This window comes from Chimaeribacter coloradensis, from assembly GCF_002858715.1.
GTDB lineage: Bacteria > Pseudomonadota > Gammaproteobacteria > Enterobacterales > Enterobacteriaceae > Chimaeribacter > Chimaeribacter coloradensis.
Genome location: NZ_PJZH01000010.1, coordinates 56,065 through 112,979 on the forward strand (window position 1 = coordinate 56,065; position 56,915 = coordinate 112,979).

Genomic DNA, 56,915 nt, shown 5'->3' on the forward strand with positions numbered 1-56,915 from the left:
GGTAACAGGAGTTGATCCCGGCTTCACGCAGCCAGCTTACCATCTCATGCACACGGTCACGGGTGCGGACAAACACAATCGACTTCTGCACCTCAGGCTGTTTCAGCAGGTGGCAGAGCAGGGCAGTTTTATGCGCCAGGTTATCGGCCCGGTAGTACCACTGCAGGATTTTTTTGCGCTCGCGGCGTGACGGGTCAGCTTCAATCTCAACCGGGTCCTGCAGCAGGCGCTCGGCGAAGTCGCGGATGGCATCGCCTTCCAGCGTCGCGGAGAAGAGCATGGTCTGCTTTCTCCAGCGCGTTTCGCCGGCAATTTTCTCAATGTCCTCGGCGAAGCCCATGTCCAGCATACGGTCTGCTTCATCCAGGATCAGCGTTTCCACTGCGCGGCAGTCGAAATTCTCTTCCTTAATATATTGCAGCAGGCGGCCGGTGGTGGCGACCACGATATCCTGATTCTCGCTGAAGACTTCGGCGTGGTTCATGTACGCGACACCGCCGGTAATGGTGGCGATATCCAGGGAGGCGTGGGCCGCCAGTTCGCGCGCCTGGTCGGCAACCTGCATCGCCAGTTCGCGGGTCGGGGTCACAATCAGGATGCGCGGCGGGCCGGATTTCCGGCGTGGGAAATCCAGCAAATGCTGCATAACCGGCAGCAGAAACGCGGCGGTTTTGCCGGTGCCGGTGGGTGCCGAACCCAGAACGTCACGGCCGTCCATCGCGGGCGGGATCGCCTCAGCCTGGATAGCGGTGGGGCGGTCGTAGCCTTTATCGCGCAGGGCGGCGAGCAGGCGTTCGTCTAGATCGAGTTCGGAAAAAGTGGTTGCTGTCATGGTCTACCTCTACGTGGGGCGCCGATTATAGACGGGTTAGGCGCGTTCTTCACCTATTTAAGCCGCAGGGCGCGCTTTTACTCTGTTAACGATTATCCTATGCTACGCAGGTTTTGTCGTGCTGCGCCCGGTTAAGGCGCCCCTGGATCTGACCTGGAAGAACCTGTGACTACCCAAGCTACCCCCGCTCCCGCCTTGCGCCGCAACGGTTTTACCTTTAAACAATTTTTTGTTGCCCACGATCGCTGTGCGATGAAAGTCGGCACCGACGGCGTGCTGCTCGGGGCCTGGGCACCCGTAGAAAATGCACGGCGGATTCTGGATATCGGCACGGGCAGCGGGCTGATTGCGCTGATGCTGGCGCAACGCACGTCACCAGATTGTGCGATTGATGCCGTGGAACTGGATGCCGATGCCGCAGAACAGGCGCGGGAAAACGCCGGTGCCTCGCCCTGGGCAGAGCGGATCAGGGTGCAGGCGGAGGATATCCATCAGGTGGCGCGGGATAACCCGGCACGGTATGGGCTGATCGTCAGCAACCCACCCTATTTTGAACCGGCTGTGGCCTGCCGGGATGCCGCAAGAACCCAGGCACGCTACACCGGCACGCTGAGCCATGACGCTCTGCTGGCGTGTGCGGCGGCGCTGCTGGAAGAGGGCGGGCTGTTCTGCGTGGTGCTGCCGTATGAGATTGGCGAGCGCTTTATCACCACGGCACAGTCAGGCGGCTGGCACCCGGCCCGGCGGGTGGAGATTCGTGACCGGCCGGGCAAGCCGCTGCACCGGATGCTGCTCGCCCTGTCGCGTACGCCGGTCACGCCCGTTACAGAGGCGCTGGCCCTGCGCGATGAGGCGGGCAACTACAGTGCAGCCTTCCGCCAGATGATTACCGATTTCTATCTGTTTTATTAATGCTTAACCAAGTCTGATTTAGTCAGCGTGGCCGGGCAGGGTAGGGCAGAGCACGGTCGGCACCGGCGTCGCCAGCTGGCCCGGGTAGTCGAGCGTGAAGTGCAGCCCCCGGCTCTCTTTGCGCAGCAGGGCGCTGCGGACAATCAGCTCGGCAACCTGCACCAGGTTGCGTAATTCCAGCAAATTATTGGAGATACGGAAGCGCGCGTAATATTCATCAATTTCCTGCTGGAGCAGGGTGATGCGGCGCAGGGCGCGCTCCAGCCGTTTGGTGGTACGCACGATGCCCACGTAATCCCACATAAACAGCCGCAACTCGTGCCAGTTATGCTGAATCACCACTTGCTCATCAGCGTTGTCGACCAGGCTCTCATCCCAGGCGGGCAGGGTGCCCGGCTGCGGGGTCTGTGCCAGACGCGTGAGAATATCGTCAGCGGCCGACCAGCCATACACCAGGCACTCCAGCAACGAGTTAGACGCCATGCGGTTCGCGCCGTGCAGCCCGGTATAACTCACCTCACCAATTGCGTACAGCCCGTCGAGATCGGTCCGCCCCTGGTGGTTAACCATCACTCCGCCGCAGGTGTAGTGCGCGGCCGGCACCACCGGGATCGGCTCCCGCGTCAGGTCGATGCCCAGTGACAGCAACTTCTCATAAATCGTAGGGAAGTGTTGCAGAATGAACTCCCGCGGCTTGTGGCTGATGTCGAGATACATGCAGTCGGCACCTAGCCGTTTCATCTCATGGTCGATGGCGCGGGCGACGATGTCCCGCGGGGCCAGCTCGGCCCGGGGATCGATCTCCGGCATAAAGCGGCTGCCGTCAGGCCGGATAAGGTACGCCCCTTCGCCGCGTAACGCCTCTGTCAGCAGGAAGTTGCGCGCCTGCGGATGAAACAGGCAGGTCGGGTGGAACTGATTAAACTCCAGATTGGCTACCCGGCAACCGGCACGCCAGGCCATGGCGATGCCGTCACCGGAGGAGATGTCCGGGTTGGTGGTATACTGGTAAACTTTGGCGGCCCCGCCGGTTGCCAGCACGACGGCCCCGGCGCGGAAGGTCATCACCGACTCGCTGTCACGGTTCCAGACATAGGCTCCCACCACCCGCTCCGGCCCGCCCAGCCCGGCTTTGCGGGCGGTGATCAGGTCTACCGCGTTATGCCGTTCCAGCACGCAAATATTGGGGTGCGAACTTGCTTTCGCCACCAGCGTGGTTTCTACTGCCTTGCCGGTGGCATCGGCTGCATGAAGAATGCGCCGGTGGCTGTGGCCGCCCTCGCGGGTCAGGTGATAACGCGCGTCACCGGCTGCATCTGCCTCGGTATCAAAACAGACGCCCTGATCAATCAGCCATTGCACGCAGTGGCGGGCATTCCCGGCAATAAACTCCACCGCCTGCCGGTCACACAGCCCCGCCCCGGCGTCCAGGGTGTCTTCAACATGAGACGCAATGCTGTCAGCCTCATCAAAGACCGCGGCGATACCGCCCTGCGCGTAGCGCGTCGCCCCTTCGCTGAGCGGGCCTTTGCTGAGAACGGTAACACGGCAATGCGCAGCCAGGCGCAGCGCCAGGGAGAGCCCCGCCGCGCCACTGCCGATGATCAGGACGTCGCTGACATGTTCAGAAGGAGATGACATAGCGTATGATGTTGTGCAGAAGAAGAGTGGAAATCATGTTAGCCTACTTATTCGGGCAAAAGCCACGTGCTTGAGTCGTCAACAGAAAAATCAGAGTGATGCGGAACTCTGTGTACCGTATAAACTCCAAGCAGGTGCTTGCTCAGGAAAAAAGATGATGGCTGGCAGTACAATTTTACGCGTGGAAACAGGTTTGGGGAGAATTTACCTCGGATGAGCGAGCAGTTTACGGATCAGGTTCTGGTTGAGCGGGTCCAGAAAGGAGATCAAAAATCGTTCAATTTACTGGTGATCCGTTACCAGCATAAAGTGGCGAGTCTCGTTTCCCGCTATGTACCCCAGGGCGATGTGCCGGATGTGGTACAGGAATCGTTTATAAAAGCATACCGCGCACTGGAATCCTTCCGGGGAGACAGTGCTTTCTACACCTGGTTATACCGTATCGCCGTGAACACGGCTAAAAATTATCTGGTCGCTCAAGGGCGCCGGCCACCGGCCAGCGACGTTGATGCCAACGACGCAGAAAACTTTGAAAGTGCAGGCGCATTGAAAGAAATTTCGAACCCTGAGAATTTAATGTTGTCTGAGGAGTTACGACAAATAGTTTTCCGCACTATTGAATCACTCCCTGAAGACCTCCGCATGGCGATTACCCTGCGGGAACTGGATGGCCTGAGCTATGAAGAGATAGCGGCCATTATGGAGTGCCCGGTAGGCACGGTGCGATCCCGCATCTTCCGCGCTCGGGAAGCTATTGATAATAAAGTCCAACCGCTGATTCAGCGTTAGTATAGCGGGCACAGGAAGGGTACTAAGGCATGCAGAAAGAACAGCTTTCCGCTCTGATGGATGGTGAAGCGCTTGATTCCGAATTGTTGAATGCATTAGCAAACGACAAAGCGCTTCAGAACCGCTGGCAGAGCTATCATCTGATCCGCGACACAATGCGGGGCGATCTGGGTGAGGTGATGCATCTGGATATTGCTGCCCAGGTGGCCGCCGCCATTGAGAAAGAACCGGCCCGCCTGGTTCCTCAGGCGATCCCGGAAGCTCAGCCGCAACCGCAGACCTGGCAGAAGATGCCGTTCTGGCACAAAGTGCGCCCGTGGGCCAGCCAGCTTACGCAAGTCGGCGTGGCAGCCTGTGTCTCCCTGGCAGTGATTGTCGGCGTGCAGCACTACAATCAGCCTGAAGGCAGCAGCGCTTCCCCGGAGACGCCGGTCTTCAACACCCTGCCGATGATGGGGGGCAAGGCGTCCCAGGTCAGCTTCGGTGTGCCGAGCGAAAACACGGCGGCTAACGGCGGTCAGCAACAGCTTCAGGAGCAGCGCAAACGTATCAATGCTATTTTGCAGGATTACGAATTGCAGCGCCGTTTGCATTCTGATCAGCTGCAGCTGGACTCCGCGAGTCCGCAGCAGGCCGCTGTTCAGGTTCCAGGAACTCAGTCTTTAGGAATGCAATCGCAGTAATGAAGCATTTTTGGTTTGCCGTGAGCGTGCTGACAGGCAGCCTGATTTATCCCTCCATCGCCCCGGCGCAGACTGCGTCCGGGGCGTTGTTGCAACAGATGAACAGCGCTAGCCAGACCCTTGATTATGAAATCGCATTTATCAGCATCAGCAAGCAGGGAATAGACTCTTCACGTTATCGTCATGTGCAGCTGGGGAAAGAGTCCTACGCCCAGTTGTTGCAGATGGACGGCCCGCGCCGGGAGATTGTGCAGCGCGGCAACGAGATCAGCTATTTTGAAGCGGGCCTGGAGCCCTTTACCCTCACCGGCGATCATATTGTTGACGCCCTGCCGGCCCTGGCCTTTTCCGACTATGGGCAGCTGGCAAAATATTATGACTTTATTCCGGTGGGCCGCGCCCGTATCGCCGACCGCGCCAGCGAAGTCATCCGGATTGTGGCGCGTGACGGTACACGTTACAGCTACATTGTCTGGATTGACGAAGAGACGAAACTGCCGCTGCGGGCCGATCTGCTGGACCGCGATGGCGAGACCCTGGAGCAGTTCCGGGTCATCTCCTTTGTCTCTGGCGATCAGGTTGAACAGGCGCTGGGCGGGCTGAAGAAAGCGCAACTGCCGCCGCTGCTCTCTATTCCGGCCACTGACAGGGTGAACTTCAGCTGGGAGCCGAAATGGTTGCCGGCCGGGGTAACGGAAGTGTCACGCAGCCGCCGCACGTTGCCAAATCTGCCCGTTCCGATAGAATCCCGGCTTTACGCCGATGGGTTATTCAGTTTTTCGGTGAACGTCAGCACTTCCGGCAACCCGACGTCTGAACAGTTTGTCCGGCAGGGGCGGCGCACGGTACACACTGAAATCCGCGATGGCCGCGAAATCACGGTAGTGGGCGAACTGCCGCCTTCCACGGCCAAACGCATTGCTGACAGCATTGTGCTGACCCGGCCGCAATAAGGTATTCCGCTATGATGAAAGAATGGGCCACGGTGATTTCGTGGGAGAAAGGGGTCGCGCTGTTACGGTGCGATCCTCAGGCTGGGTGCAGCAGCTGCAGCGCGCGCGGCGGTTGTGGAACCCGTACGCTGAATAAGCTGGGGCCACAGCCTGACCACCATCTGCAGGTGGAAATCGAACAGCCGCTCGAGCCGGGTCAGAAAGTAGAGCTGGGCATCACGGAAGGCAGCCTGTTGCGTTCCGCTTTGCTGGTGTATATGACGCCGCTGGCGGGGGTTCTGCTGGGCGGTGGCCTGATGCAGATGGGCTTCAACAGCGATCTTTTTGCTTTGCTGGGCGCAGTCATCGGCGGCACTGCGGGCTTCCTGACCGCGCGCTACCTGGCAAAACATACCACGAATGAGCAGAGCTACCAGCCGGTGGTGCTGCAGGTTGGCCTGCCGCCGACCGCCTTCCGTATGCAGAATGACCTCTCCTGATCTCTCTTAACGCGCCGCGGCCTGTGGCGCATTAACACGTTTTATACCTTTCCCCTGTTTTCGCAGCCGATGCCTGCAAAGAACCGCTTACTTCATGCAGCAGCCTGATCAGGTACGAATCGGGATCCGGCTCTGGATCATATGCTCAATCAGCGCAATAAACAGATCGGCACTGAACAGCGAGATATAGGGGATAGAGAACAATACCCGGTCCTGGGCATCCAGCAATTCAATGGCGTCACCCGGCCCACCTGACACAATATGGTGCACCTCATCAATCGGGATCATCTGGTCTTCTGTGCTGAGTGACAGGGCGCTCAGCCGCAGCTGCTTCTCTTTCATCATCAGGAAATTACGTGACAACAGCCTTTTCAGCAGGCTGCGGCTGGGGCAAAGATAAAAAAAGCTCACATGGCCGTCATTGGCCAGCATGGTCAGGGCGGCCGGACCACGGTGAATCAATTGCTGATTGATAATCACCTCAATCAAACGGGCTGACCCGGCGACATTCGGGGAGATCTTATTCCAGGCGCTGTATATATCCGTGCGGAAAGCCAGAGCATTGATTAATTTGCCGGTATAGTTACCGCTGCGGTAACGGTAAATATCACAGATTCTTTCAAAAGGAATAAAGTGATCCTTTTGGTCATGCTGATTAATCACCAAAATACCGTTTTCATGCAGCTGGTAGGTCTGTTTGGGTTTAATGAGATGACGCAGGAACATTAATGTAATGCCCAGCACGACACAGGCCATACCTGCCAACAGCGTGAACTGAACCCGGTCATCCTCTGCGCGTTCTGCGGTGAGCAAAAACAGAAACAGTACCGCCCCCGCCAACATCAGTAACGCAGAAATGACAATGGTTATCCACGAGTTGGTTTTAGCAAAACCATGGCGGCTGAGTAACCGTCCTTCCTCGATCATAACGGGTATCCTTGTAACCTGAATAATTTGAAAAAATCAAAATAATGGTGAAACCACGTTTAAAATCATTATTGTTTACGCTCTCCAGGCGAGTACTCTATCTAGTCTACTGTGGGTAAAGGTGTAAATGAGCATTATCCTAAAGCCCGCGCGCAGGCAGAGAAGGCAAGGCGGAAAGCGAAATAAAAAAGCGGGCAGGGAAGGGGGTTCAATAATATGAAACTTTAAGGTTTCACTATTTCCCTTAGTAATTTTAAGGAGAAGGCGCAAAAGAGTAAGGATAAATAGCGGGGCTTTTATGCCGGGCGGCAAACGTTTTTCTCTTTCCTGTCAGCGCCTGTTGCACCTTCACACATCTTATTTACCCCTTTGCTGCCACTTTTGCGCGATGATATCCATAATTAAGCGATAGCATGGCGGATGACTAGGCTTTCACTGGCCCGGCATGTAGAATGCTGCGACTCAGGCGTAAGAGAGCCAACCTACTCACCGTCGCTTCTTGTCCATGCGTGTCCCCATAGGCGAGCGATTCAGAAATACCAAGGCAGAAAAACTTTTATAATGAAGCATATACGAAACTTCTCCATTATTGCCCATATTGACCACGGTAAGTCGACGCTGTCCGACCGTATTATTCAGATTTGCGGTGGGCTCTCCGATCGTGAAATGGCCTCTCAGGTGCTGGATTCCATGGACCTGGAGCGTGAACGCGGCATTACCATCAAAGCGCAGAGCGTGACGCTGGACTATAAAGCGCTGGACGGCCAGACCTACCAGCTTAACTTCATCGACACCCCGGGCCACGTTGACTTCTCGTATGAGGTCTCCCGTTCGCTGGCGGCCTGTGAAGGCGCACTGCTGGTGGTGGATGCAGGGCAGGGCGTAGAGGCACAGACCCTCGCCAACTGCTATACCGCTATCGAGATGGACCTGGAAGTGGTGCCGGTACTGAACAAGATTGACCTGCCGGCGGCCGATCCCGATCGTGCGGCGCAGGAGATCGAAGACATCGTCGGCATCGACGCCGCGGACGCCGTGCGCTGTTCAGCGAAAACCGGCGTGGGCGTGCCGGATGTGCTGGAGCGTCTGGTGCGTGACATCCCGGAGCCGCAGGGCGACCCGGCCGCGCCGCTGCAGGCACTGATCATCGACTCCTGGTTCGACAACTACCTCGGCGTGGTGTCCCTGATCCGTATCAAAAACGGCACCCTGCGCAAAGGTGACAAAATCAAGGTGATGAGCACCGGGCAGACCTACAACGCTGACCGCCTCGGCATCTTTACCCCGAAACAGCTGGATCGTGACGTCCTGAACTGTGGTGAAGTGGGCTGGCTGGTCTGTGCGATCAAAGACATCCTCGGGGCACCGGTGGGCGATACCCTGACGCTGGCCCGCCAGCCGGCAGACAAAGCGCTGCCCGGCTTTAAAAAGGTCAAACCGCAGGTGTATGCCGGTCTGTTCCCGATCAGTTCAGACGATTATGAAGCCTTCCGTGATGCGCTCGGCAAACTGAGCCTGAACGACGCCTCCCTGTTCTATGAGCCGGAAAGCTCCACCGCGCTGGGCTTCGGCTTCCGCTGTGGCTTCCTGGGCCTGCTGCACATGGAGATCATTCAGGAGCGTCTGGAGCGTGAATACGATCTGGATCTGATCACCACCGCGCCGACAGTGGTCTACGAAGTGGAAACCACTACCGGCGACGTCGTGTATGTTGACAGCCCCTCCAAGCTGCCGCCGCTGAACAACATCGCCGAACTGCGTGAGCCGATCGCCGAGTGCCACATGCTGATGCCGCAGGAGTACCTGGGCAACGTCATCACGCTCTGTATCGAGAAGCGCGGTGTGCAGACCAACATGGTCTACCACGGCAACCAGGTGGCGCTGACCTATGAAATCCCGATGGCGGAAGTGGTGCTCGACTTCTTCGACCGCCTGAAGTCCACGTCGCGCGGTTATGCGTCACTGGATTACAACTTCAAACGCTTCCAGTCCTCAGACATGGTGCGGGTTGACGTGCTGATCAACAGCGAGCGTGTGGATGCGCTGGCCCTGATCACTCACCGTGACAACGCGCAGTACCGCGGCCGTGACCTGGTGGAGAAGATGCGTGAGCTGATCCCGCGTCAGCAGTTTGATATCGCGATTCAGGCGGCAATCGGTAACCACATCATTGCCCGCTCCACCGTGAAACAATTGCGTAAAAACGTCCTGGCAAAATGTTACGGCGGTGACGTCAGCCGTAAGAAAAAGCTGCTGCAGAAGCAGAAAGACGGTAAAAAACGCATGAAGCAGGTGGGTAACGTGGAGTTGCCGCAGGAAGCGTTCCTGGCCATTCTGCATGTTGGTAAAGACAGCAAATAAATTTAAGGAGTCAGCATGGCTAACATGTTTGCGCTGGGGTTGTTTCTTGCGACCCTGATCACAGGGATTATCTGGTGTCTGGATCGCTTTGTCTGGGCACCGGCGCGCCGGAAAAAAACAGCGGCCATCCAGGCTCAGACGGCGGGCAATCTCGACAGCGCAACCCTGAAGAATGTCGTGAAGCAGCCGGGCTGGGTAGAGACCTGTGCCTCGGTGTTCCCGGTATTGTTCATCGTGTTTGTAGTGCGCTCCTTTATTTTTGAGCCGTTCCAGATCCCGTCCGGCTCCATGATGCCGACCTTGCTGATCGGGGATTTCATCGTGGTGGAGAAATTTGCCTACGGCCTGAAAGACCCGATTACCCAGACGACGCTGATCCCTACCGGCCACCCGAAACGGGGTGACATTGTGGTGTTTAAATACCCGCGCGATACGCGGGTTGACTACATCAAGCGGGTAGTGGGCCTGCCGGGCGACCGGGTCAGTTACGATCCGGTCAGCAAGCGGGTGACTGTTCAGCCGGCCTGCAACAGTGACAGTAACTGCGATAAAGCGCTGGCGCTGACCTATTCGCAGGAGACCCCAAGCAACCTGGTGCAAACCTTCGGCCACAGCGCCGGCAGCGAAGCCTCCAGCGGGTTCTTTGATGTACCGCAGAGCGAAGCCGTGCCGGAAGGCGGCATCCGCCTGCGTGACCGTCAGGAGAACCTGGGCGGCGTCACGCACCACATTCTGGATGTGCCGGGCGCGCAGGACCAGCTGGGGATGTACTACCAGCAACCCGGCCAGCCGCTGGGCGTCTGGGTGGTGCCGGCCGGTCACTATTTCATGATGGGTGACAACCGGGACAACAGCGCTGACAGCCGTTACTGGGGCTTTGTGCCGGAGAAGAATCTGGTCGGTAAAGCCACGGCCATCTGGATGAGTTTTGAGAAGCAGGAAGGCGAATGGCCGACCGGGGTACGCTTCAGCCGTATTGGTGGAATCCATTAATCCGGTCCATAAACGCAGCATTATGGCGCGACTCGTTGTAGAATAACCCCTTGAGCGATAAAAGTTGGCTCCTCATCCCAGAGGAGCCACTGCAAACGAAACAGCTTTGGATTGGCTTTGGGCGAAGCAGGCCTGTTCCGTATGCTGAAGTTTTTGACGCATTCTTGATCTATTGGTAACTCATGAACCCCATCGTAATAAACAGGCTGCAGCGAAAGCTGGGCTACACTTTTCAACAGCAGGAGCTCTTGCTGCAAGCACTGACTCATCGCAGCGCCAGCAGCAAACATAACGAACGGTTAGAGTTTCTGGGTGACTCTATTCTCAGTTTTGTCATTGCTAACGCGCTTTATCACCGTTTTCCCAAAGTGGATGAAGGGGATATGAGCCGGATGCGTGCCACCCTGGTGCGCGGCAATACGCTGGCAGAAATGGCGCGTGAATTTGATCTTGGCGAATGTTTGCGCCTCGGCCCTGGTGAATTGAAAAGTGGTGGTTTCCGCCGCGAATCTATTCTCGCGGACACGGTAGAAGCCCTGATTGGTGGCGTGTTTTTAGATAGCGATATCCAGAACGTTGAACGTTTGATTCTTAACTGGTACCAGAGCCGGTTGGATGAAATCAGTCCCGGTGACAAGCAGAAAGACCCAAAAACCCGTTTACAGGAGTTTTTACAAGGTCGCCATCTGCCGTTGCCTTCCTATCTGGTCGTACAGGTTCGCGGTGAGGCGCACGATCAAGAATTTACTATCCACTGCCAGGTCAGCGGGTTGAGTGAACCGGTGGTTGGCACCGGCTCAAGCCGCCGTAAAGCCGAACAGGCGGCAGCGGAACAAGCGCTGAAAAAGCTGGAGCTTGAATGAGCGAAGAAAAAACCTATTGCGGATTTGCCGCCATCGTCGGGCGACCGAACGTAGGCAAATCCACGCTGCTGAATCAGTTGTTGGGGCAGAAAGTCTCCATCACCTCGCGTAAGCCGCAAACCACCCGCCACCGTATTATGGGTATTCACACCGAAGGCCCGTATCAGGCGATCTATGTGGACACCCCGGGGCTGCACATCGAAGAGAAACGTGCCATCAACCGGTTGATGAACCGCGCAGCCAGCAGTTCCATCGGCGATGTAGAGCTGGTGATCTTCGTGGTCGAAGGCACACACTGGACACCGGACGACGAGATGGTGGTCAACAAACTGCGCGATCTCAAAGCGCCGGTGGTGTTGGCCATCAACAAAGTGGATAACGTCACAGACAAAAGCAAGCTGCTGCCGCATATCCAGTTCCTCAGTGAGCAGATGAACTTCCTTGATGTCGTGCCGATCTCCGCAGAAAAAGGCACCAATGTGGATACCATCGCCAGCATCGTGCGCAAGCGCCTGCCGGAAGCGATCCACCACTTCCCGGAAGACTACATCACTGACCGTTCGCAGCGCTTTATGGCCTCTGAAATCATCCGTGAAAAGCTGATGCGTTTCCTGGGTGAAGAGTTGCCTTATTCCGTGACCGTAGAAATTGAGCGCTTTACAGCCAATGAACGCGGCGGCTATGACGTCAACGGGTTGATTCTGGTTGAGCGTGAAGGCCAGAAGAAGATGGTGATCGGGAACAAAGGCTCCAAGATCAAAACCATCGGCATCGAAGCCCGTCAGGACATGGAAGAGATGTTTGAGGCGAAAGTCCACCTCGAACTGTGGGTTAAAGTGAAATCCGGCTGGGCAGACGACGAACGTGCGCTGCGCAGCCTGGGTTACGTAGACGACCTCTGAGGCGCAATGCCGATGGAAGGCTGGCAGCGGGCATTTGTGTTGCATGGGCGGCCCTACAGTGAAACCAGCTTAATGCTGGATCTGTTCACGGAAGGGCACGGGCGGGTGCGGGTACTGGCAAAAGGTGCACGCAGCCGCCGTTCCAACCTGAAAGGCGCGCTGCAGCCTTTTACCCCCCTGCTGGTGCGCTGGGGCGGGCGCGGGGAAGTCAAAACCCTGCGCAATGCCGAACCGGTCTCCCTCTCCTTACCGCTCAGCGGCCTGATGCTCTATAGCGGTCTGTATGTTAACGAGCTGCTGGCCCGGGTGCTGGAGCCCGAAACCGACTGCGCTTCCCTGTTTTTTGATTACCTCAATTGCATCCAGTCTCTGGCGGCAGGGCAGGGCTCGCCGGAACAGGCGCTGCGCCGTTTTGAGCTGGCGCTGCTGGCCCACCTGGGGTACGGCGTGGATTTCCTGCACTGCGCCGGCAGCGGCGAGCCAGTGGCAGATGGGATGACCTACCGCTACCGGGAAGAGAAAGGGTTTATTGCCAGCCTGGTTATCGATAACCACAGCTTTACCGGCCTGCAACTCAAGGCGCTGGCGGAGCGCGAGTTCCCGGACAGCGATACCCTGCGCGCCGCCAAACGCTTTACCCGTATGGCGCTCAAGCCCTATCTGGGCGGCAAGCCGCTGAAAAGCCGTGAGCTGTTCCGCCAGTTCAATGTAAAAGCCCCTTCAGAAAAACCGCTCGACTCCACCGACTGATTCCCCCGGTTCCCCCACACGGCCCCGGCAGTGTAAACTGCCTGCACCCCAACCCTTTTTCCGAGGACTGTCATGGCTGACCTATTGCTTGGTGTCAATATCGATCACATCGCCACGGTGCGTAACGCGCGCGGTACCATTTACCCCGATCCGGTTCAGGCAGCGTTTGTCTCTGAACAGGCGGGCGCGGACGGCATCACCGTGCATCTGCGTGAAGACCGTCGCCACATCACCGACCGCGACGTACGCATCCTGCGCCAGACTATCCAGACGCGCATGAACCTGGAGATGGCCGTCACAGACGAGATGCTCGGCATCGCCTGTGAGCTTCAGCCGCATTTCTGCTGCCTGGTGCCGGAAAAGCGTCAGGAAGTGACCACCGAAGGCGGCCTGGATGTGGCCGGGCAACTGGACAAAATGACGGCGGCCGTAGAGCGGCTGACGCAGGCGGGCATTCTGGTCTCGCTGTTTATTGATGCCGATCTGCGCCAGATTGACGCTGCCGTGGCCGTCGGCGCGCCTTATATCGAAATCCATACCGGCGCGTATGCGGAAGCGGAGTCAACACAGGCGCAACTGGCGGAGCTGGAGCGCATCAAACGTGCCGCGGCCTACGCCGCCGGCAAAGGGCTGAAAGTCAACGCCGGCCACGGCCTGACCTACCACAATGTGCAGCCGATCGCCGCCATTGCAGAGATGCATGAGTTGAATATCGGCCACGCCATTATCGGCCGCGCGGTGATCAGCGGCCTGGCGGATGCCGTGCGTGACATGAAAACCCTGATGCTGGATGCGCGCCGCTGATGGCTATTCTCGGGCTGGGCACCGACATCGTTGAGATCGCGCGGATTGAGGCGGTGGTTGAGCGCAGTGGCGACCGGCTGGCGCAGCGCGTGCTCAGCGAAAATGAGTGGGCGCTCTATCAGCAGCACCAGCAGCCGGTACGGTTTCTGGCCAAACGCTTCGCTGTGAAAGAGGCCGCGGCCAAAGCGCTCGGTACCGGCATCCGGCATGGGCTGGCGTTTGAGCAGTTTGAAGTGGTCAACGATGCGCTGGGTAAACCGGGGCTGGTGTTCCATGCGCGTGCGGCAGAGGTGGCCGCCGAACTGGGCGTGACCTCGATCCACGTCACGCTGGCGGATGAGCGCCGCTACGCCTGTGCCACCGTGATTATCGAAGGGAAGTGACCTGATGCTGCATCGGGTGGGTCAGCCCACCAGGTGCAGTTCCACATACTTGTCCCACAGCTGTTCCTGGGTTTCCCTGTGCTGCGGATCGATAAGAATCGTCTTGTCGATCGGGCAGACCTGCTGGCAGGTGGGCGCATCATAATGGCCGATGCACTCGGTGCAGCGCGCCGGGTCAATCTCGTAAATCGTCTTTCCCATTGAAATGGCCTGGTTCGGGCATTCCGGCTCGCACATGTCGCAGTTGATGCATTTTTTGGTGATCAGCAGGGCCATGATCGTCTCTTCATTAACATGGGGGAGGCGGAGTATACCAGAACCCCCGCGCCTTGCCGGCCTTAAGCCGCTCCTGCCTGATCCCGGTCAAACCAGTTTCTTCACCAGTGCCTCGCTGTGGCGGATATGCGACGAAGCGTGGTCGGCATCGTGCTGGATCAGCGCCATAAACAGCAGGTCAGTCAGGGCATATTGCGCCGTGCTGGCGGAGATCGCCGCGCCGCGGGTAGCGGGGCGTTCTGCCACGGTGTAAAGGCTATGATCGGCCCGCTGTTGCAGCCCATTGGGGGAGAAGCTGGTCAGTGCCAGCACGTTGGCCCCGGCTTGCCGGGCGACTTCTGCCGCCAGATTGATCTCCCGCCGTTCGCCGCTGAACGAAATCGCGAGCAGTAAATCATCCGCCGTTAACGCCTGGGCGGTGGCCAACTGGACATGGGTATCGGACTCGGCACTCGCCAGCACACCAATTTTCAACAGCTTATACGCCAGATCCTTTGCCGCCAGCCCTGACGCGCCGATCCCCACCAGCAACACCCGCCGTGCTGCGGCCAGCATGGACAACGCCTGCTGGAGCCGCTCCTCGCTGTTGATGTCCAGTGTGGCGCGCAGGGCCGCCTGCTTTTCCGCCAGCAACTTTTCGCCCACGGTTTTCAGGCTGTCGGTGTTGAGGATCTGGTTATGCACCGTGACCGCTGCCTGATCCCCGGCCGTGGCGAGGCTTTCACTCAACGCCAGTTTCAGGGCCGGAAAACCGCGGTAGCCCAGCTTCTGGGCGAATTTCACCACGCTGGACTGGCTGACCCCCGCCTGCTGCGCCAGTTGTTGGGAGCTGAGGTGGCGGGCGCTCTCCGTGTGGGAGAGTAAAAAATCGGCCAGTTTGCGATCGTTCTGCGCCAGCGAATGATAGATCTGACGAATACGTAAAAAGCTGCTCATAAATTCATTCCTGCAAAGGGCGACAGAGAGCGGCGCAAGCGCGCCATCGATCACGATTTTGATCACCTGACAAATAAAGTAGCAAATTCTGCTCGTGTTAAAGAATAAAATATTCAATGATAATTTATCTTTTGTGAATTAAATATTCAAAGGCGGCATCATGAACCTAGGCAATCTGATTTCTGAAACCCGGAACCCGAACACCCTGCGGCTGGATGAGATGTCCACGCTGGAGATGGTGACGGCCTTCAACCAGGAAGATCGTACCGTGCCTGAGGCGATCGCCCGGGTCCTGCCGCAGGTGGCAGAGGCGGTGGATCTGGCAGCGGCGGCCCTGCGCGCCGGTGGGCGCATTATCTACCTCGGGGCCGGTACCAGCGGGCGGCTCGGCGTGCTGGACGCCTCAGAGTGCCCGCCGACCTTCGGCGTCGATCACGGCGTGGTGGTGGGGCTGATTGCCGGTGGGCCGGGCGCGCTGCTGAAAGCCGTGGAGGGCGCAGAGGACAGCCTGACGCTGGGCGCGGAGGATCTGCAGGCCATCGCGCTGGCCCCGCGCGATCTGGTGGTCGGGCTGGCCGCCTCGGGGCGCACCCCCTATGTGATTGGTGCATTGCGCCATGCGCGCCAGGCCGGGTGCGCCACGGTGGCGATCTCCTGCAACCCTGACTCGCCCATCGCCCGGGAGGCGCAGGTGGCTATCAGCCCGGTGGTGGGGCCGGAGGCGCTGACCGGCTCGACCCGGCTTAAGTCGGGCACCGCGCAAAAACTGGTGCTGAATATGATCTCCACCGGCGCGATGGTCAAAACCGGCAAGGTCTACCAGAACCTGATGGTGGATGTGAAAGCCACCAATGTGAAGCTGGTGGATCGCGCCTGCCGCATCGTGGTGGAAGCCACCGGCGCAGAGCGGCATGACGCGGAACAGGCGTTGCAACAGACCGGCTTTGAGGTCAAGCCGGCCATTCTGATGATTCTGGCCCAGGTCACGGCTGATGAGGCCCGTCAACGCCTGGCACAACACAACGGCTATCTGCGCGCGGCGATCGCGGGCTGAGGCCGGATGGGGTGGAAAAATGGACAAAACCACAGCATTAGCCACAGAGATTCTGGCCGGTATCGGCGGCGAAGCGAACATCAGTAAGCTGGAAAATTGCATGACGCGGGTACGCGTCGAAGTAAAAAATGAGCAGCAGCTGAGGCTGGCGCACCTGCGAAAGCTGGACGGCATAAAGGGCTACATCAAGCAGGGGGAGCAGCATCAGTTTATCGTCGGCCCCGGCGCGGCGGCCAAAGTGGTGGATTGTATGCGCAGCCTGCTCCCGGAGAACGCCGCCGCACCCGGGGACGAGATAGCGCGCAATAAGGCTGCCGCGAAAGCGAAATATGCCGCGCCGATGAGCGACGCGCTGAAGAAACTGGCCAATATCTTTATCCCGCTGATCCCGGCGTTCATCGCCTCAGGGCTGATTACCGGCATCATCAACCTGCTGAAACGGCCCGATATTGCCGGTGAGTTTGCCGCCCACTACCCCAATGTGCTGGGGCTGCTGGGCATTTTCGGCAGCGCGGTATTTACCATCATGACGATTCTGGTAGGGGTGAACGCAGCCAGGGTGTTTGGCGGCTCCCAGGCGATGGGCGGGGTGATGGCCGGGATTCTCGGCAGCCCGGCGCTGGCGCAGATTGAGCTGTTCGGCGAACCGCTGCAACCGGGGCGCGGCGGGGTGATCGCCGTGCTGCTGGTGGTGGCCCTGATGTGCTGGGTTGAGCGCAGGTTACGCAACTGGCTGCCGGAGTCGATAGAACTGATCGTCAATCCGCTGCTGACCACCTTACTTACCGCAAGCTTGGCTATCCTTATAGTGCAGCCGCTGGGCGGCGTTATCTCGGATGCCATTGTCCAGGGGGTGAATGTGGCGCTGGAGCAGGGCGGGCTGCTGGTCGGCGGGCTGCTCTCCGGCTTTTTCCTGCCGCTGGTGCTCTCCGGGCTGCATCAGGGGCTGGTGCCGATCCATGTCGAACTGGTACAGGCGCACGGTAACAACCCGCTGCTGCCGATCCTGGCGATGGCCGGGGTCGGGCAGGTGGGCGCGGCCCTGGCGGTATTGCTGAAAACCCGCAATGCGCGGCTGAAAAAAGTGATCAAAGGGGCGCTGCCGGTGGGCATCCTGGGCATTGGCGAGCCGTTGATCTTCGGCGTGACCCTGCCGCTCGGCAAACCCTTCCTGGGGGCCTGCCTCGGCGGCGCAGTGGGCGGTGCCTTGATAAGTTATTGGAAAGTGTCTACGGTCATTACTTTCGGTATCTCAGGTTTGCCGCTGGCCCTGACCATTGTTGCCGGTAAAGTGATGTTTTACCTGACCGGGTACCTGGTTGCGGTGCTGGCAGGATTTATTTTCACCTGGATAGCAGGATTCAACGATCCTGAGGAGTAACCCTTGAGTGCGGAACAAGCCCGGCGGGTCGTATTTTTTGATTTGGACGGAACGCTGCATCAGCAGGATATGTTCGGCAGTTTTCTGCGCTTTCTGCTGTGGCGTATGCCGCAAAACCTGGTGCTGGTGGTGCCGCTGTTGCCGGTGATCGGGCTTGGCCTGCTGATTGGCGGCCGGGCGACCCGCTGGCCGATGAGCCTGCTGCTGTGGGCCATTACCTTCGGGCACAGCGAGGCGCGCCTGCGCGATCTGGAATTACAGTTTGTCACCTGGTTCCGCAGCATCGTCACCGCCTTCCCGGTGGTGCAGATGCGCCTGAACGAATACCTCGACAAGCACAACGCCGAAGTCTGGCTGATTACCGGGTCGCCACAGCGGCTGGTGGAGCAGGTCTACAGCGGCTCGGCCTTCCTGCCGCGCGTGCGGCTGGTCGGCAGCCGTATGGCCCGCCGCAACGGTGGCTGGGTCTTGCCGCTGCGCTGCCTCGGCACACAGAAAGTGGTGGAGCTTGAGCAGCGCCTCGGCAGCCCGCTGAAACTCTACAGCGGCTACAGCGACAGCAAGCAGGATAACCCGCTGCTGTTTTTCTGTGAGCACCGCTTCCGGGTCAGCAAAGAGGGCGAGCTTCAGCAGCTCGAGTAACGGCAGAACGCCGGACGTGACACAGAGAGACCAGGGGCGGAATTTCCGCCCTTTTTACTGCCTGTCACTCTCACCGGGCGGCAGCCCTGCGGGTTACGGCCATGTCACGGCCCCGGCCGGAGAGATAAGCTAGAATGCGGTTGTCTGCCGTGTATAATGCGCGCGGCAAATGAATGATGAGGTCAAGGTGACGCAGGAAATTAACCATGAATTTTGGATGCGGCACGCATTGACGCTGGCGCAACGCGCACAGGATGAGGGGGAAGTGCCGGTCGGTGCCGTGCTGGTGCTGGATAATAAACCGATCGGCGAGGGGTGGAACCGGCCGATTGGCCGCCACGATCCCACTGCCCATGCGGAGATTATGGCCCTGCGCCAGGGCGGGCAGGTGATGCAGAACTACCGGCTGCTGGAGGCGACGCTCTATGTCACCCTGGAGCCGTGCGTGATGTGCGCCGGGGCGATGGTGCACAGCCGCATCGGGCGGCTGGTGTATGGCGCGGACGATCTCAAAACCGGGGCGGCCGGGTCGTTGCTGGATGTGCTGCGCCACCCCGGCATGAACCATCAGGTCGCGATTGAGTCGGGCGTGCTGGCCGACGCCTGCTCGGCGATGCTGAGTGACTTCTTCCGCCTGCGGCGCGTCCAGCAAAAAGCGCTGAAGCAGGCCGCGAAAAACGCGGGCGGCCACTAAGCCGCCCGGCAGCTAGGGTTGCAGTGCCTCTGCGGGCGTCACAGCCGGGTAGGCCACGGCATACTCCGCTTCCAGGGCCGCCTGCTGGGCGGCTTTCTTCTCCCGCTCCTCCAGATAGCCCACCAGGCTGGCCTGATAACGACGGATGTTCTCCACGTAGTTATAGGCCTCCTGGCCGCGGGCGTAGCCGTAGGCGGTCTGCGCGTAGTAGCGCCGCTGGCTCAGCATCGGTAACCGCTGCTTGACGTCAACCCAGCTGTCCGGGTTTCCCTGCTGTGCTTTGGTCAGGTTGCGTGCATCCAGCATGTGGCCATACCCCATGTTGTAGGCCGCCAGCGCAAACCAGATGCGCTCATCCGGCGGCACCGTCTCCGGCACTTTCGCCATCAGCCGCTCCAGGTAGAGCGCGCCGCCCTGAATGCTCTGCTCGGCATCGAGCCGGTCACCCACGCCCAGGCCGGCGGCGGTGGCGCGCGTCAGCATCATCAGGCCGCGTACCCCGGTCGGCGAGGTGGCGGTCGGGTCCCAGTGCGACTCCTGATAGGCGATCACCGCCAGCAATTTCCAGTCGATCTGGCGCGCGTACTTCTCAAACAGCGGCTTCAGCGCCGGCAGGGTGCTGTCGATCGCGGCGAGGAAGGTGCGCGTGTCCACATAGTCAAAACTGCCCACATGGCCGAGGTACTTCTCCTCCAGCCGCGCCAGTGAGCCGTCTTCCACCATCTGGCTGAAGAAATCGAGCATCGCCGCGTAGAGGCTGTCATTGCTGCCGCGCGGGAAGTACCAGGTCACCGGCTCCTCCTCCGTGATGTCAAATGCCACTGCCAGCTGGGGATGAATGCGCTGCTGTAACCCGATGGTCACCGAATCGCCGATGCTGTAGGGCAGTTTGCCTTCGGCCACCTGTTGCAGCAGCTCGCCGGTGGAGAGATCGCTGGAGGATTCCCAGGCCAGATCCGGGTGCTTGCCCTCTTTGAGCTGCTTCAGGGTGCTGACGTAGGCGGAGCCGGAGGCCACCGCCAGCCGCCCTTTCAGCGCGTCGATATTGCGTGGCCGCACGCTGCCCTGCCGGTAAACCAGCTGCTGCGACACCGAATAGTAGGCGGGGCCGGCGCGGAAACGCGCCAGCCGCTCGGTGTTGTAAATCAGCCCGGCGGCGATCAGGTCAGCCCGCTGGTCATCCAGATCGTCGAACAGCTCATCGATGCTGCGGCGCGGCGTCACCACCAGCTTGACGCCGAGGTATTTGGCGAAACGCTGCGCCAGCTCGTAGTCCAGCCCACCGGCCCCACTCTGGGTAGTGTAATAGGTCAGCGGCGAATTCAGCGTGCTGATGCGCAGCTCGCCCCGGGAGAGGATACGGTCAAGCGGGTCGTTCTGGTTGCTGTGCCAGGGTATGGCGGGCCACAGGGCCAAAGCCAGCAGCAGTGCGACCGCGCCGACCAAAAGATAATTAAATTGTATGCGCTTCAAATAGTTGTCTCGTCGCGGCGCGTTTTGATTGCGTGTGTAAAATGTTGCAAAAATGGAGCTTAAATCACAGTGCCGGGGCATTTTGCTCAACAAAAAGCCAGCGTGCAACTTTATTGGCATCCTATGCCAAAAGGGCAGGGCGCGCAGTTAATCGCAACAATCACTACGCAAACGGTTTCGTAAGCAGGAGGGATTCTCTATAATGGCCGGCGTTTTCCCCCTGTTGCGCCCAATGAAGCCCTTTTGCCTGCGGCTTCGAAGACGAGAGAACTGAAATGATGGAAATACTGCGTGGTTCGCCCGCTTTGTCGGCTTTTCGTATTAACAAACTGTTAGCCCGTTGTCAGGAAGCCCGTCTGCCGGTCGATGCGGTTTACGCCGAATATGTACACTTTGCCGACCTCTCCGCGCCCCTCAGCGCTGACGAAAAAACCAAGCTGCAACGCCTGCTGAAATATGGCCCTTCTCTCGCCGAACATGCGCCGCAAGGCCGCCTGCTGCTGGTGACCCCACGCCCCGGCACCATCTCCCCCTGGTCCTCCAAAGCCACTGACATCGCCCACAACTGCGCCCTGCCGCAGGTGACGCGCCTGGAGCGCGGGCTGGCTTTCTATATTGAGGCCCCGACGTTAACGGATGCGCAGTGGCAGGCGCTGGCCGCCCTGCTGCATGACCGTATGATGGAGACGGTATTCACCGGGCTGGCGCAGGCGGAGGCGCTGTTTGCGCACCACACGCCTGCCCCGGTTCAGCATGTGGATGTGCTGGGCGAAGGGCTAAGCGCGCTGGAGCAGGCAAACCTCCGCCTGGGGCTGGCCCTGGCACCGGACGAAATTGACTACCTGCAACAGGCCTTCACCACGCTCGGGCGCAACCCGACCGACATTGAGCTGTACATGTTTGCCCAGGCGAACTCCGAGCACTGCCGCCACAAAATCTTCAACGCCGACTGGGTGATTGATGGTGAAACGCAGCCGAAGTCGCTGTTCAAGATGATCAAAAACACCTTTGAGAAAACCCCGGACCACGTGCTTTCCGCCTATAAGGACAACGCCGCGGTGATGGAAGGCTCGAAGGTTGGCCGCTTCTTTGCTGACGCAGAGGGCGGGCGCTATGACTACCATCAGGAAGAGGCGCACATCCTGATGAAGGTGGAAACCCACAACCACCCGACCGCTATCTCCCCGTGGCCGGGCGCGGCCACCGGCTCCGGCGGTGAAATCCGTGACGAAGGCGCGACCGGGCGCGGCGCGAAACCCAAGGCCGGACTGGTGGGCTTCTCTGTCTCCAACCTGCGCATCCCCGGTTTTGAGCAGCCGTGGGAAGAGGATTTCGGCAAGCCGGAGCGCATCGTCACCGCGCTGGAGATCATGACCGACGGCCCGCTGGGCGGCGCGGCGTTTAACAACGAATTCGGCCGCCCGGCGCTGCTGGGCTACTTCCGCACCTATGAAGAGCAGGTCAACAGCCACAACGGCGTGGAGCTGCGTGGCTACCATAAGCCGATCATGCTGGCGGGCGGCATCGGCAACATCCGGGCTGATCATGTGCAGAAAGGCGAGATCACCGTCGGTGCCAAACTGATCGTGCTCGGCGGCCCGGCGATGAACATCGGCCTCGGCGGCGGTGCGGCGTCCTCAATGGCCTCCGGCCAGTCGGATGCAGACCTCGACTTCGCTTCTGTTCAGCGTGATAACCCGGAAATGGAGCGCCGTTGCCAGGAGGTGATCGACCGCTGCTGGCAGCTGGGTGAAGCGAACCCGATTCTGTTTATCCATGACGTCGGCGCGGGCGGCCTCTCCAACGCCATGCCGGAACTGGTCAGCGACGGCGGCCGCGGCGGCCGTTTTGAACTGCGCGACATCCTGAATGATGAGCCGGGCATGAGCCCGCTGGAAGTCTGGTGTAACGAGTCGCAGGAGCGCTATGTGCTGGCGGTTGACCCGGCCCAGCTGGCGCAGTTTGACGCCATCTGCCGCCGCGAGCGCGCGCCTTACGCGGTGATCGGCGAGGCGACGGAAGAGCGCCACCTGACCCTGAATGACCGCCACTTTGACAACCAGCCGATCGACATGCCGCTGGATGTGCTGCTGGGCAAAACGCCGAAGATGCTGCGTGACGTCACGCGTCAGCAGGCCGCCGGTGCGCCGTTGCAGCGCGAGGGCATCACCCTGGCGGAGGCGGTGAAGCGCGTGCTGCACCTGCCGTCAGTCGCGGAGAAAACCTTCCTGATCTCCATTGGTGACCGCACCGTGACCGGCATGGTCGCGCGCGACCAGATGGTCGGCCCGTGGCAGATCCCGGTGGCGGATTGCGCCGTCACCACCGCCAGCCTAGACAGCTACCACGGTGAGGCGATGTCGCTGGGCGAACGCGCCCCGGTGGCGCTGCTGAACTTCGCCGCCTCGGCGCGCCTGGCGGTGGGCGAGGCGCTGACCAACCTGGCCGCCACGCAGATTGGCGGCCTGAAGCGGGTGAAACTCTCCGCTAACTGGATGTCGGCGGCCGGCCACCCGGGCGAAGATGCCGGGCTGTATGACGCCGTGCGCGCCGTGGGCGAAGAGCTCTGCCCGGCGCTGGGCATCACCATCCCGGTGGGCAAAGACTCCATGTCGATGAAAACCCGCTGGCAGGCGGGCAATGAGCAGCGTGAGATGACCTCGCCGCTGTCGCTGGTGATCACCGCCTTTGCCCGCGTGGAAGATGTGCGCCGTACCGTGACGCCGCAACTGCGCACCGATAAAGGCGACAGCGCGCTGCTGCTGATCGACCTCGGCCAGGGCCGCAATGCGCTGGGCGCGACGGCGCTGGCGCAGGTCTACCGCCAGCTGGGCGACAAAACCGCCGACGTGCATGACGCAGAGCAGCTCGCCGGTTTCTTCAACGCCATGCAGGCACTGGTGGCCGACGAAAAACTGCTGGCCTACCACGACCGCGGGGACGGTGGCCTGCTGGTGACCCTGGCAGAGATGGCCTTTGCCGGCCACTGCGGGCTGGAAGCGGACATCCAGTCGCTGGGTGACGACCCTCTGGCGGCGCTGTTCAACGAAGAGCTGGGCGCGGTGATCCAGGTGAAAGCCGACCAGCGCGAAGCCGTGGAAGCCGTGCTGGCACAGCATGGCCTGCAGGCGTGCACCCACTACCTGGGCCGCGTCACTGACGGGGATCGTTTTGTTATCCGCAGTGGGGACAAACCGGTCTACAGCGAAAGCCGCCGCACCCTGCGTACCTGGTGGGCAGAAACCACCTGGCAGATGCAGCGCCTGCGCGACAACCCGGCTTGCGCCGATCAGGAGCATCAGGCCAAGCAGCAGGAGAACGATCCGGGCCTGAACGTCCACCTGACCTTCGCCATTGATGAAGATGTGGCCGCCCCTTACATCATGAAGCAGGCTCGGCCGAAAGTGGCGGTGCTGCGTGAGCAGGGCGTGAACTCCCACGTTGAGATGGCTGCTGCCTTCCACCGTGCCGGGTTTGACGCCGTGGATGTGCACATGAGCGACCTGCTGGCGGGCCGCCGTACCCTGGAGGATTTCCACACGCTGGTGGCCTGTGGCGGCTTCTCCTACGGCGACGTGCTGGGCGCAGGCGAAGGCTGGGCAAAATCGGTGCTGTTCAACAACCAGGTGCGTGATGAGTTTGAGGCCTTCTTTAACCGGCCGCAGACGCTGGCGCTCGGGGTCTGTAACGGTTGCCAGATGATGTCCAACCTGAAAGAGCTGATCCCGGGGGCGGAAAACTGGCCGCGCTTTGTGCGTAACCTCTCCGACCGCTTTGAAGCACGCTTCAGCCTGGTCGAGGTTACGGCCAGCCCGTCACTGATGATGCAGGGCATGGCAGGTTCCCGGATGCCGATTGCCGTATCTCACGGCGAAGGGCGGGTCGAGCTGCGTGACAATGCGCACCTGGCCCAGCTGGAGCATCAGGGGCTGGTGGCATTGCGCTATGTTGATAACAGCGGCAGCGTCACCGAAACCTACCCGGCCAACCCGAACGGCTCGCCGAACGGCATTACCGCCGTGACCAACGCCAGCGGCCGCGTGACGGTGATGATGCCGCACCCGGAGCGCGTGTTCCGCACCGTCAGCAACTCCTGGCACCCGGATAACTGGGGCGAAGACAGCCCGTGGATGCGGATGTTCCGCAACGCGCGCCGTCAGCTCGGCTGACCGGCACCCTTGTCAGGGTAATGATTTCAGGCGGCCTGCGGGCCGCCTTTTTTATGTGCGGCGTAATGTCGGGAAATTGCGACAGTACGGTTTTTGCCTGTCTCTAAATGGCGACATTTAAGTCATTGATTTTTATGATCTATAAATCAATGCAATTAAAGCGTCGGGTTTTAGCGACAAAAAGGGTAAGAAGTCGCCATCATTTATCCGGCCATAAAAATAAAATATCGGCCCTTAAACATAAAATTATTCTTAAATTTAACGGGTTACCATATTTTATAAAAAGTTGGCATACATCGTGCTTATTAACGCTCAGTTGCTCATTCACCTTACTTATGACAGCCCCGCTTACGCGGACTATGCGCTCCATAAGACCCGAATGACGCCAAAGCAAGGTGCCTATCGTCCACCGCACCGATACCGCTGAAAGGCGCTATCAACCGCAGGGCGACACGTTGAGTGAGGCACCAACCTGACCCACCTCCGGCGATGAAGGATTCATCCGACGAGGTAAAAAAAGGATGCGCACGTCCCGTTTCCGATGATTGCCCAGCATCATCACCCTGGGGACGTCACCAGGCATCCACCTGTTCTGGTAAGGCGGCCCGCCGCCTTACCCCGGTAAAACCTATTACCATCAGAGTCTGAGAGTTACCCCCTTGCCTGCGGACTCCGTATGGCCGGGCAGGACGCCCAACTCGTTGAGCACCGCATTATGGCGGTGCTTTTTTTTGCCTGTTTTTCAGCGCGGAAGGCGGGTGGGGTATACTGCGGGAACCGTGATGCGCACGGATTCAGCAAGGAGCCGGTTCACCCATGCGATTCACCAAAACTCTGTTTGCCCGCAAACGGCTGTCGATCAAAAGCGGGCGGCTGTTCCCGCGTTCGCTGCGCCAGCTGGTGCTGATGGCGTTCCTGCTGGTGCTGCTGCCGCTGCTGGTGCTCGCCTACCAGGCCTATCAGAGCCTGGATCACCTCAGCGCCCAGGCTGCAGACATCAACCGAACTACCTTAAGCGATGCCCGCCGCAGCGAGGCGATGACCAGCGTGGCGCTGGAGATGGAGCGCAGCTACCGCCAGTATTGCGTGCTGGATGATGCCACGCTGGCCCGGCTCTACCAGAACCAGCGCAAACAGTACGCGCAGATGCTCGGCACCCACGCGACTATCCTGCCTGACCCGCGCTATTACCAGACCTTGCGCACCCTGCTGGACGGGCTGGCGACCATGAGCTGCCATGAGAGCAGCCCCGCGCCCGCGGCGGCGGACGGGCTGGCGCAGTTCTCCCGCGCCAATGCCGAGATGGTGCAGGCCACGCGCAATGTCATCTTCTCACGCGGGCAGCAGCTTCAGCACGCCATCGCCGAGCGCGGCCAGTTCTTTGGCTGGCAGGCGCTGCTGCTGTTCCTGCTCAGCGTGGCGCTGGTGGTGCTGTTCACCCGGATGATCATCGGCCCGGTCAAGGGCGTGGAACGTATGATCAACCGGCTGGGCGAGGGGCGGGCGCTGGGCAACAGCGTCTCTTTCCGCGGCCCGCGTGAAATCCGCTCACTGGCGCAACGCATCATCTGGCTGAGTGAACGCCTGGCCTGGCTGGAGTCGCAGCGCCATGAATTTTTGCGGCACATCTCCCATGAACTGAAAACGCCGCTGGCCAGTATGCGGGAAGGCACCGAACTGCTGGCGGATGAGGTGGCGGGGCCGCTGACCCGTGACCAGAAAGAGGTGGTGGCGATCCTCGACCACAGCAGCCGCCACCTGCAAAAATTGATCGAACAGCTGCTGGACTACAACCGCAAACTGGCAGACGGCCCGACCGGCAAAGAGGGCGTGGCACTGCAGGCTGTGATCAACCGGATCATGGCCGATCACAGCCTGCCGGCGCGCGCCAAACAGATCACCACCCGGCTGGAGCTGGAGGTCACGGAGTGCTGGGCTGAGCCGACCTTGCTGATGCGCGCGCTGGACAATCTCTACTCCAATGCGGTGCACTACGGGGCTGAATCCGGTACCATTTGGGTCCGCAGCCGGCAGGCGGGCGACAGAGTACAGATCGAGGTGGCCAACAGCGGCACACCGATAGCCGAGGCGGAAAAAGCGATGGTGTTCGAGCCGTTTTACCAGGGCAGCCAGCAGCGTAAAGGCGCGGTGAAAGGCAGCGGGCTGGGGCTGAGCATCGCCCATGACTGTATCCGCCGTATGCAGGGGGACCTGCAACTGGTGACTGTGGCCTATGCGGATGTCTGTTTTCGAATTGAATTGCCTCTAACCGCCGGGAATGACGAACCATGATGACCCTTTCACTCCGCGCCCTGTTGCAGCAGGGCGCACGTCTGGCACAGGCCGCCCGCTATAGCTGGCACACCCGGCTGGCGGCGCTGGCCGGTATGCCGTTGCTGCTGGTGGGCTGCATGCAGGGCGGCGGGCAGGGTGCGGCGATCGCCGCGCCGGAAAAAATCCCCGACAAACAGGTCATCGATTTCCGCGTCGCCTCCTGCGACACCCTTTGGGATCTCGATGACAAAGATTTCACGGAGAACCCGCTCTACTGGCTGCGGGCGATGGACTGCGCTGACCGCCTGGGGGCTGCCCAGGCACGCCTGCTGGGCAAATCGATCGTGGTCACCTCCTGGGAGAGCGCCTTCCGCCAGGGGATTCTGCTCTCCAGCGCTGCGCCTGCCGCCGGCGAGCGCCGCCTGCTGCTGGGGAAAGTGAACCTCTACCGGGCGCAGATGCCCGGCTCGCTGCGGCCGCTGGTGCAGCTCTGGCGTGAGCGCCAGAATCTGGAAATTGTGCTGAACGATGACCGCGCCAAAGCGCAGCGTGCGCAGGAGGCGGCCGCTGCCCAGCTTGAGGCGCTGCACCAGTCGCAGGCGCTGCTGCAAAGCAAACTCAATGAGACCCGGCAGAAGCTGGAAAACCTCACCGACATTGAACGCCAGCTCTCCTCCCGCAAGCAGTTGCAGGGTGACATGCCCGAGGGGGGCGAGGGCCGCAGCCTCCATCATGTCGGGCCGGAAGAGACCTATACGCCGCCCGCCGCACAACGCAGCGATGTGCCCACCCCCGTCAACCATTAAGGAGCGTCAGGGAGATGACCCAACGCAAACCCGCCAATCTGTTACTGGTCGATGACGATCCCAGCCTGCTGAAACTGCTGGGGATGCGCCTGACCAGCGAGGGCTTCAGCGTCACCACCGCCGCCAGCGGGCAGGAGGCGTTGCGGCTGCTGGCGCGTGAAAAAATTGATCTGGTGATAAGCGATTTACGCATGGACGAGATGGACGGCCTGGCGCTGTTCGCCGAAATCCAGAAACATCAGCCCGGGATGCCGGTGATCATCCTCACCGCCCACGGCTCAATCCCGGATGCGGTGGCCGCCACCCAGCAGGGCGTGTTCAGCTTCCTCACCAAACCGGTGGATCGCGATGCACTCTACAAAGCGATCGATGAGGCGCTGGCCCTGACCACCGCCTCCGCCACCGATGAGCGCTGGCGTGAGGCGATTGTCACCCGCAGCCCGCTGATGCTGCGCCTGCTGGAGCAGGCGCGGATGGTGGCGCAATCGGACGTCAGCGTGCTGATCAACGGCCAGAGCGGCACCGGCAAAGAGGTGCTGGCGCAGGCGATCCATGCCGCCAGCCCGCGGGCGAACAAGCCCTTTATCGCCATTAACTGCGGGGCGCTGCCGGAGCAGTTGCTGGAGTCTGAGCTGTTCGGCCACGCCAAAGGTGCCTTTACCGGTGCCGTCAGCCAGCGGGAGGGGCTATTCCAGGCGGCGGAGGGCGGCACGCTGTTTCTGGATGAGATCGGCGACATGCCGCTCTCGCTCCAGGTCAAGCTGCTGCGGGTGTTGCAGGAGCGCAAAGTGCGCCCGCTCGGCAGCAACCGGGATCTGGACGTCAATGTGCGCATCCTCTCCGCCACCCACCGCGACCTGCCGAAAGTGATGGCCAAAGGGGAGTTCCGCGAGGATCTCTTCTACCGGCTGAATGTGGTCAACCTGAAACTGCCTGCCCTGAATGAGCGGCCGGAGGATATTCCGCTGCTCGCCAACCACCTGCTGCGCGAGGCGGCGTTGCGCCACAAGCCGTTTGTGCGCAGCTTCTCGGCAGATGCGATGCGGCGGCTGATGGCCGCAGGCTGGCCGGGCAACGTACGCCAGCTGGTGAACGTGATTGAGCAGTGTGTGGCGCTGACCACCGCCCCGGTGATCAGCGACGCGCTGGTGGAGCAGGCGCTGGAGGGGGAAAACACCGTGTTGCCGACCTTCGCCGAGGCGCGGAACCAGTTCGAGCTGCACTATCTGCGCAAGCTGTTGCAGATCGCCAAAGGCAATGTCACCCAGGCCGCGCGTATGGCGGGGCGCAACCGCACGGAGTTTTACAAGCTGCTGTCGCGCCATGAACTCGATGCCAATGACTTTAAAGAGTAAAAAACGGGAGGGGCGCGGCGCGGGGCAGGGCGGCCACGGCTAAACAAACTGGCCGGAATGCTTTACACTCGCACTCCTGCTGCCCCGTAACCGGGCGCATGGCGGGGCAGGATACCGGGCAGGTGCCATACTTGAAGCCCGGCAGCACCCCAGAAGCGATGCCGCCATCAGGACGCCGGCTCACCCCCGGCCGGGTAGCCTGGCCTGCCGCAGCAGGGCACGGCGCCAGACGACAACCTCCGGCTTTAGCCGCATATTATGTAAAAGAAAAGGGTTCGCCATGAAAAAGATTGACGCGATTATTAAGCCATTCAAGCTGGATGATGTCCGTGAAGCGCTGGCTGAAGTCGGGATCACCGGCATGACGGTGACGGAAGTGAAAGGATTTGGCCGCCAGAAGGGCCACACTGAACTCTACCGCGGCGCGGAATATATGGTGGATTTCCTGCCGAAGGTCAAAATTGAGATCGTGGTGGCGGACGACATCGTCGACACCTGTGTCGAGACCATCATGAAAACCGCCCAGACCGGTAAAATCGGCGACGGTAAAATCTTTGTGTTTGATGTGTCGCGCGTAGTGCGGATCCGCACCGGCGAAGAGGACGAAGAGGCGATCTGACGCCTCCCGTTACCGGGCGGGATCGCTCCCGCCCGCAGGCTGTCAGACCACTTTATGCGGGCCGAACACCTCATAATGCAGGCGATCGGCGCTGACCCCCAGATCCAGCAGCTGGCGCGCCGCGAACTGCATAAAGGGCACCGGGCCGCACAGGTAGATCTGCAACGCCGGGTCGCGCAGGGTGCCGGCCAGCGGTGCCAGATCCATCATCCCTTCCGTATCATACTGCTCTCCTTTTACATCCCCTTCCGCCGGTACGCGATACCAGACATGACGCTGCAAAGACGGCATTTTTGCCTCGACAGCCGCCACTTCCTGCGCGAACGCATGGACAGGGCCGTTCTCTGCTGCGTGCAGCCACCAGACCGGCGCGCGGTGCTGGCTATCGCACAGGACATGCAGCATCCCCAGCATCGGGGTCTGCCCGACGCCGGCGGAGATCAGCGCCACCGGCGTATCCGGTGAGACATCCATATAAAAATCGCCATGCGGGGCCGCCAGGTTGACCACGGTGCCGACCTGCGCCACATCGTGCAGGTAGTTGGAGGCCTGGCCGCCGCCTTCGCGTTTGACCGCAATCCGGTAACTGTGGCCGTTCGGGCTTTGGGTCAGTGAGTACTGGCGGATCTGCTGGTATTCATTAAACGCCTCATCCCGGATGTAGACGGAGATGTACTGCCCCGGCTGATAATCCGCAACCGGCTTGCCGTCCACCGGTGCCAGCTCAATGCTGGTGATCACCTCACTCTGGGGTGTTTTCGCCACAATGCGGAACGCCCGCAGCCCTTCCCAGCCGCCGGGTTTGGCCGCCGTCTGCTGGTAGATCTGGCTTTCACGCTGGATAAACACCTCCGCCAGCACGCCATACGCCTTGCCCCAGGCGTCCAGCACCTCCTGGCCCGGGCTGAGCATCTCATCCAGCGTTGCCAGCAGGTTTTCCCCCACAATCGCATACTGCTCCGGGCGGATGTTCAGGCTGGTGTGTTTCTGCGCAATCTTCTCCACCGCCGGCAGAATCGCCGGCAGGTTCTCAATGTTGGCCGCATAGGCGCAGATGGCATTAAACAGCGCCTCACGCTGGTCACCTTTCATCTGGTGGCTCATGTTGAACACATGTTTCAGCTCAGGGTGGCGGCCCAGCATCCGGTCATAAAAATGGGCTGTCAGGGCAGGGCCGGTGGCTACCAGCGCGGGAATGGTGGATTTGATGGTGGCGATAGTGGCGGTATCAAGCATGAGGTGCTCCTGGGGACGCGCAGCGTCAGAATTATAAATGATGCATTTTAAATGCATCTTATAACGCACGCCCCAGGCTGTAAATAGCCTTTTATTTGTTAAGGTTTTGTAATAATGAGAGATGCCTTCCAAAGGTGAAATATTTGCCCCTGTAAATCGACAAAAACCGGGTGAATCTGGCTGGAAAACCAGATGAGAAACCCTTGTGCAGCCACAAGCCAACCGTTTGCGTAAAAAGCTGGCGTCAGCCCTATGGCCGCAGGCAAAAACAGTTTACACTGTGCCGCATATCCCGTCCGGGGTCGTTTAATTGAGTGTGAGTCAGGAGAAGCAGATGTTAAAGCGTGAAATGAACATTGCCGATTATGATGCCGAGCTGTGGCAGGCGATGGAGCAGGAAGTAGTCCGTCAGGAAGAGCATATTGAGCTGATCGCCTCTGAAAACTACACCAGCCCGCGTGTGATGCAGGCGCAAGGTTCGCAGCTGACCAACAAATACGCTGAAGGCTATCCGGGCAAACGCTACTACGGCGGCTGTGAGTATGTCGACATCGTTGAGCAACTGGCGATCGACCGCGCCAAGCAGCTGTTCGGCGCAGACTATGCCAACGTCCAGCCGCACTCCGGCTCCCAGGCCAACTTCGCGGTCTATACCGCCCTGTTGCAGCCGGGTGACACCATCCTCGGGATGAACCTGGCCCACGGCGGCCACCTGACCCACGGCTCCCCGGTGAACCTCTCCGGCAAACTCTACAACGTGGTGCCTTACGGCATCGATGAGACCGGCAAGATCGACTATGACGATCTGGCCCGCCAGGCGCAAACGCACCAGCCTAAAATGATCATCGGCGGCTTCTCTGCTTACTCCGGCACCGTTGACTGGGCAAAAATGCGTGAAATCGCAGACAGCATCGGCGCATACCTGTTTGTCGACATGGCGCACGTGGCCGGTCTGGTGGCCGCAGGCGTCTACCCGAACCCGGTTCCCCATGCACACATCGTCACCACCACCACCCACAAAACCCTGGCAGGCCCGCGCGGCGGCCTGATCCTGGCGAAGGGCGGTGATGAGGATCTCTATAAGAAGCTGAACTCCGCCGTCTTCCCGGGCGGCCAGGGCGGCCCGCTGATGCATGTGATCGCCGGTAAAGCGGTCGCGCTGAAAGAGGCGATGGAGCCTGAGTTCACCACCTATCAGCAGCAGGTGGCCAAAAACGCCAAGGCGATGGTAGAAGTTGTCCTGTCGCGCGGCTACAAAGTGGTCTCCGGCGGCACCGAGAACCACCTGTTCCTGATGGATCTGGTGGATAAGAACCTGACCGGTAAAGATGCGGATGCGGCGCTGGGCCGTGCCAACATCACCGTGAACAAAAACAGCGTACCGAACGACCCGAAAAGCCCGTTCGTGACCTCCGGTATCCGCATCGGTACCCCGGCCGTTACCCGCCGTGGCTTCAAAGAAGATGACGTGCGTGAACTGGCCGGCTGGATCTGCGACGTGCTGGACAACATCAATGACGAAGCGACCATTGAGCGCGTGAAACAGAAAGTGCTGGCCATCTGCGCCCGCCTGCCGGTTTACGCGTAACCCCCGCTGACCCGCCACAGGGCTGCGCCCCGGGCAGGAAGGTTGCATACAAAAAAGGTACTGCCCGGCAGTACCTTTTTTTCGCCTGTGCTTTTTTGCACCGGCTTTTTTGCCTATAGTCTTTTGCCTGACCCCAGGCCCTGCCGCCGCGGGGCGGAATCAGGGGCGGGCGTTGCCGCCTTATCAACAGGAACGGGTGCCGACGCACCCGGCGCAAGGCAGCGCTGCGTTTACCGGCTCTGCCTGTTATCGGAGATACCATGGTTTTGCCTTCCCCCTTCTGGCTGGGACTCAGCTACTTCACCTACTTCTTCGCCTACGGCATCTTTTTGCCGTTCTTTGCCACCTGGCTGAAAGGCGAGGGGCTGGACGCCCAACAAATCGGCCTGCTGCTGGGCATCGGCATGGTGGCCCGCTTCTCAGGGACGCTGCTGCTGGCCCCGGCCGTGAAACAGGCATCGCAACTGGTGGCGGCCCTGCGCCTGATCGCGTTAATGGCGCTGGTCTGCTGCATCGGTTTCTGGTTCGGCACCGGCTGGGCGTGGCTGATGCTGGTGATGGCCGGGTTTAACCTCTTCTTTGGCCCGCTGGTACCGATGAGTGACGCCCTGGCCGGCACCTGGCAGCGGCAGATCCAGCTCGACTACGGCAAAGTGCGGGTCTGGGGATCGCTGGCATTTGTGGTTGGCTCCGCCTTTACCGGCAAGATGATCGCCGTATTCGGGCATCACGCCATTCTGGCCGCGCTGACGGCCGGGCTGGCCGCCATGCTGCTCGGTATGCTGCTGCGCCCGGCGGTGATGCCGCGTGCCGACGCCCAGGCCGCAGGCGACGGCGCGGTGCCCTGGCGGGCGCTGCTGGGCCAGCCGCCGGTGCGCCGGTTCCTGCTCTGCGTGACCTTATTGCAGGGGGCGCACGCCGGGTATTACAGCTTCAGCGCGCTCTACTGGCAGGAGTCAGGCTATTCGGCGTCGGTGGTGGGTTATCTCTGGTCGCTGGGTGTGGTGGCGGAAGTGCTGGTGTTTACCTTCAGCCGCCAGCTCTTCTCCCGCTGGAGCGCCCGCCGGCTGCTGCTGCTTTCCGCCTGCTGCGGGGTGGTACGCTGGGCGTTGATGGGCAGCTTTATCGCCCTGCCGTGGCTGGTGGTGATTCAGCTCCTGCACTGCGGCAGCTTCACGGTATGCCACCTCGCCGCCATGCGCTTTATTTCAGCGCGTGCGCCGCGTGAGGTGATCCGTTTGCAGGCCGCCTATTCAGCGCTGGCGATGGGCGGCGGCATTGCGGTGATGACGGTGATCGCCGGTTTCCTGTTCCAGCATCTTCACCAGCAGGTGTTCTGGGTGATGGCGCTGGTGGCGTTCCCGGCGGTTTTCCTGCGCCCGCAGGTGCAGGCCGCAGGCCGCTGATCGGGTCAGGGGCTCTCCAGCAGGGCGCGGATCTGCATACGCTGCGCTTTGCCCAGCGGCAGCTCCACGTGCAGCATCGGCAGCGTGATCGCCGGTTCATCGGCCGGGTAGGGGGTGATGACCAGCGTCACCCCCTGCGGCGGGCCGTGGTGCAGAAAGTGGGAGAGCGGCTGGTATTTCACTGAAAGCGGCAGCAGTGTCGCTTCGCGGATATGCTGCTCCACCGCGGTTTCCAGCGCCGGGTTGCCGTTGGTCAGCAGCAGCACCTGCTTCTCCTGCAAGGCGTTGCCCTGCATCAGCCAGGCACCAAAGCAGATGGTAATCAGCCCCGCCTCCTCCGGTGACAGCCGCAGGTTATACACCGCTTCAAACTCCTCCAGCGCTTCCAGCGTAGTGCGCATCAGCCGCGGGTACATGCGCGTCACCTCTTCCAGTAAGGTGTGATCGATGCCGATGCCGAAGCGGCAACGCTCAATCGCCGCGCCCAGGTGGGTAAACAGCTGGCCTGCCAGCCCCTCCCGGCTGCTGAAACTCATCCCGGCAATCTGCTGGAAGCGCACAATCAGCCGGTGCACCTCCTCCTGCAACTGCCGGTCTTCCGGTGCTTCGCTGTTACCATACTGGTGGGTTTTCAACAGGGTAAACAGCAGGATCAGGAAATCCCGCTCGGCGTCACAGGGGGGCAGGCGAAAATGGTGGGTCAGGGCGTCAGCCAGGTAGCCTGCTGCCTCGCACTCACTTTTCTGCCGCAGCCAGCCGAGCTGAGGGGAGGTAAAACCGGGGTGGCAGAGCTGATGGTGGCAGGTCAGGCAATATTTGATAAACAGGCAGAGGAAGTGCCGGTCGCGGGCAGTGACCTGCCGCCGCAGCCGCACCTCCGCCTGCTCAATCAGGGTATGCAGCAACTGGTTGGTCTCCTCCTCCCCCGCCTGGTGGAAAGGGGACAGCCCCTGATGCAGGGCCGCGGCCGCGTGCTGCGTGGTAAAGTCCGGTGAGATGCGCAGGGCGCGCCGCAACCAGTGGAAAAAGCATAAACGCTGGTTAAGTGAGCTGCCGGAAAGGCGGCAGGTGCCCGTTTCATCCAGCAGCAGGTCCAGATGGTGGAAGCGCTGGATTTCACCGGCAACCGCAGCGACATCCTGCCGGGTTGTGGGGAGGTCAACGCCATTGATTTGGCTGATCTTCTCCAGGCGCACCGCAGGCGAGAGCGCATACAACATCAGGACGATATGGCAGCGCCGTTGTTGACCGGAGAGCTCAGGCACAGAGGAGGAGGCCAGGCTCATGAACACCTTCTGACGATTGCTTCATTGTGAGGAGTAAGCATAGCAAAGGGGCCGCCAGGCCGCGCCGGGCGCGCGGTTTTTTGCTCCGGCTTTGAAGCGGCATCACACTTATTTTCCCCGGAATAAGCGACGGCGCAGTGCCGCAGGCAAAAAAAATGCCGCCCGGGTGGGCGGCATCACAAAATTTGTGCAGATAAATTAACGTTTCAGCGCTTCGCTCAGCTCTTCACGCATGGTGCTCAGCAGGGATTTCACCACGCGCGGGTTACCGGCCACGATATTGCCGGAGTTGAAGTGGTTATGGCCGCCCACGAAGTCGGTCACGATACCGCCCGCTTCACGCACCAGCAGCTCACCACCGGCGAAGTCCCACGGCTTCAGGCCGATCTCAAAGAAACCGTCCACACGGCCGGCGGCCACATAGGCCAGATCCAGCGCAGCGGAACCGGTGCGGCGGAAGTCTGCACACTGGGTGAAGAGTTTGCCGACCATGTTGATGTACGGGGTCGCGTGCTGTTTCAGTTTGAACGGGAAACCGGTCGCCAGAATGGTGCCGTCCAGATCGCGGGCGTTGCCGCCGCGCAGGCGGTAGCCGTTCAGCTGCGCGCCCTGGCCGCGGGTCGCGGTGAACAGCTCATTGCGCATCGGATCGTAAACCACGGCCACTTCCGTACGGCCTTTGATGCGTACGGCAATGGAGACCGCGAAGTGCGGCAGGCGTTTGATGAAGTTGGTGGTGCCATCCAGTGGGTCGATAATCCATTGTACATCCTGGTCTTCACCGGCCAGTTCACCACGCTCTTCGGTGATGATGGTGTGCTGTGGGTAAGAGCGGCGGATCACGTCGATAATCAGGTGCTCAGCGTCACGATCAACGTTGGTGACGAAGTCATTGGTGCCTTTCTGGCTCGCTTCAACAGCGTCCGGAGTTTCGTAGTTTTTGGCAATCAGGTTACCGGCCTTACGCGCAGCGCGCACGGCGATGGTGAGCATCGGATGCATGGGATATCTTCCAACTAGGATGTTAAAGAACGGGAAACGGCGCGCAGTATAGCAGGGCTTCTGAAAAATACCTACGGTTGTGTTAGCATGGGCCGATTTTCCGCAACCTTCAGAGTTCCTATGCTGCACAATATCCGCATTGTCCTGGTTGAGACCTCTCATACCGGTAACATGGGCTCCACCGCCCGTGCCATGAAAACCATGGGCCTCACCAACCTCTATCTGGTGAACCCGCTGGTGAAGCCCGATTCCCAGGCCATTTCGCTGGCCGCTGGTGCCAGTGACGTCATCGGCAACGCCACCATTGTTGACACGCTGGACGAGGCGCTGGCCGGGTGCAGCCTGGTGGTCGGCACCAGCGCCCGTTCACGCACCCTGCCGTGGCCGATGCTGGAGCCGCGCGAGTGCGGCGTGAAGTGTTCGGAAGCCGCCCAGAGCGCCCCGGTGGCGCTGGTGTTTGGCCGTGAACGCGTTGGCCTGACCAACGAGGAGTTACAGAAGTGTAACTATCACGTCTGCATTCCGGCCAACCCGGAGTACAGCTCGCTGAACCTGGCGATGGCCGTCCAGCTGATTGCCTATGAGGTGCGGGTTGCCTGGCTGGACCAGCAGCAGCGCGGCCAGGCCCCGGCTGCGGAAGAAGAATACCCGCTGGTAGACGATCTCGAGCGTTTTTACGGCCACCTGGAGCAGGTATTACAGCAGACCGGCTTTATCCGCCCGCAGCACCCGGGGCAGGTGATGAGCCGCCTCCGCCGCCTGTTTACCCGCGCACGGCCGGAAACGCAGGAGCTGAACATCCTGCGCGGCATCCTGACCTCGATTGAGAAAAAGCAGTAATCTATCCAGTCTCTTGAAAAACAGGCAATTTGTGGCGGCATTTCAACCGGATAGCGGGTGGAATGCCGTTTTGCCGTTAATACTTGACTGTTTCACTAGGTTAAATAGTTGACTGAAATACTCGGGAATGGCAGACTCGGGGCCATATTTCATCCCCTATTTAACAGGTAAGAGTAGCCATGAGACTGACATCCAAGGGTCGTTATGCCGTAACTGCTATGCTGGACGTAGCACTTCACTCCCAGGAAGGGCCGGTACCGTTAGCCGATATTTCTGAACGTCAGGGCATTTCGCTCTCCTACCTGGAACAGCTGTTCTCGCGTCTGCGTAAAAATGGCCTGGTGGCCAGCGTGCGCGGGCCGGGCGGTGGTTACCTGCTGGGCAAAGACGTGGCAGAGATCGCAGTCGGTGAAGTGATCATGGCCGTGGACGAATCCATTGACGCCACCCGTTGCCAGGGCAAAGAGGGCTGCCAGGGCGGTGACCGCTGCCTGACCCATACCCTGTGGCGTGACCTGAGCGAGCGTATCAGCAGCTTCCTGAACAACATCACGCTGGCTGAACTGGTTAACAACCAGGAAGTGCTGGACGTGGCTGACCGCCAAAACCATGAAACCCGCCGTATCCCTTCTGCTGTGCGTCCTCAGGAAGCGATCAATGTAAATCTGCGTTCCTGAGCCGGACGCGTTACACTGACGTTTTTGTGATGTACGGAGTTGAAGAGTAATGAAATTACCGATTTATCTGGATTATGCGGCCACCACACCGGTTGACCCGCGTGTGGCTGAAAAGATGATGCAGTGCCTGACTCTGGACGGGACTTTCGGTAACCCCGCTTCCCGCTCGCACCGTTACGGCTGGCAGGCGGAAGAGGCGGTAGATGTCGCGCGGAACAATGTGGCCGACCTGATCGGCGCTGACCCGCGTGAAATCGTCTTTACCTCCGGTGCCACCGAGTCCAATAACCTGGCGATCAAGGGCGCAGCCCACGCAAACCGGGAGAAAGGGCGGCATATCATCACCAGCATGACTGAGCATAAAGCGGTGCTGGATACCTGCAAACAGCTGGAGCAGGAGGGGTTCGACGTCACTTACCTGACGCCGCAGCCCGATGGCCTGATCGCTCTGGCTGACCTCACCGCCGCCCTGCGTGATGACACGCTGCTGGTCTCCATCATGCACGTCAATAATGAAATTGGTGTGGTGCAGGATGTGGCGGCCATCGGCGAGCTGTGCCGCAGCCGTGACATCATTTTCCATGTGGATGCCACCCAGAGCGTCGGCAAACTGCCGGTTGACCTGAATGAACTCAAGATCGATCTGATGTCCTTCTCTGGCCATAAACTCTATGGCCCGAAAGGCATCGGCGGCCTCTATGTGCGCCGCAAACCGCGCATCCGCATTGACGCCCAGATACATGGCGGCGGCCATGAGCGCGGTATGCGCTCCGGCACCCTGCCGGTGCACCAGATTGTCGGCATGGGCGAGGCGTACCGCATCGCCAAAGAGGAGATGGCCGCGGAAGGTGAGCGCCTGCGCCGCCTGCGTGACCGCCTGTGGCACGGCCTGCAGCAGATTGACGGCGTCAGTCTGAACGGGTCGCTGGCGCAGGGGGTGCCGAACATCCTGAACGTCAGCTTCCGCGATGTGGAGGGGGAATCCCTGATCATGGCGCTGAAAGATCTGGCGCTCTCGTCCGGCTCCGCCTGCACCTCCGCCAGCCTGGAACCCTCTTATGTCCTGCGGGCGCTGGGGCTGGATGAGGAGCTGGCACACAGCTCCCTGCGTTTCTCGGTCGGCCGGTTCTCCACCGACGAAGAGATTGAGTACGCCGTCGCCCTGGTGCAGAAGTCGGTTGACCGCCTGCGCCGCCTCTCAGGCGCGGCATAACGCGGCGCATTGACCCGCCGCCGGATAAAAACTTCTGGCGGCGCTCCACCGGGTCTGGTTAGATAAAGCGGAATGAATCGCATACGGGCTGCCATAAGGTGGCCCGCGTTGTTTATGGTTCGCCGCATCACGGCATAGGTTCCGGTTTTGGGCCTGCTCTGACAAAGAGAACAACAATCAGGAGTTTGATTATGACCGCAGACACGATGGCGCCGGGCGTCATGCAGATTTTCCTCTCATCCCAGCCCGCTGACGCCCGCTGGGGTGACAATGCCCTGCTGAGCACCGCTCAGGAAGGCATCACGATTCATACCACCGCCGGCAATGCGCTGGCCGCTCTCCAGCGCGCTGCGCGCCGGATTGACGGGCAGGGCATCAGACGCGTGAAACTGGCCGGTGAGGGCTGGGATCTGGAGAACAGCTGGGCCTTCTGGCAGGGCTTCCGCGGGCCGAAGGGCCAGCGCAGCGTAGAGTGGGCCGCGCTGGAAGACGACGCGCAGCAGGAGCTGGATCGCCGCCTGACCATCATCGACTGGGTGCGTGACACCATTAATATGCCGGCGGAAGATCTGGGGCCGGAAACCCTGGCCCACCGCGCCGTTGACCTGCTGTGCCAGTATGGCGGCGGCCATGTCTCCTACCGCATCACCAAAGGCGATGACCTGCGTGAGCAGAATTACGCCGGCCTGCACATTGTCGGGCGCGGTTCCGAGCGCCCGCCGGTGCTGCTGGTGCTCGACTACAACCCGACCGGTGATGAAAACGCTCCGGTCTACGCCTGCCTGGTGGGCAAAGGCATCACCTTTGACACCGGCGGCTACAGCCTGAAACAGAGCGCCTTTATGGACTCCATGAAGGCAGACATGGGCGGCGCGGCCACCGTGACCGGCGCGCTGGCTCTGGCGGCGGCCCGCGGCCTGACGCAGCGGGTGAAGCTCTACCTCTGCTGCGCGGACAACATGGTCAGCGGTAACGCCTTCAAGCTGGGTGACATTATTCACTACCGCAACGGCAAAACCGTGGAAGTGATGAACACCGATGCGGAAGGTCGCCTGGTGCTGGCCGACGGCCTGATCGACGCCTCTGAGCAGCAGCCGCAACTGCTGATCGACTGCGCGACCCTGACCGGGGCCGCCAAGACCGCGCTGGGCAATGATTACCACGCGCTGTTCAGCTTCGACGATGCGCTGGCCGCCGACCTGCTCGCCAGCGCCGGGCAGGAGCAGGAGCCGTTCTGGCGCCTGCCGCTGGCGGAGTTCCACCGCAGCCAGTTGCCGTCCAACTTTGCTGACCTGAACAACATTGCCGGGCCGAGCTATACCGCCGGGGCCAGCACCGCGGCGGCGTTCCTCTCCCACTTTGTGCAGAACTACAAACAGGGCTGGCTGCACATCGACTGCTCCGCCACCTACCGTAAAGGCGCAGTGGATCAGTGGGCCGCCGGGGCGACCGGGCTGGGTGTGCGCACCCTGGCCAACCTGCTGCTGAGCAAAGCGGAATAACGGCAGGCACGTTAATCTCTTTATCGCGTGAGCAGGTATCACGGGGCGGCCTGGCTGCCCCGTTTTTTTATCCCGTATGTCGTGGTTTTATCTTGTTGCAGAGCCGTTCCGGCTTGTTGATGGAGTAACGTATGAGCACATCTTTTGATCCCACTGAGTCCGCGCAGGGCAGTGAACTGGAGCAGCTGCTGATGCAGGCGGTGAGCGACCCGGCACAGCGCCCGGCGTTCTACCGCGCGCTGATGGACGCCACAGTGCTGGTGCTGACGGACAGTGAGGCCCCGGAAGGCGAGGTGGTGCTGGAGGCCGGCAGCCCGCTGAGCCTGCAGGTATGGGAAAAGCAGGACGGCGCGCGCGTGCTGCCGTTTTTCAGTTCGCCGGCGGCCCTGCAACGGGCGGTCGAGGGCGAGCAGCCGTTTATGGCGCTGCCGGTGCGCGTGCTGTTTGAGATGACGGAAGGGGCAGAGCTGTTCCTGAACCCGAAAAATGAGTACGGCAAAGAGTTCACCCCGCAGGAGGTGAGCCAGCTCTTGCAGGACGGCGGCACCGCCAAACCGCTGGAGCGGGTGCTGGAGGCCGGGACAGAGTTTTTGATCGGCCAGCCGGAGCACTACCCGGCGGCGATGGTGGATGCCCTGACCACGCTGTTCAGCCAGCGCAAGCCGGTACGCCGCGCTTTTCTGGCATTAATCCATGACAAAACCAGCGACGAGCGGCCAAACCTGCTGGTGGGGCTGGAAGTGGACGGGGCCACGGAGCAGGAGATTGAGGCGCTGATCCAGGAAGCGGGCACGGTGGCGAGTGAGGCGCTGGCAGAGGATGAGCCGGTAGACTTCTGCCTGGTAAATGAAAAAGAGCGCGGCATCAGCCACTACCTGATTCAGCACACCCAGGCCTTTTATCAGCGCCGCTGGGGCAGCTGGCTGCGTAATATCATCCCGTCTTCCGGCATCGCCTGACGGCGGAAGGGCGCTGATGGCCGGCACATAGCGGAAAAAGCGCTTTATATGTGCATAAAGAGTGGGGAATTAGCTAAAATTATTTTAATCAAATGTTGTGTTTCAGGTAGGCAAGCGCCGTCCTGCCCCCTATAATCGGCGCCATTTCACGGTGGGCACCCCTTTATGCCTGCCTCCCAGGACGACGTCAGACAGAGGTTTACATGACTATCGAACGTACTTTTTCCATGATCAAACCGAACGCAGTGGCCAAAAACGCCATTGGTTCTATCTATGCCCGTTTCGAAGCCGCTGGTTTCAAAATCGTTGCTGCCAAAATGGTTCACCTGACCCGCGAGCAGGCTGAAGGCTTCTACGCTGAGCACAAAGGCCGCCCGTTCTTCGACGGTCTGGTTGAGTTCATGACCTCCGGCCCGATCATGATGCAGGTTCTGGAAGGCGAAAACGCCGTTCAGCGTAACCGTGACATCATGGGCGCAACCAACCCGGACAACGCCCTGGCCGGTACCCTGCGTGCTGACTACGCGGACAGCTTCACCGAGAACGCCGTTCACGGTTCTGACGCGGTTGAATCTGCACAGCGCGAAATCGCGTACTTCTTCACCGAAAACGAGCTGTGCCCGCGCACCCGTTAATTGGTGAATGATAGCGGGCTGAAAGATTCATTTGCTGAAACAATTAAACCGTGACAGCCGGCTTTCCGCCATAGCATCGCTATCCTAAAATTTGTACAATACTGCGCCCCGGAGGAGCCTGCTCTTTCGGGGCGCATGTTTTCGCATCCCGCCACCGGGCGGATGCACTTCCCTTGAGCCAAAAGTGTAACAACGAGGCCGCGACATCCATGTTAGAAACAACTCCTTCTGGGCAAACCGTGTCTGAAACGTCTGAATCCTCTGCGCCTGCCGTGCACGTGGCCAAACCGGCTGCGGAAAAAATTAACCTCCTCGATCTGAACCGCCAGCAAATGCGCGAGTTTTTCGCCAAAATGGGCGAGAAGCCGTTCCGTGCTGACCAGGTCATGAAGTGGATGTACCACTACTGCTGCGACGATTTCGAGCAGATGACCGACATCAACAAAGTGCTGCGCGGCAAACTGCAGGCGATTGCGGAGATCCGTGCGCCGGAAGTGGTGGATGAGCAGCGCTCCGCTGACGGCACCATCAAATGGGCGATTCTGGTCGGCGACCAGCGTGTTGAGACGGTATACATCCCGGAAGATGACCGCGCGACCCTGTGCGTCTCTTCTCAGGTCGGCTGCGCGCTGGAGTGCAAATTCTGTTCGACAGCGCAGCAGGGCTTCAACCGCAACCTGCGGGTCTCTGAGATTATCGGCCAGGTCTGGCGCGCCGCCAAAATCATCGGCGCAGCGAAAGTCACCGGCCAGCGCCCGATCACCAACGTGGTGATGATGGGCATGGGTGAGCCGCTGCTTAACCTGACCAACGTCGTCCCGGCGATGGAGATCATGCTCGATGACTTCGGTTTCGGCCTCTCCAAACGCCGCGTGACCCTCTCTACCTCCGGCGTGGTGCCGGCGCTGGACAAGCTGGGTGACATGATCGACGTGGCACTGGCGATCTCCCTGCACGCGCCGAATGACACCATCCGCGATGAGATCGTGCCGATCAACAAAAAGTACAATATCGAAACCTTCCTGAGCGCGGTGCGCCGCTACCTGGCGAAGTCCAACGCCAACCAGGGCCGGGTGACCATTGAGTACGTGATGCTCGACCACGTCAATGACGGCACCGAGCACGCCCACGAACTGGCTGCCGTGCTGAAAGACACGCCGTGCAAGATTAACCTGATCCCGTGGAACCCCTTCCCGGGCGCACCTTATGGACGCAGCTCGAACAGTCGCGTCGATCGTTTTGCCAAGGTGTTGATGGAATATGGATTTACGACTATTGTGCGTAAGACCCGTGGTGACGACATCGACGCCGCCTGCGGTCAGTTGGCGGGCGAGGTGATCGACCGGACCAAGCGTACCCTGAAGAAGAAAATGGCAGGGGAGCCGATTTCGGTAAAAGCACTCTGAGCCTGACCTGAGGGCGTGCGCCGCACGGTGCGGCCGCGCCTCCCTCTCTCAGATCGGAACGGCACGGGCAGGGCAGCCTGCCGCCGCGTTCCAGGGAATGAAACGCATGATGCTGAAAACGTTACAACGTGCGCCGCGCTGGCTCTCCGGGGCCATAGTGGCGGCCGCGCTGGCGGGCTGCTCGGGGTCCGCGCCGGAGAACGCCGCGCCTGACAGCGCCGCGCCGGTGGACACCCGCCTGCAGCTGGGCCTGGGTTACCTCGATCAGGGGAATTTGCCGGCTGCCCGGCAAAACCTTGAAAAGGCAGAGAAAGCCGCACCGGACGACTACCGTACCCAGTTGGGCATGGCGCTCTATGCACAGCGGGTAGGAGAGAATGAGGCCGCGCAGCAGCGCTATCAGCGCGCCCTGCAACTGGCCCCGCAAAATGGCACGGTGATGAATAATTACGGTGCGTTCTTGTGTAGTTTAGGGCAGTATGTACCGGCACAACAGCAGTTTAGCGCCGCCGCGCAGGTGCCCGATTACGGGCAGGTTGCAGACAGCCTGGAGAATGCGGGCTACTGTTTCCTTAAGGCGAATCAGGACGATGAAGCGCGGGTATTGCTGGGCCGGGCACTGAAGTATGACCCGGACAAAGGGACGCCCCTGCTGGCAGAGGCTGAGCGGCAGTTCAGTGAAGGGCAACGCGCCAAGGCGCAGCTTCTCCTGGATGTGTATCAGCATATTTTGCCGGCCAGTGCCGACAGCTTATGGTTACAGATTCGTTTCGCCGCGCTGGATGACCGCCAGGACAAGATAGACCGTTATGGCCGGCAGCTGGCGCGAAGTTTCCCACACTCTAAACAGTACCAGCAGTTTGTCGCTAATGAATACTGAAGCCTCTCAAGAAAACATCTCGAAAACGACAGGTGAACGCCTGCGTCAAGCCCGTGAACAGCTTGGGCTGAGCCAGCAGGCCGTGGCGGAACGCCTGTGTCTGAAAGTCTCCACGGTGCGTGATATTGAAGAAAATACCGCGCCGCCGGGGCTGGCCTCAACCTTCCTGCGCGGTTACATCCGCTCCTATGCCAAGCTGGTGCATATTCCTGAAGAGGAACTGCTGCCGCTGATGGCCAAACAGGCACCGGTCCGCGCGGCCAAAGTCGCCCCGATGCAGAGCTTCTCGCTGGGTAAATCCCGTAAAAAGCGTGACGGCTGGCTGATGGGCTTTACCTGGCTGGTGGTCTTTGTGGTGATCGGTCTGACCGGCGCCTGGTGGTGGCAGAACCATCAGGCCCAGCAGCAGGAGATCGCCACCATGGCGGATCAATCCTCTGCGCAGCTCTCCCAGGGGGATGGCCAGGCCATCCCGCTTGGGAACAGCGATGATGCCGCCGCCGCAGACAGCAGCAGTGACACCACCGGCACGCCGCCGGACAGCCAGGCCGCCAACACCGCGGCCCAGCCTGCGCCGGTAACGCCGGACGCAACGGCCAACGCCCCGGCTGCCCAGACCCCGGCCCCGGCCGTGGTTGCACCGTCCCAGGCCCCGGTGGCCGCCCCGGTCACCACCCCGGCAACGGCCCCGGCCGCCGCCCCGGCGGATGCCGGCGCAATTGTGATGAATTTCAATGCGGATTGCTGGCTGCAAGTGAATGACGCGACAGGCAAAACCCTGTTCAGCGGCATCCAGAAAAGCGGCGGTACGCTGAACCTGAACGGCACCGCGCCGTTTAAACTGAAAATTGGCGCGCCGCGCGCTGTCCAGATTCAGTATCAGGGCAAGCCGGTTGATCTCAGCCAGTTCATTAAGTCAAACCGTGTTGCGCGCCTTACGCTGGCTGCTGAATAATAGGGCATCCGGCGCGATGCGCCCGCAGCAATGGAGAGCAAGACATGCATAACCACGCACCCATAAACCGCCGCAAATCAACACGCATTTACGTCGGGAAGGTGCCTATTGGTGATGGCGCGCCGATTGCCGTGCAATCGATGACCAACACCCGTACCACCGATGTTGAGGCCACGGTCAACCAGATCAGGTCGCTGGAACGTGTGGGCGCGGATATCGTCCGTGTCTCCGTCCCGACGATGGATGCTGCCGAAGCCTTTAAAGTGATTAAGCAACAGGTCAATGTGCCGCTGGTGGCGGACATTCACTTTGACTACCGCATTGCGCTGAAAGTTGCCGACTATGGCGTGGATTGCCTGCGCATCAACCCCGGCAACATCGGCAACGAATCCCGCATCCGCTCCGTGGTGGATTGCGCGCGCGACAAAAACATCCCGATCCGTATCGGCGTCAACGGCGGATCGCTGGAGCGCGACCTGCAGGAGAAGTATGGCGAGCCGACCCCGCAGGCGCTGCTGGAGTCCGCAATGCGCCATGTCGACATCCTCGACCGCCTCAACTTCGACCAGTTCAAAGTCAGCGTAAAAGCCTCTGACGTCTTCCTGGCGGTGGAGTCCTATCGCCTGCTGGCGAAACAGATTGTGCAGCCGCTGCACCTCGGCATCACCGAGGCGGGCGGTGCCCGTGCCGGGGCGGTGAAATCCGCCATCGGCCTGGGGCTGCTGCTCTCGGAAGGCATCGGCGACACCCTGCGTATCTCGCTGGCGGCTGACCCGGTGGAAGAGATCAAAGTCGGCTTTGATATTCTGAAATCCCTGCGCATCCGCTCCCGCGGCATCAACTTCATCGCCTGCCCGACCTGTTCACGCCAGGAGTTTGACGTGATCGGCACGGTGAACGCGCTGGAGCAGCGCCTGGAAGACATCATCACGCCGATGGACGTCTCCATCATCGGCTGTGTGGTCAACGGGCCGGGTGAAGCACTGGTCTCTACCCTTGGCGTCACCGGCGGCCACAATAAGAGCGGCTTCTATGAAGATGGCGTTCGCCAGCGTGACCGGTTCGACAACGAGCTGATGATCGACCAGCTGGAAGCCAAAATCCGCGCCAAAGCCGCGATGATGGATGAAAGCAAACGCATCGTGATCAACACGCAAGCAGAGTGACATCGGTAGCGGGCTGCTCAGGCGGCCCGTTTTCTATTGAACCCGCGGGGGGTGACCCGGCATCCTCGTTGAACCGCCGGAGGCATAGCCCCTATAATCGGGTTCATTTTTTGTATTAAGACTATAGAGAACTGACGTGGCAAAGAACATTCAAGCCATCCGCGGCATGAACGACTATCTGCCGGAAGAGACGGCATTGTGGCAGCGCATCGAAGGCACCCTGAAGCAGGTGCTGGGCGGCTACGGGTATAGTGAAATCCGCCTGCCGATTGTAGAGCAGACCCCGTTATTCAAGCGTGCCATCGGTGAAGTCACCGATGTGGTCGAAAAAGAGATGTACACCTTTGATGACCGCAACGGCGAAAGCCTGACCTTGCGCCCGGAAGGCACCGCAGGCTGCGTGCGTGCCGGCATTGAGCATGGTCTGCTGTACAATCAGGAACAGCGCCTGTGGTATATCGGCCCGATGTTCCGTTATGAGCGTCCGCAGAAAGGGCGCTACCGCCAGTTCCACCAGTTGGGGGCGGAAGTGTTCGGCCTGCAGGGGCCGGATATTGACGCAGAGCTGATCCTGCTCACCGCGCGCTGGTGGAAAGCGCTCGGCATCGCCGACCATGTGGCGCTGGAGCTGAACTCCATCGGTTCCCAGGAGGCGCGCGCCAACTACCGCGAGGCGCTGGTCGCCTTCCTGGAGCAGCACAAAGAGGCGCTGGACGAAGACTGCAAACGCCGCATGTACAGCAACCCGCTGCGCGTGCTCGACTCGAAAAACCCGGATGTGCAGCGCCTGCTGAACGATGCGCCGGCGCTGGCCGACTACCTGGATGATGAGTCAAAACAACACTTTTCCGGTCTGTGTGAACTTTTGGACCAGGCCGGTATCCCATATACGGTTAATCAGCGGCTGGTCCGCGGCCTTGACTACTACAACCGCACGGTGTTTGAGTGGGTGACCACCAGCCTGGGCGCGCAGGGTACGGTCTGTGCCGGTGGCCGCTATGACGGCCTGGTGGAGCAGCTGGGGGGCCGCGCGACGCCGGCCGTCGGGTTCGCGATGGGGCTGGAGCGCCTGGTGCTGCTGGTGCAGGCGGTTAACCCCGGCTTTAAGGCCCCGGCCACGGTAGACGTTTACGTCATCTCGTCCGGTGCCGGTACCCAGGGTGCCGCGATGGCGCTGGCGGAGCAGGTCCGTGATGCTGCCCCGCACCTGCGGCTGATGACCAACTACGGCGGCGGCAACTTCAAGAAGCAATTCGCCCGTGCAGACAAGTGGGGCGCCCGTGTGGCCCTGGTACTGGGTGAAAATGAAGTGGCGGCCCGGCAGGTGGTGGTGAAGAACCTGCAAAGTGGTGAACAAGAAACGCTGGCGCAGGGCGATGTTGCCGCGCGCCTGGCAACGATGTTGGGTTAAGGAGAGGGACACCGTGGAAGTCTATACCACTGAAAACGAACAGGTTAATGCAGTGCGCCACTTCTTCGCGGAGAACGGCAAGGCATTGGCTGTTGGCGTGGTGCTGGGCATTGGTGCCCTGGTGGGGTGGCGTTACTGGCAGGGGCATCAGACAGAAGCCCTGACCGAGGCGTCCATCTCTTACCAGAAAGCGACTGACGCGCTGATGGCGAAAAAGCCGGAAGGTGTGGCAGCAACCGAGCAGTTCATTCAGGCCAATGACAACAACTACGGCGCGTTTGCCGCGTTGCAGCTGGCACAGCATTTTGTTGATCTGAAAGAGTATGACAAGGCCTCGCAACAGTTGGCGAAGGCCGCCGGCCTGACCAAAGATGAAAACCTGCTGCCGCTGATTTCGCTGCGGCAGGCCCGTCTCCAGCTTCAGCAAAACAACCTGGATGAGGCGCTGAAGACGCTGGACGGTGTCAAAGGCGAAAGCTGGGCAGCCATGTCACTCGATATCCGTGGCGATGTGCTGGCGCGCAAGGGAGACCTGAAAGGCGCCCGCGACGCATACAGTAAAGGCATCGATGCTAAAGCTTCTCAGGCACAGCAGGCGCTGCTGCGCATGAAGTTAAATAATTTGGCCAGCTAAGGGGATGCCAATGCATTTGCGTAAAACGCTCTTGGTAGGGTGGGTCTCTGTCGCCCTGCTGAGTGGTTGTTCATTGTTCAACGGTGAAGAGGATGTGGTCACCATGTCCCCGCTGCCGAAAGTTGAAAACCAGTTCACACCGACGGAAGTCTGGAACAGCTCTGTGGGCAGTGGCGTAGGGGAGTTCTACTCCAACCTGCGCCCGGCCTGGCAGGGAACCACGGTCTTCGCCGCCGATCGCAAAGGCGTGGTGAAGGCGATGGATGCTGACAGCGGCAAAGAGATCTGGAAAGCAGATCTCTCTGAGAAAACCGGCTTCTTCTCCAGCAACCGTTCTGCGCTGCTCTCCGGGGGCGTGACCGCGTCCGGCAACCACGTTTACGTGGGCAGCGAGCGCGCCGTGGTGTATGCCCTCAACAGTGATGACGGCAGTGTCGCCTGGCAGACCAGCGTCGCCGGCGAAGCGGTGTCACGCCCGGTGGTGAGTGACGGCCTGGTGCTGGTGCATACCAGCAACGGCATGTTGCAGGGCCTGAGCGAGACCGACGGCAAAGTCCAGTGGACGGTGAACCTGGATATGCCGTCACTCTCCCTGCGCGGTGAGTCCGCCCCGACGGCCGCCTTTGGCGCTGCGATTGTCGGCGGTGACAACGGCCGCGTCAGCGCGGTGCTGATGAAAGAGGGGCAGATGATCTGGCAACAGCGCATCTCCCAGCCAAGCGGTGCCACCGAGATTGACCGCCTGAACGACGTGGACACCACGCCGGTCGTGGTGGAAGGCGTGGTGTATGCGCTGGGTTACAATGGTAACCTGACGGCGCTGGACCTGCGTTCCGGCCAGATCATCTGGAAACGTGAAGTCGGCTCCGTGAGCGATTTCATCGTGGATGCGGGCCGCATCTTTGTGGTTGACCAGAATGACCGCGTTATCGCCCTCAATACCCAGGGCGGCGTCAGCCTGTGGCGTCAGAGCGATCTGCTGCACCGCAACCTGACCGCGCCGGTGTTGTATAATGGTTATCTGGTGGTGGGTGACAGTGAAGGTTACCTGCACTGGCTCAATACCGATGATGGCCGTTTCGTGGCTCAGCAGAAAGTGGACAGCTCCGGCTTCCTGAGCGCGCCGATTGTGGCGAGCGATAAATTGCTGATCCAGGCGAAAAGCGGTGACGTTTACGCGTTCACCCGCTAACATCCGGTAACATATCCAGAGCCACCCGGGTGGCTCTCTGACGGCCCCTGATATTCAGGGGCCGTTTCGTCTTTTGAAACGTGATGCCCGCCTTTGCAGGATGTCACGTAACGTTTTGTTTTTTAAGTAATGAGGCTGCAACAATGATACCTGTCGTCGCGCTTGTCGGGCGCCCGAATGTGGGTAAATCCACCTTATTTAACCGTTTGACCAAAACGCGTGATGCGTTAGTGGCGGATTTCCCCGGGCTGACGCGTGACCGCAAGTATGGTCGTGCTGAAGTGGAGGGCCACGAGTTCATCATCGTCGATACCGGCGGGATTGACGGCACCGAAGACGGCGTTGAAACCCATATGGCCGGCCAGTCACTGCGCGCCATTGAAGAAGCGGACATCGTGCTGTTTATGGTCGATGCGCGCGCCGGCCTGATGCCGGCGGATGAGGGCATCGCCAAACATCTGCGCAGCCGTGACAAGGCCACCTTCCTGGTCGCCAACAAAGTCGACGGGCTGGACGCAGACTCCGCCGCCGCTGATTTCTACTCCCTCGGCATGGGCGAGGTCCACGCGATTGCGGCGTCCCACGGGCGCGGCATCACCCAGCTGATTGAACATGTGCTGCTGCCGTTTGTGGATCATGAAGAACCCGCTGAGCTGACGGAAGAAGAAGAGAACGCCGCCTACTGGGCTGAGCAGCTGGGCGAAGAGGCCGCTGCGGTGGCCGCGGCAGAAGCCGAAGACGATTTCGACCCGGAATCCCTGCCGATCAAGCTGGCGATTGTCGGCCGCCCGAACGTCGGCAAATCGACCCTGACCAACCGCATCCTCGGTGAAGAGCGCGTGGTGGTGTACGACATGCCGGGCACCACCCGTGACAGCATCTACATCCCAATGCAGCGTGATGAGCGCGACTATGTGCTGATCGACACCGCCGGGGTGCGTAAGCGCGGCAAAGTCACTGACACCGTGGAGAAATTCTCGGTCATCAAAACCCTGCAGGCGATCGAAGACGCCAACGTGGTGATGCTGGTGATCGACGCCCGTGAAGGCATCTCCGACCAGGATCTCTCCCTGTTGGGCTTCATCCTCAACAGCGGCCGTTCGCTGGTGATTGTGGTCAACAAATGGGACGGCCTGTCGCAGGAGATCAAAGACGAAGTCAAAGATGCGCTGGATCTGCGCCTCGGCTTTATCGACTTTGCCCGTATCCACTTTATCTCGGCGCTGCACGGCAGCGGCGTCGGCAACCTGTTTGAGTCGGTCAACGAAGCGTACCGCTGCGCGACCCGCCGCGTCAGCACCTCACTGCTGACCCGTATCATGCAGATGGCCGCCGACGACCACCAGCCGCCGCTGGTGCGCGGCCGCCGCGTGAAGCTGAAATATGCGCACGCCGGCGGTTACAACCCGCCGATTGTGGTAATCCACGGCAACCAGGTGCAGGACCTGCCGGATTCCTACAAGCGCTACCTGATGAACTACTACCGCCGCTCGCTGGAAGTGATGGGCACGCCGATCCGCATCCAGTTCAAAGAGGGTGAGAACCCGTTCGCGGGCAAGCGCAACACCCTGACGCCGAACCAGATGCGTAAGCGTAAGCGCTTGATGAGCCACCTGAAAAAAAGTAAATAACCCCAACGGGATGCAGAGTCACTGCATCCCGTTTTTTTTGGCACGAGGGAAGGAAGGGAGATGTTCTGGCAGACCTGGAGTTTTGCACTGGGCGTGACGGTGCCCAATCTGTTGTTACTGCTGTTGGGGGTGGGGTTAAAGCGCGTCGGCATCATGGACGACCACTTCTGCGATAAAGCCAGCCGGGTGGTGTTTAACGTCGCCTTGCCCTGTCTGCTGTTTTTCAGCGTCTCCACCCACTCCGGTGGGGAGGAGGGGATGAACCTGCCGCTGGCGCTTTATGGCGGCATCGCGACGCTGGTGACCTTTGTGCTGCTGGAGCTGGTGGCGATCAAACTGGTCAAAGACCCGCGCGAACGCGGTATCTTTGTGCAGGGCGGCTTCCGCGCCAACACCGGCATCGCCGGGCTGGCCTATGCCTCCCTGGCGTTCGGCAAAGAGGGCGTGGCCCTGGGGTCGATGTATATCGCCATCACGGTGATCCTGTTTAACGTGCTGTCGGTGATTACCCTGAGCCGCAGCCTGCAACGTGACGCCGGGAAAGGGCTGAATGTCGCCGCCATTCTGCGCGGGATCGTCACCAACCCGCTGATCATCGGGCTGGTGCTGGGGCTGCTGTTCAACGAAACCCACTGGGCGATGCCGGATACCCTCTACAAAACCGGCGAGTTTATCTCCGGCATGGCGCTGCCGCTGGCGATGCTGTGCGCCGGGGCCAGCCTGGACTGGCGCGCCATGTTCCGCAGCTCCAATGTGGCCGGGTACGCCACGCTGGCGCGGGTGCTGGTGGTGCCGGGGCTGATGACGCTGGGTGGCGCGCTGCTGGGGTTCCACGGCGCGGCGCTGGGGGTGATTTTCCTCTTCTCCTGCACCCCGACGGCAGCAGGCAGCTATGTGATGACGCGGGCGATGGGCGGCAACGCCACGCTGGCGGCCAACATCATCGCCCTGACCACCCTCGGCTCTTTCTTCACCACGGCGCTGGGCTTAGCGCTGCTGCGCGGCCTGCACCTGGTCTGACGCCAGGCGCTCCAGCTCTTTGGCGTCATGGCTGCAAAACATCGTGACCCCGGCTGCGGGGTCACAGGAGAGCGCCCGCAGCCGCTGCTGGTTGTGGCGGCGGGCCTGGCGATCCGCTTCCATCATCCACTGGTAAAACCGCAGCCCCGGCGTGCAGTGCCGCTTGGGTTGGCCGACCTCGTCCCGGTAGAAATAGGCATCCCCCGCGTGCAGCAGCCACTCCTGCCCGGTCTGGATGGCTACCCCGGCGTGGCCGAGGGTATGCCCGGCCAGCGGGATCAGCAACACTTCCGGCGGCAGCCCGGTCAGCCCGCGCACTGCGTCAAACCCATGCCACCCTTCGCCACCCGGCTGGTAAAAGTGCCACTGCCGCACCTGCGCCCACTGCACATCGCGGTAGCGCCCGCGGTTCAGCCAGTGGCGGCGGTCACGCGCCGCATCCGCTTCCCGTTGCAGGACATGCACCTGCGCCTGCGGGAAATCACTCAGCCCGCCCGCGTGGTCAAAGTCGAGGTGCGTCAGCACGATGTGCTGCACATCGGACGGCGAAAACCCCAGCTGGCGGATCTGGCTCAGCGCCGTGTCCTGCTGGCGGTAGCGGATGTTATTCAGCACGCGGAAGAACGAGGCCAGCCGGTGCTGCGGCTGCGCCATATCTTCACTGCCGAAGCCGGTATCCACCAGCACCAGCCCGTGCCGGTCGGTCTCCAGCAGCAGGCAGTGGCAGGTGAGGTGGGCAGTCAGTCCTTTGCTGAAGCCGTCATAGAAGGCGCCGCCGAGCGGGCACATACAGCCGCAATTCAGATGGTGGATATGCATGGTGCTCCTTACCTGAGGGGGAAAAGGTTAAGTGTAAGCCAGCCACAGGAAGTTGCCCGCCGCTGCCGGGGCGCTACACTGGAAGAGTGGGCGGTTCCTGATGGTCAGGGCGAACCGGCCCCGTAAGAAAAGGAGAGAGAAAATGGATGCAGTCTGTCCCGTCTGCAAACAGACGATGAGCAAAAGCGGGGATCACTACCATTGCGCACAGGGCCACGGCGATTTTCAGCAGGAAGTGGTCTGCCCGCAGTGCCACCGGCCGTTGGAGGTGTTAAAGGCCTGTGGCGCGGTTGACTATTTCTGCCTGCACGGCCACGGCCTGATCTCCAAAATGCGGGTGGAGGTCTGTTACATCCCCTGCTGACCGCGGTCAGTGGCCGGGCGGCAGGTCGGGCTTGCCGTCACCGTCCAGGTCGCCATATTTCCACAGCCTGACCAACGCTTCCGGCGTGCGGGTTTCCGGGATAAGCAGCACCCACTCCCGATCGTCCGTTGAGGTGAAATGGATCTCCAGCCGGAAATAGCGCTGATCGCCGCACCCGGCCTGGCCGGGCTGCTGCTGCGCATAGGGCATAATCTGGTTAATCAGGCGGCAGATGCGGTCACGCGTTTCAGCGCTGACCTCCGTCAGCGCAATGCGGCGCGGCCCGTTCAGCTTGGGAATGAAGGCGAAACCGCCTTCACGCACCAGAATGATCACGGCATCCGGGTCCAGCTCTGAAATCGGCTGCATTACATCACTCCCACCTGCTGCCAGGCCGCCTGCACCGCCTGGGCGGTGGCGCTGTCAAAGCGGCGTTCGGCATGGCGCACGGTAAACTGGGCGAAGGTCGCGAAATCTGCGTCCTGCGGCAGGGTTTTGTCGCACAGGGTGTCATACCAGACGTACCCGGCGCGCTCCCAGGCGTAGCCGCCGAGCGCGATGGCCGCCAGGTAAAACGCGCGGTTGGGGATACCGGAGTTGAGGTGGACGCCGCCGTTATCGTCACGCGTCTGGATGTACTCGTTCATGTGCGCCGGTTGCGGGTCTTTGCCGAGCAGCGGGTCATCGTAAGCGGTGCCGGGTGCCGACATTGACCGCAGCCCTTTGCCGTTGATCCCCCTGGCCAGCAGCCCCTCACCGATAATCCAGTCCGCCTGATCCGCCGTCTGCTTACGCTGGAACTGCTTGACCAGCGAGCCAAACACATCAGACAGCGACTCATTCAGCGCCCCGGCCTGCTGGAAATAGATAAGCCCGGCTTCGCTCTCCGTGACGCCATGCGCCAGCTCATGGCCGACCACGTCGATGGCGATGGTGAAGCGGTTAAAGATCTCGCCGTCGCCGTCGCCGAACACCATCTGCGCGCCGTTCCAGAAGGCGTTCTGGTAATTCTTGTCGTAATGCACAGTGCCGCTCAGCACCAGCCCTTTGGCATCCAGGGAGTTGCGCTGGAACGCCTGCCAGAAAAAGTCATAGGTGACGCCGAGGTAGTCATAGGCCTCGGTAACGGCCACGTCGTCGGTGGCGGACTGGCCCTCGCTGCGCGCGAGCTGGCCCGGCAGCGCGGTCTCATTCTGCGCATCAAAAATTTTACGCTGCACCTGGCCGGGCGCGGCGAGATCCGGTGCCTCGGTTCTGGCGAACGGCTCGGCCATCAGCGTGCGGACGTGGGTCAGCGTCTGCTGGGCGCGGGTGCGTTGCGGGTCAGAGCCGTGTTCGATAATGCGGCGCAGGATGTAAGGGGGGATGACGCTGTAGGGAACCTGGGAAGGACGTGGGGTCTTGCCGTCGCTCATGCCGAATCTCCTTATCAGAAATGCCCGGAAGGCGGGATACTGTCAGGACGGCCAAAGGTAACCGCCTGATTAACAGTATAGTCCGGCTGGGCAGACTGGGGGATTTTTACCCAATCCTGACAAAGCGGGGGCGGCCGTCAGCCTTTCGGCGTGCGTGTGCGCGGCTTTTTGGCAGGCGTCACCTGGGTGACCTCGCTCTCGACCCAGCCGTCGGACAGCCGGGTGGTCAGGCGGTCACCGGGTTGCGCCTGTGCGGTTTTTTTCAGTACGCCGCCGCCGCCGGACGTGGTGGTCACGCTGTAGCCGCGCGCCAGCGTCGCCAGCGGGCTGACCGCCTCAAGCTGGGTGCAGGCGGTGCCGAAACGCTGCCGCTGCTGTGAGAGCTGCTGCGCCAGCGCCTGGTTGAGACGGTAGCGCAACTGCTGCACCCGCTGCTGGGTACGGTGGATGCGGTTTTGCGGCGGGTGCTGCAACAGCCGCTGCTGCAGGCGATCGGCGCGCCGCAGTAGCTGGCGCAAGCGCTGCTGCATCGCCTCGTCGAGGCGGCGGCGCAGGCGGAACAGCGCCGTCTGTTGGCGCGAGAGACGCAACTGCGGGTGCTGCTGTTGCAGGCGGTGGTGCAGCCGGGTGAACTGCCGCGCGCGCTGGGCGAGGAAGTAGTCCATCGCCATCTCCAGCCGCTGCTGCTGGGACTGCATCTGGCGCAGCAGCTCAAGCTGGTTGCGGCTGATCAACTCCGCGGCGGCGGAGGGCGTCGGCGCGCGCAGGTCAGCCACGAAGTCCGCAATGGTAACGTCCGTTTCATGGCCGACGGCGCTCACCACCGGGATGCGGCTGGCGAAAATCGCGCGCGCCACCCGCTCATCATTGAAGCTCCAGAGATCTTCCAGCGAACCGCCGCCGCGCCCGACAATCAGCACGTCACACTCGTTGCGCCGGTTGGCCGCCTCAATCGCCCGCACGATCATCATCGGGGCGTCCGCCCCCTGCACCAGCGTCGGGTAGATCACCACCGGCAGCGACGGGTCACGGCGTTTCAGCACCTGCAACACATCGTGCAGCGCCGCGCCGCTGGCAGAGGTGATCACGCCGACCTGCCGCGCCGGGGAGGGCAGGGGCTGTTTGAACTGCGCGTCGAATAGCCCTTCGTCCGCCAGCGCCTGCTTGAGCAGCTCATACTTCTGCTGCAACAGCCCTTCACCGGCCGGCTGCATGCTCTCGGCAATCAGCTGGTAGTCACCACGCGGTTCATACAGGGTGATCGTGGCGCGCATCAGCACCTGCTGGCCGTTCTGCGGGCGGAAGGTGCTGCGGCGGTTGGCGTTGCGGAACATGGCGCAGCGCACCTGCGCCCGGTCATCCTTCAGGGTGAAGTACCAGTGGCCGGAGGCGGGTTGCGAGAGGTTGGAGATCTCGCCGGAGAGCCAGATCTGGCCCATTTCACCTTCCAGCAGCTGTCGCACCGTCTGATTAAGGCGGCTGACAGTGAAAATTCCTGGGGAAGATAAATTTGGCATTGTGATCTTGATCAAATTTTAAAACAGGGACTTAATTGGTCGATACTACATGGCTGTAACAGGTAATCAAGGGTTTTAGCAAAATAGTGCTGGAGGCAATCGATTACGCTCTGTATAATGCCGCGGCAATATTTTATCTTTTTCGCAGCCACCCTGGTGAGATATTGCCCATGCTACGTATCGTTAAAGAAGCTCTGACGTTTGATGACG

Annotated in this window: 53 protein-coding genes (2 of these 53 only partly in view); 40 read left to right on the forward strand and 13 right to left on the reverse strand. The window is 60.7% G+C overall.

Going from position 1 to position 56,915, the window contains the following annotated elements; all coding sequences use genetic code 11:
- A protein-coding gene (gene srmB / locus CYR32_RS11555) for an ATP-dependent RNA helicase SrmB (protein ID WP_101824547.1) crosses the window boundary here: on the reverse strand, positions 1-832 show its 5' portion. 491 nt of this gene lie to the left of the window's left edge; 832 of the gene's 1,323 nt are visible here — the first part of the coding sequence; the start codon lies at positions 830-832; the stop codon falls past the left edge of the window.
- 165 nt (positions 833-997) lie between these two features.
- Between srmB and trmN the strand changes: the two genes are divergently transcribed.
- On the forward strand, positions 998-1,744 hold the full coding sequence (gene trmN, locus CYR32_RS11560; protein WP_241523811.1) for a tRNA(1)(Val) (adenine(37)-N(6))-methyltransferase TrmN: 747 nt from the start codon (positions 998-1,000) through the stop codon (positions 1,742-1,744).
- Positions 1,745-1,762: 18 nt separating this feature from the next.
- On the opposite strand, the gene nadB is transcribed toward trmN, so the two are convergent.
- Positions 1,763-3,385, reverse strand: coding sequence for an L-aspartate oxidase (nadB, locus tag CYR32_RS11565; protein ID WP_101824548.1), 1,623 nt, complete (start codon positions 3,383-3,385; stop codon positions 1,763-1,765).
- A 213-nt stretch (positions 3,386-3,598) separates the two neighbouring features.
- Here nadB and rpoE point away from each other — a divergent pair, with 213 nt between their 5' ends.
- From rpoE to rseC, 4 genes are read left to right on the forward strand one after another with little or no spacing between them, the layout of a single operon-like run.
- Positions 3,599-4,174, forward strand: a complete 576-nt coding sequence (rpoE, locus tag CYR32_RS11570) for an RNA polymerase sigma factor RpoE (protein WP_072930403.1) — start codon at positions 3,599-3,601, stop codon at positions 4,172-4,174.
- Positions 4,175-4,203: 29 nt separating this feature from the next.
- Complete coding sequence (gene rseA / locus CYR32_RS11575; RefSeq protein WP_101824549.1) at positions 4,204-4,857, forward strand: anti-sigma-E factor RseA; 654 nt, start codon at positions 4,204-4,206, stop codon at positions 4,855-4,857.
- Complete coding sequence (rseB, locus tag CYR32_RS11580; RefSeq protein ID WP_101824550.1) at positions 4,857-5,810, forward strand: sigma-E factor regulatory protein RseB; 954 nt, start codon at positions 4,857-4,859, stop codon at positions 5,808-5,810. Before rseA ends, rseB begins: the two co-directional genes overlap by 1 nt.
- An 11-nt stretch (positions 5,811-5,821) precedes the next feature.
- Positions 5,822-6,289 carry a SoxR-reducing system protein RseC gene (gene rseC / locus CYR32_RS11585; protein WP_101824551.1) on the forward strand — a complete coding sequence of 156 codons (468 nt, stop codon included), beginning with the start codon at positions 5,822-5,824 and terminating at the stop codon, positions 6,287-6,289.
- Positions 6,290-6,397: 108 nt separating this feature from the next.
- Here the strand turns inward: rseC and CYR32_RS11590 are convergent, their stop codons facing one another.
- Positions 6,398-7,216: a hypothetical protein gene (locus CYR32_RS11590; protein WP_101824552.1), complete on the reverse strand. Its 819-nt coding sequence runs from the start codon at positions 7,214-7,216 to the stop codon at positions 6,398-6,400.
- A gap of 561 nt (positions 7,217-7,777) precedes the next feature.
- On the opposite strand from CYR32_RS11590, the gene lepA reads away from it, so the two are divergent.
- From lepA to acpS, 7 genes are all read left to right on the forward strand, one after another.
- Positions 7,778-9,577, forward strand: a complete 1,800-nt coding sequence (gene lepA, locus CYR32_RS11595) for a translation elongation factor 4 (protein ID WP_101824553.1) — start codon at positions 7,778-7,780, stop codon at positions 9,575-9,577.
- A 15-nt stretch (positions 9,578-9,592) separates the two neighbouring features.
- Positions 9,593-10,570, forward strand: a complete 978-nt coding sequence (lepB, locus tag CYR32_RS11600; protein ID WP_101824554.1) for a signal peptidase I — start codon at positions 9,593-9,595, stop codon at positions 10,568-10,570.
- A gap of 182 nt (positions 10,571-10,752) precedes the next feature.
- A complete protein-coding gene (gene rnc / locus CYR32_RS11605; protein WP_072930182.1) occupies positions 10,753-11,433 on the forward strand; it encodes a ribonuclease III in 681 nt (226 codons plus the stop codon).
- A complete protein-coding gene (era, locus tag CYR32_RS11610; protein ID WP_101824555.1) occupies positions 11,430-12,335 on the forward strand; it encodes a GTPase Era in 906 nt (301 codons plus the stop codon). Before rnc ends, era begins: the two co-directional genes overlap by 4 nt.
- A 12-nt stretch (positions 12,336-12,347) precedes the next feature.
- Positions 12,348-13,085, forward strand: a complete 738-nt coding sequence (gene recO / locus CYR32_RS11615) for a DNA repair protein RecO (RefSeq protein ID WP_101824556.1) — start codon at positions 12,348-12,350, stop codon at positions 13,083-13,085.
- A 72-nt stretch (positions 13,086-13,157) separates the two neighbouring features.
- The gene (gene pdxJ, locus CYR32_RS11620; protein WP_101824557.1) at positions 13,158-13,889 is read left to right on the forward strand and encodes a pyridoxine 5'-phosphate synthase; all 732 of its coding nucleotides are present in this window, start codon (positions 13,158-13,160) and stop codon (positions 13,887-13,889) included.
- The gene (acpS, locus tag CYR32_RS11625) at positions 13,889-14,272 is read left to right on the forward strand and encodes a holo-ACP synthase (protein ID WP_101824558.1); all 384 of its coding nucleotides are present in this window, start codon (positions 13,889-13,891) and stop codon (positions 14,270-14,272) included. Before pdxJ ends, acpS begins: the two co-directional genes overlap by 1 nt.
- Before the next feature lie 21 nt (positions 14,273-14,293).
- On the opposite strand, the gene CYR32_RS11630 is transcribed toward acpS, so the two are convergent.
- Together CYR32_RS11630 and CYR32_RS11635 are read right to left on the reverse strand one after the other, a co-directional pair.
- Positions 14,294-14,548 carry a YfhL family 4Fe-4S dicluster ferredoxin gene (locus CYR32_RS11630; protein WP_101824559.1) on the reverse strand — a complete coding sequence of 85 codons (255 nt, stop codon included), beginning with the start codon at positions 14,546-14,548 and terminating at the stop codon, positions 14,294-14,296.
- Between the two features lie 87 nt (positions 14,549-14,635).
- The gene (locus tag CYR32_RS11635) at positions 14,636-15,484 is read right to left on the reverse strand and encodes a MurR/RpiR family transcriptional regulator (protein ID WP_101824560.1); all 849 of its coding nucleotides are present in this window, start codon (positions 15,482-15,484) and stop codon (positions 14,636-14,638) included.
- Between the two features lie 160 nt (positions 15,485-15,644).
- Between CYR32_RS11635 and murQ the strand changes: the two genes are divergently transcribed.
- The 4 genes from murQ to tadA all read left to right on the forward strand — a co-directional run bounded on the left by murQ (position 15,645) and on the right by tadA (position 19,255).
- Positions 15,645-16,538 carry an N-acetylmuramic acid 6-phosphate etherase gene (gene murQ / locus CYR32_RS11640; RefSeq protein ID WP_101824561.1) on the forward strand — a complete coding sequence of 298 codons (894 nt, stop codon included), beginning with the start codon at positions 15,645-15,647 and terminating at the stop codon, positions 16,536-16,538.
- Positions 16,539-16,557: 19 nt separating this feature from the next.
- A complete protein-coding gene (locus CYR32_RS11645) occupies positions 16,558-17,919 on the forward strand; it encodes a PTS transporter subunit EIIC (RefSeq protein WP_101824562.1) in 1,362 nt (453 codons plus the stop codon).
- A 3-nt stretch (positions 17,920-17,922) separates the two neighbouring features.
- Positions 17,923-18,561, forward strand: coding sequence for a phosphatidylglycerophosphatase C (gene yfhb / locus CYR32_RS11650; protein ID WP_101824563.1), 639 nt, complete (start codon positions 17,923-17,925; stop codon positions 18,559-18,561).
- Between the two features lie 169 nt (positions 18,562-18,730).
- The gene (gene tadA / locus CYR32_RS11655; protein WP_101824564.1) at positions 18,731-19,255 is read left to right on the forward strand and encodes a tRNA adenosine(34) deaminase TadA; all 525 of its coding nucleotides are present in this window, start codon (positions 18,731-18,733) and stop codon (positions 19,253-19,255) included.
- A gap of 12 nt (positions 19,256-19,267) precedes the next feature.
- On the opposite strand, the gene mltF is transcribed toward tadA, so the two are convergent.
- The gene (gene mltF / locus CYR32_RS11660) at positions 19,268-20,728 is read right to left on the reverse strand and encodes a membrane-bound lytic murein transglycosylase MltF (protein WP_101824565.1); all 1,461 of its coding nucleotides are present in this window, start codon (positions 20,726-20,728) and stop codon (positions 19,268-19,270) included.
- Between the two features lie 275 nt (positions 20,729-21,003).
- Between mltF and purL the strand changes: the two genes are divergently transcribed.
- From purL to glnB, 5 genes are all read left to right on the forward strand, one after another.
- Positions 21,004-24,897 (forward strand): phosphoribosylformylglycinamidine synthase, encoded by a 3,894-nt coding sequence (gene purL / locus CYR32_RS11665; protein WP_165698233.1) that lies wholly within the window; start codon positions 21,004-21,006, stop codon positions 24,895-24,897.
- A gap of 816 nt (positions 24,898-25,713) precedes the next feature.
- Complete coding sequence (locus tag CYR32_RS11670) at positions 25,714-27,189, forward strand: sensor histidine kinase (RefSeq protein WP_101824566.1); 1,476 nt, start codon at positions 25,714-25,716, stop codon at positions 27,187-27,189.
- The gene (qseG, locus tag CYR32_RS11675) at positions 27,186-27,977 is read left to right on the forward strand and encodes a two-component system QseEF-associated lipoprotein QseG (RefSeq protein ID WP_101824567.1); all 792 of its coding nucleotides are present in this window, start codon (positions 27,186-27,188) and stop codon (positions 27,975-27,977) included. The genes CYR32_RS11670 and qseG overlap by 4 nt, the downstream gene beginning before the upstream one ends.
- 14 nt (positions 27,978-27,991) lie before the next feature.
- Positions 27,992-29,332, forward strand: a complete 1,341-nt coding sequence (glrR, locus tag CYR32_RS11680) for a two-component system response regulator GlrR (protein WP_101824568.1) — start codon at positions 27,992-27,994, stop codon at positions 29,330-29,332.
- A gap of 280 nt (positions 29,333-29,612) precedes the next feature.
- Positions 29,613-29,951 carry a nitrogen regulatory protein P-II gene (glnB, locus tag CYR32_RS11685; protein WP_101824569.1) on the forward strand — a complete coding sequence of 113 codons (339 nt, stop codon included), beginning with the start codon at positions 29,613-29,615 and terminating at the stop codon, positions 29,949-29,951.
- A 42-nt stretch (positions 29,952-29,993) separates the two neighbouring features.
- Here the strand turns inward: glnB and hmpA are convergent, their stop codons facing one another.
- Positions 29,994-31,187, reverse strand: coding sequence for an NO-inducible flavohemoprotein (gene hmpA / locus CYR32_RS11690; protein WP_101824570.1), 1,194 nt, complete (start codon positions 31,185-31,187; stop codon positions 29,994-29,996).
- A gap of 334 nt (positions 31,188-31,521) precedes the next feature.
- Here hmpA and glyA point away from each other — a divergent pair, with 334 nt between their 5' ends.
- Positions 31,522-32,775, forward strand: coding sequence for a serine hydroxymethyltransferase (glyA, locus tag CYR32_RS11695; protein ID WP_101824571.1), 1,254 nt, complete (start codon positions 31,522-31,524; stop codon positions 32,773-32,775).
- 260 nt (positions 32,776-33,035) lie between these two features.
- Positions 33,036-34,181, forward strand: a complete 1,146-nt coding sequence (locus CYR32_RS11700; RefSeq protein WP_101824572.1) for a 3-phenylpropionate MFS transporter — start codon at positions 33,036-33,038, stop codon at positions 34,179-34,181.
- Between the two features lie 5 nt (positions 34,182-34,186).
- On the opposite strand, the gene csiE is transcribed toward CYR32_RS11700, so the two are convergent.
- The gene (gene csiE / locus CYR32_RS11705; RefSeq protein ID WP_101824573.1) at positions 34,187-35,467 is read right to left on the reverse strand and encodes a stationary phase inducible protein CsiE; all 1,281 of its coding nucleotides are present in this window, start codon (positions 35,465-35,467) and stop codon (positions 34,187-34,189) included.
- A 198-nt stretch (positions 35,468-35,665) separates the two neighbouring features.
- Complete coding sequence (gene suhB / locus CYR32_RS11710; protein WP_101824574.1) at positions 35,666-36,469, reverse strand: inositol-1-monophosphatase; 804 nt, start codon at positions 36,467-36,469, stop codon at positions 35,666-35,668.
- 120 nt (positions 36,470-36,589) lie between these two features.
- On the opposite strand from suhB, the gene trmJ reads away from it, so the two are divergent.
- From trmJ to CYR32_RS11785, 15 genes are all read left to right on the forward strand, one after another.
- The gene (gene trmJ / locus CYR32_RS11715) at positions 36,590-37,309 is read left to right on the forward strand and encodes a tRNA (cytosine(32)/uridine(32)-2'-O)-methyltransferase TrmJ (RefSeq protein WP_101824575.1); all 720 of its coding nucleotides are present in this window, start codon (positions 36,590-36,592) and stop codon (positions 37,307-37,309) included.
- A gap of 179 nt (positions 37,310-37,488) precedes the next feature.
- Entirely contained in the window at positions 37,489-37,986 is a 498-nt protein-coding gene (gene iscR, locus CYR32_RS11720; protein ID WP_101824576.1) for a Fe-S cluster assembly transcriptional regulator IscR, read from the forward strand.
- Positions 37,987-38,035: 49 nt separating this feature from the next.
- A complete protein-coding gene (locus tag CYR32_RS11725; RefSeq protein ID WP_101824577.1) occupies positions 38,036-39,199 on the forward strand; it encodes an IscS subfamily cysteine desulfurase in 1,164 nt (387 codons plus the stop codon).
- A 206-nt stretch (positions 39,200-39,405) separates the two neighbouring features.
- On the forward strand, positions 39,406-40,701 hold the full coding sequence (gene pepB / locus CYR32_RS11730) for an aminopeptidase PepB (RefSeq protein ID WP_165698234.1): 1,296 nt from the start codon (positions 39,406-39,408) through the stop codon (positions 40,699-40,701).
- Between the two features lie 131 nt (positions 40,702-40,832).
- A complete protein-coding gene (sseB, locus tag CYR32_RS11735) occupies positions 40,833-41,660 on the forward strand; it encodes an enhanced serine sensitivity protein SseB (protein ID WP_101824578.1) in 828 nt (275 codons plus the stop codon).
- A gap of 203 nt (positions 41,661-41,863) precedes the next feature.
- Complete coding sequence (gene ndk, locus CYR32_RS11740) at positions 41,864-42,295, forward strand: nucleoside-diphosphate kinase (RefSeq protein ID WP_072930234.1); 432 nt, start codon at positions 41,864-41,866, stop codon at positions 42,293-42,295.
- 209 nt (positions 42,296-42,504) lie between these two features.
- A complete protein-coding gene (gene rlmN / locus CYR32_RS11745; protein WP_420912832.1) occupies positions 42,505-43,701 on the forward strand; it encodes a dual-specificity RNA methyltransferase RlmN in 1,197 nt (398 codons plus the stop codon).
- A 109-nt stretch (positions 43,702-43,810) separates the two neighbouring features.
- On the forward strand, positions 43,811-44,581 hold the full coding sequence (pilW, locus tag CYR32_RS11750) for a type IV pilus biogenesis/stability protein PilW (protein ID WP_101824616.1): 771 nt from the start codon (positions 43,811-43,813) through the stop codon (positions 44,579-44,581).
- Positions 44,571-45,536, forward strand: a complete 966-nt coding sequence (gene rodZ, locus CYR32_RS11755) for a cytoskeleton protein RodZ (protein ID WP_101824580.1) — start codon at positions 44,571-44,573, stop codon at positions 45,534-45,536. Before pilW ends, rodZ begins: the two co-directional genes overlap by 11 nt.
- Before the next feature lie 44 nt (positions 45,537-45,580).
- On the forward strand, positions 45,581-46,702 hold the full coding sequence (ispG, locus tag CYR32_RS11760; RefSeq protein WP_101824581.1) for a flavodoxin-dependent (E)-4-hydroxy-3-methylbut-2-enyl-diphosphate synthase: 1,122 nt from the start codon (positions 45,581-45,583) through the stop codon (positions 46,700-46,702).
- A 136-nt stretch (positions 46,703-46,838) separates the two neighbouring features.
- Positions 46,839-48,113, forward strand: coding sequence for a histidine--tRNA ligase (gene hisS, locus CYR32_RS11765; RefSeq protein ID WP_101824582.1), 1,275 nt, complete (start codon positions 46,839-46,841; stop codon positions 48,111-48,113).
- 13 nt (positions 48,114-48,126) lie between these two features.
- Positions 48,127-48,747, forward strand: coding sequence for a YfgM family protein (locus CYR32_RS11770; RefSeq protein WP_101824583.1), 621 nt, complete (start codon positions 48,127-48,129; stop codon positions 48,745-48,747).
- Between the two features lie 10 nt (positions 48,748-48,757).
- A complete protein-coding gene (gene bamB / locus CYR32_RS11775; RefSeq protein WP_101824584.1) occupies positions 48,758-49,939 on the forward strand; it encodes an outer membrane protein assembly factor BamB in 1,182 nt (393 codons plus the stop codon).
- 143 nt (positions 49,940-50,082) lie between these two features.
- Entirely contained in the window at positions 50,083-51,570 is a 1,488-nt protein-coding gene (gene der, locus CYR32_RS11780; RefSeq protein WP_101824585.1) for a ribosome biogenesis GTPase Der, read from the forward strand.
- A 60-nt stretch (positions 51,571-51,630) separates the two neighbouring features.
- On the forward strand, positions 51,631-52,590 hold the full coding sequence (locus tag CYR32_RS11785) for an AEC family transporter (RefSeq protein WP_101824586.1): 960 nt from the start codon (positions 51,631-51,633) through the stop codon (positions 52,588-52,590).
- Here the strand turns inward: CYR32_RS11785 and CYR32_RS11790 are convergent.
- Positions 52,558-53,409 carry an MBL fold metallo-hydrolase gene (locus CYR32_RS11790; RefSeq protein ID WP_101824587.1) on the reverse strand — a complete coding sequence of 284 codons (852 nt, stop codon included), beginning with the start codon at positions 53,407-53,409 and terminating at the stop codon, positions 52,558-52,560. The genes CYR32_RS11785 and CYR32_RS11790 overlap by 33 nt on opposite strands.
- A gap of 142 nt (positions 53,410-53,551) precedes the next feature.
- Between CYR32_RS11790 and CYR32_RS11795 the strand changes: the two genes are divergently transcribed.
- Positions 53,552-53,773 (forward strand): zinc ribbon domain-containing protein, encoded by a 222-nt coding sequence (locus tag CYR32_RS11795; protein ID WP_101824588.1) that lies wholly within the window; start codon positions 53,552-53,554, stop codon positions 53,771-53,773.
- 6 nt (positions 53,774-53,779) lie between these two features.
- Here CYR32_RS11795 and CYR32_RS11800 read toward each other — a convergent pair whose 3' ends face one another.
- From CYR32_RS11800 to xseA, 3 genes are all read right to left on the reverse strand, one after another.
- A complete protein-coding gene (locus CYR32_RS11800; RefSeq protein ID WP_101824589.1) occupies positions 53,780-54,142 on the reverse strand; it encodes a protealysin inhibitor emfourin in 363 nt (120 codons plus the stop codon).
- Complete coding sequence (locus CYR32_RS11805; RefSeq protein WP_101824590.1) at positions 54,142-55,188, reverse strand: M4 family metallopeptidase; 1,047 nt, start codon at positions 55,186-55,188, stop codon at positions 54,142-54,144. The genes CYR32_RS11800 and CYR32_RS11805 overlap by 1 nt, the downstream gene beginning before the upstream one ends.
- Before the next feature lie 137 nt (positions 55,189-55,325).
- A complete protein-coding gene (gene xseA / locus CYR32_RS11810; protein WP_420912833.1) occupies positions 55,326-56,705 on the reverse strand; it encodes an exodeoxyribonuclease VII large subunit in 1,380 nt (459 codons plus the stop codon).
- A gap of 170 nt (positions 56,706-56,875) precedes the next feature.
- On the opposite strand from xseA, the gene guaB reads away from it, so the two are divergent.
- A protein-coding gene (gene guaB / locus CYR32_RS11815; protein WP_101824591.1) for an IMP dehydrogenase crosses the window boundary here: on the forward strand, positions 56,876-56,915 show its beginning. It continues 1,424 nt past the right edge of the window; 40 of the gene's 1,464 nt are visible here — the first part of the coding sequence; its start codon is at positions 56,876-56,878; its stop codon lies off the right edge, out of view.

Coding starts and splice junctions, on each gene's coding strand:
- nadB (WP_101824548.1), bottom strand. CDS start 3,385: ATGTCATCTCCTTCTGAACATGTCAGCGACGTCCTGATCATCGGCAGT.
- rpoE (WP_072930403.1), top strand. CDS start 3,599: ATGAGCGAGCAGTTTACGGATCAGGTTCTGGTTGAGCGGGTCCAGAAA.
- rseA (WP_101824549.1), top strand. CDS start 4,204: ATGCAGAAAGAACAGCTTTCCGCTCTGATGGATGGTGAAGCGCTTGAT.
- rseB (WP_101824550.1), top strand. CDS start 4,857: ATGAAGCATTTTTGGTTTGCCGTGAGCGTGCTGACAGGCAGCCTGATT.
- rseC (WP_101824551.1), top strand. CDS start 5,822: ATGATGAAAGAATGGGCCACGGTGATTTCGTGGGAGAAAGGGGTCGCG.
- CYR32_RS11590 (WP_101824552.1), bottom strand. CDS start 7,216: ATGATCGAGGAAGGACGGTTACTCAGCCGCCATGGTTTTGCTAAAACC.
- lepA (WP_101824553.1), top strand. CDS start 7,778: ATGAAGCATATACGAAACTTCTCCATTATTGCCCATATTGACCACGGT.
- lepB (WP_101824554.1), top strand. CDS start 9,593: ATGGCTAACATGTTTGCGCTGGGGTTGTTTCTTGCGACCCTGATCACA.
- rnc (WP_072930182.1), top strand. CDS start 10,753: ATGAACCCCATCGTAATAAACAGGCTGCAGCGAAAGCTGGGCTACACT.
- era (WP_101824555.1), top strand. CDS start 11,430: ATGAGCGAAGAAAAAACCTATTGCGGATTTGCCGCCATCGTCGGGCGA.
- recO (WP_101824556.1), top strand. CDS start 12,348: ATGGAAGGCTGGCAGCGGGCATTTGTGTTGCATGGGCGGCCCTACAGT.
- pdxJ (WP_101824557.1), top strand. CDS start 13,158: ATGGCTGACCTATTGCTTGGTGTCAATATCGATCACATCGCCACGGTG.
- acpS (WP_101824558.1), top strand. CDS start 13,889: ATGGCTATTCTCGGGCTGGGCACCGACATCGTTGAGATCGCGCGGATT.
- CYR32_RS11630 (WP_101824559.1), bottom strand. CDS start 14,548: ATGGCCCTGCTGATCACCAAAAAATGCATCAACTGCGACATGTGCGAG.
- CYR32_RS11635 (WP_101824560.1), bottom strand. CDS start 15,484: ATGAGCAGCTTTTTACGTATTCGTCAGATCTATCATTCGCTGGCGCAG.
- murQ (WP_101824561.1), top strand. CDS start 15,645: ATGAACCTAGGCAATCTGATTTCTGAAACCCGGAACCCGAACACCCTG.
- CYR32_RS11645 (WP_101824562.1), top strand. CDS start 16,558: ATGGACAAAACCACAGCATTAGCCACAGAGATTCTGGCCGGTATCGGC.
- tadA (WP_101824564.1), top strand. CDS start 18,731: ATGAATGATGAGGTCAAGGTGACGCAGGAAATTAACCATGAATTTTGG.
- purL (WP_165698233.1), top strand. CDS start 21,004: ATGATGGAAATACTGCGTGGTTCGCCCGCTTTGTCGGCTTTTCGTATT.
- CYR32_RS11670 (WP_101824566.1), top strand. CDS start 25,714: ATGCGATTCACCAAAACTCTGTTTGCCCGCAAACGGCTGTCGATCAAA.
- qseG (WP_101824567.1), top strand. CDS start 27,186: ATGATGACCCTTTCACTCCGCGCCCTGTTGCAGCAGGGCGCACGTCTG.
- glrR (WP_101824568.1), top strand. CDS start 27,992: ATGACCCAACGCAAACCCGCCAATCTGTTACTGGTCGATGACGATCCC.
- glnB (WP_101824569.1), top strand. CDS start 29,613: ATGAAAAAGATTGACGCGATTATTAAGCCATTCAAGCTGGATGATGTC.
- hmpA (WP_101824570.1), bottom strand. CDS start 31,187: ATGCTTGATACCGCCACTATCGCCACCATCAAATCCACCATTCCCGCG.
- glyA (WP_101824571.1), top strand. CDS start 31,522: ATGTTAAAGCGTGAAATGAACATTGCCGATTATGATGCCGAGCTGTGG.
- CYR32_RS11700 (WP_101824572.1), top strand. CDS start 33,036: ATGGTTTTGCCTTCCCCCTTCTGGCTGGGACTCAGCTACTTCACCTAC.
- csiE (WP_101824573.1), bottom strand. CDS start 35,467: ATGAGCCTGGCCTCCTCCTCTGTGCCTGAGCTCTCCGGTCAACAACGG.
- suhB (WP_101824574.1), bottom strand. CDS start 36,469: ATGCATCCGATGCTCACCATCGCCGTGCGCGCTGCGCGTAAGGCCGGT.
- trmJ (WP_101824575.1), top strand. CDS start 36,590: ATGCTGCACAATATCCGCATTGTCCTGGTTGAGACCTCTCATACCGGT.
- iscR (WP_101824576.1), top strand. CDS start 37,489: ATGAGACTGACATCCAAGGGTCGTTATGCCGTAACTGCTATGCTGGAC.
- CYR32_RS11725 (WP_101824577.1), top strand. CDS start 38,036: ATGAAATTACCGATTTATCTGGATTATGCGGCCACCACACCGGTTGAC.
- pepB (WP_165698234.1), top strand. CDS start 39,406: ATGGCGCCGGGCGTCATGCAGATTTTCCTCTCATCCCAGCCCGCTGAC.
- sseB (WP_101824578.1), top strand. CDS start 40,833: ATGAGCACATCTTTTGATCCCACTGAGTCCGCGCAGGGCAGTGAACTG.
- ndk (WP_072930234.1), top strand. CDS start 41,864: ATGACTATCGAACGTACTTTTTCCATGATCAAACCGAACGCAGTGGCC.
- rlmN (WP_420912832.1), top strand. CDS start 42,505: ATGTTAGAAACAACTCCTTCTGGGCAAACCGTGTCTGAAACGTCTGAA.
- pilW (WP_101824616.1), top strand. CDS start 43,811: ATGCTGAAAACGTTACAACGTGCGCCGCGCTGGCTCTCCGGGGCCATA.
- rodZ (WP_101824580.1), top strand. CDS start 44,571: ATGAATACTGAAGCCTCTCAAGAAAACATCTCGAAAACGACAGGTGAA.
- ispG (WP_101824581.1), top strand. CDS start 45,581: ATGCATAACCACGCACCCATAAACCGCCGCAAATCAACACGCATTTAC.
- bamB (WP_101824584.1), top strand. CDS start 48,758: ATGCATTTGCGTAAAACGCTCTTGGTAGGGTGGGTCTCTGTCGCCCTG.
- der (WP_101824585.1), top strand. CDS start 50,083: ATGATACCTGTCGTCGCGCTTGTCGGGCGCCCGAATGTGGGTAAATCC.
- CYR32_RS11785 (WP_101824586.1), top strand. CDS start 51,631: ATGTTCTGGCAGACCTGGAGTTTTGCACTGGGCGTGACGGTGCCCAAT.
- CYR32_RS11790 (WP_101824587.1), bottom strand. CDS start 53,409: ATGCATATCCACCATCTGAATTGCGGCTGTATGTGCCCGCTCGGCGGC.
- CYR32_RS11795 (WP_101824588.1), top strand. CDS start 53,552: ATGGATGCAGTCTGTCCCGTCTGCAAACAGACGATGAGCAAAAGCGGG.
- CYR32_RS11800 (WP_101824589.1), bottom strand. CDS start 54,142: ATGCAGCCGATTTCAGAGCTGGACCCGGATGCCGTGATCATTCTGGTG.
- CYR32_RS11805 (WP_101824590.1), bottom strand. CDS start 55,188: ATGAGCGACGGCAAGACCCCACGTCCTTCCCAGGTTCCCTACAGCGTC.
- xseA (WP_420912833.1), bottom strand. CDS start 56,705: ATGCCAAATTTATCTTCCCCAGGAATTTTCACTGTCAGCCGCCTTAAT.